General features: G+C 65.8%; 58 protein-coding genes and 1 tRNA gene (1 of these 59 running past the window's edge). 27 read left to right on the top strand and 32 right to left on the bottom strand.

Annotated elements, in window-relative coordinates; all coding sequences use genetic code 11:
- The 9 genes from Q4543_RS15065 to Q4543_RS15025 form a co-directional block, all read right to left on the bottom strand.
- On the bottom strand, positions 1 to 63 hold the 5' portion of the coding sequence (locus Q4543_RS15065; protein WP_303439406.1) for a hypothetical protein. The gene continues 552 nt to the left of window position 1, outside the view; the window shows 63 of its 615 coding nt (coding positions 1-63); the start codon lies at positions 61 to 63; the stop codon falls past the left edge of the window.
- Positions 64 to 76: 13 nt separating this feature from the next.
- Positions 77 to 805 carry a helix-turn-helix domain-containing protein gene (locus tag Q4543_RS15060; RefSeq protein WP_303439404.1) on the bottom strand — a complete coding sequence of 243 codons (729 nt, stop codon included), beginning with the start codon at positions 803 to 805 and terminating at the stop codon, positions 77 to 79.
- 18 nt (positions 806 to 823) lie between these two features.
- On the bottom strand, positions 824 to 1,111 hold the full coding sequence (locus tag Q4543_RS15055; RefSeq protein WP_303439402.1) for a hypothetical protein: 288 nt from the start codon (positions 1,109 to 1,111) through the stop codon (positions 824 to 826).
- On the bottom strand, positions 1,108 to 1,734 hold the full coding sequence (locus Q4543_RS15050; protein ID WP_303439400.1) for a helix-turn-helix domain-containing protein: 627 nt from the start codon (positions 1,732 to 1,734) through the stop codon (positions 1,108 to 1,110). The genes Q4543_RS15055 and Q4543_RS15050 overlap by 4 nt, the downstream gene beginning before the upstream one ends.
- Positions 1,731 to 1,970, bottom strand: a complete 240-nt coding sequence (locus Q4543_RS15045; protein ID WP_303439398.1) for a hypothetical protein — start codon at positions 1,968 to 1,970, stop codon at positions 1,731 to 1,733. Before Q4543_RS15045 ends, Q4543_RS15050 begins: the two co-directional genes overlap by 4 nt.
- Positions 1,967 to 2,236 carry a hypothetical protein gene (locus tag Q4543_RS15040; protein WP_303439396.1) on the bottom strand — a complete coding sequence of 90 codons (270 nt, stop codon included), beginning with the start codon at positions 2,234 to 2,236 and terminating at the stop codon, positions 1,967 to 1,969. The genes Q4543_RS15045 and Q4543_RS15040 overlap by 4 nt, the downstream gene beginning before the upstream one ends.
- A complete protein-coding gene (locus Q4543_RS15035) occupies positions 2,236 to 2,490 on the bottom strand; it encodes a hypothetical protein (protein ID WP_303439394.1) in 255 nt (84 codons plus the stop codon). The genes Q4543_RS15040 and Q4543_RS15035 overlap by 1 nt, the downstream gene beginning before the upstream one ends.
- A gap of 256 nt (positions 2,491 to 2,746) precedes the next feature.
- Positions 2,747 to 3,073, bottom strand: coding sequence for a hypothetical protein (locus Q4543_RS15030; RefSeq protein ID WP_303439392.1), 327 nt, complete (start codon positions 3,071 to 3,073; stop codon positions 2,747 to 2,749).
- The gene (locus Q4543_RS15025) at positions 3,070 to 3,270 is read right to left on the bottom strand and encodes a hypothetical protein (RefSeq protein WP_216005226.1); all 201 of its coding nucleotides are present in this window, start codon (positions 3,268 to 3,270) and stop codon (positions 3,070 to 3,072) included. Before Q4543_RS15025 ends, Q4543_RS15030 begins: the two co-directional genes overlap by 4 nt.
- A gap of 88 nt (positions 3,271 to 3,358) precedes the next feature.
- Between Q4543_RS15025 and Q4543_RS15020 the strand changes: the two genes are divergently transcribed.
- Complete coding sequence (locus tag Q4543_RS15020) at positions 3,359 to 3,988, top strand: S24 family peptidase (protein WP_303439390.1); 630 nt, start codon at positions 3,359 to 3,361, stop codon at positions 3,986 to 3,988.
- 177 nt (positions 3,989 to 4,165) lie between these two features.
- On the opposite strand, the gene Q4543_RS15015 is transcribed toward Q4543_RS15020, so the two are convergent.
- The gene (locus tag Q4543_RS15015; protein WP_303439389.1) at positions 4,166 to 4,768 is read right to left on the bottom strand and encodes a hypothetical protein; all 603 of its coding nucleotides are present in this window, start codon (positions 4,766 to 4,768) and stop codon (positions 4,166 to 4,168) included.
- A 229-nt stretch (positions 4,769 to 4,997) separates the two neighbouring features.
- Here Q4543_RS15015 and Q4543_RS15010 point away from each other — a divergent pair, with 229 nt between their 5' ends.
- The 6 genes from Q4543_RS15010 (at position 4,998) to Q4543_RS14985 (ending at position 7,624) form a co-directional block, all read left to right on the top strand.
- Entirely contained in the window at positions 4,998 to 5,339 is a 342-nt protein-coding gene (locus Q4543_RS15010; RefSeq protein WP_303439388.1) for a hypothetical protein, read from the top strand.
- On the top strand, positions 5,336 to 5,626 hold the full coding sequence (locus Q4543_RS15005) for a hypothetical protein (protein WP_303439386.1): 291 nt from the start codon (positions 5,336 to 5,338) through the stop codon (positions 5,624 to 5,626). Before Q4543_RS15010 ends, Q4543_RS15005 begins: the two co-directional genes overlap by 4 nt.
- Entirely contained in the window at positions 5,623 to 5,829 is a 207-nt protein-coding gene (locus Q4543_RS15000; RefSeq protein ID WP_303439384.1) for a hypothetical protein, read from the top strand. Before Q4543_RS15005 ends, Q4543_RS15000 begins: the two co-directional genes overlap by 4 nt.
- A 63-nt stretch (positions 5,830 to 5,892) precedes the next feature.
- Positions 5,893 to 6,123: a hypothetical protein gene (locus tag Q4543_RS14995; RefSeq protein WP_216005220.1), complete on the top strand. Its 231-nt coding sequence runs from the start codon at positions 5,893 to 5,895 to the stop codon at positions 6,121 to 6,123.
- Between the two features lie 224 nt (positions 6,124 to 6,347).
- Positions 6,348 to 6,536 carry a hypothetical protein gene (locus Q4543_RS14990; protein WP_303439382.1) on the top strand — a complete coding sequence of 63 codons (189 nt, stop codon included), beginning with the start codon at positions 6,348 to 6,350 and terminating at the stop codon, positions 6,534 to 6,536.
- Entirely contained in the window at positions 6,533 to 7,624 is a 1,092-nt protein-coding gene (locus Q4543_RS14985) for a tyrosine-type recombinase/integrase (RefSeq protein WP_303439381.1), read from the top strand. The genes Q4543_RS14990 and Q4543_RS14985 overlap by 4 nt, the downstream gene beginning before the upstream one ends.
- Positions 7,625 to 7,698: 74 nt before the next feature.
- Here Q4543_RS14985 and Q4543_RS14980 read toward each other — a convergent pair.
- Positions 7,699 to 7,774: transfer RNA gene (locus tag Q4543_RS14980), tRNA-Thr, on the bottom strand.
- A gap of 229 nt (positions 7,775 to 8,003) precedes the next feature.
- Here Q4543_RS14980 and hisA point away from each other — a divergent pair.
- On the top strand, positions 8,004 to 8,723 hold the full coding sequence (hisA, locus tag Q4543_RS14975; protein WP_216005217.1) for a 1-(5-phosphoribosyl)-5-[(5-phosphoribosylamino)methylideneamino]imidazole-4-carboxamide isomerase: 720 nt from the start codon (positions 8,004 to 8,006) through the stop codon (positions 8,721 to 8,723).
- 39 nt (positions 8,724 to 8,762) lie between these two features.
- On the opposite strand, the gene Q4543_RS14970 is transcribed toward hisA, so the two are convergent.
- Positions 8,763 to 10,283 carry an aldehyde dehydrogenase family protein gene (locus Q4543_RS14970; RefSeq protein WP_303439378.1) on the bottom strand — a complete coding sequence of 507 codons (1,521 nt, stop codon included), beginning with the start codon at positions 10,281 to 10,283 and terminating at the stop codon, positions 8,763 to 8,765.
- 146 nt (positions 10,284 to 10,429) lie between these two features.
- Here Q4543_RS14970 and Q4543_RS14965 point away from each other — a divergent pair, with 146 nt between their 5' ends.
- Positions 10,430 to 11,134, top strand: coding sequence for a response regulator (locus Q4543_RS14965; protein WP_216005215.1), 705 nt, complete (start codon positions 10,430 to 10,432; stop codon positions 11,132 to 11,134).
- Here Q4543_RS14965 and Q4543_RS14960 read toward each other — a convergent pair.
- Positions 11,101 to 13,752 (bottom strand): ATP-binding protein, encoded by a 2,652-nt coding sequence (locus Q4543_RS14960; RefSeq protein WP_303439375.1) that lies wholly within the window; start codon positions 13,750 to 13,752, stop codon positions 11,101 to 11,103. The two genes, Q4543_RS14965 and Q4543_RS14960, sit on opposite strands and share 34 nt — an antisense overlap.
- Positions 13,749 to 15,146 (bottom strand): ABC transporter substrate-binding protein, encoded by a 1,398-nt coding sequence (locus Q4543_RS14955; protein WP_303439373.1) that lies wholly within the window; start codon positions 15,144 to 15,146, stop codon positions 13,749 to 13,751. The genes Q4543_RS14960 and Q4543_RS14955 overlap by 4 nt, the downstream gene beginning before the upstream one ends.
- Before the next feature lie 81 nt (positions 15,147 to 15,227).
- Here Q4543_RS14955 and ptsP point away from each other — a divergent pair, with 81 nt between their 5' ends.
- Genes ptsP through Q4543_RS14940 form a run of 3 tightly spaced genes read left to right on the top strand, consistent with a single transcriptional unit; the run spans position 15,228 to position 20,463 of the window.
- Positions 15,228 to 17,702, top strand: coding sequence for a phosphoenolpyruvate--protein phosphotransferase (gene ptsP, locus Q4543_RS14950; protein ID WP_303439371.1), 2,475 nt, complete (start codon positions 15,228 to 15,230; stop codon positions 17,700 to 17,702).
- Entirely contained in the window at positions 17,699 to 18,673 is a 975-nt protein-coding gene (gene pfkB / locus Q4543_RS14945; RefSeq protein WP_303439369.1) for a 1-phosphofructokinase, read from the top strand. The genes ptsP and pfkB overlap by 4 nt, the downstream gene beginning before the upstream one ends.
- Entirely contained in the window at positions 18,670 to 20,463 is a 1,794-nt protein-coding gene (locus Q4543_RS14940) for a PTS fructose-like transporter subunit IIB (RefSeq protein ID WP_303439368.1), read from the top strand. The genes pfkB and Q4543_RS14940 overlap by 4 nt, the downstream gene beginning before the upstream one ends.
- A gap of 34 nt (positions 20,464 to 20,497) precedes the next feature.
- Here the strand turns inward: Q4543_RS14940 and Q4543_RS14935 are convergent, their stop codons facing one another.
- From Q4543_RS14935 to Q4543_RS14910, 6 genes are all read right to left on the bottom strand, one after another.
- Positions 20,498 to 21,508 (bottom strand): endonuclease/exonuclease/phosphatase family protein, encoded by a 1,011-nt coding sequence (locus Q4543_RS14935; RefSeq protein WP_303439366.1) that lies wholly within the window; start codon positions 21,506 to 21,508, stop codon positions 20,498 to 20,500.
- Positions 21,508 to 22,191: a TerB family tellurite resistance protein gene (locus Q4543_RS14930; RefSeq protein WP_303439364.1), complete on the bottom strand. Its 684-nt coding sequence runs from the start codon at positions 22,189 to 22,191 to the stop codon at positions 21,508 to 21,510. Before Q4543_RS14930 ends, Q4543_RS14935 begins: the two co-directional genes overlap by 1 nt.
- Positions 22,192 to 22,242: 51 nt before the next feature.
- Positions 22,243 to 22,722 (bottom strand): GNAT family N-acetyltransferase, encoded by a 480-nt coding sequence (locus Q4543_RS14925; protein ID WP_303439363.1) that lies wholly within the window; start codon positions 22,720 to 22,722, stop codon positions 22,243 to 22,245.
- Positions 22,719 to 23,336 carry a VOC family protein gene (locus tag Q4543_RS14920; RefSeq protein WP_303439360.1) on the bottom strand — a complete coding sequence of 206 codons (618 nt, stop codon included), beginning with the start codon at positions 23,334 to 23,336 and terminating at the stop codon, positions 22,719 to 22,721. The genes Q4543_RS14925 and Q4543_RS14920 overlap by 4 nt, the downstream gene beginning before the upstream one ends.
- A 125-nt stretch (positions 23,337 to 23,461) precedes the next feature.
- Complete coding sequence (scpA, locus tag Q4543_RS14915; protein WP_303439358.1) at positions 23,462 to 25,591, bottom strand: methylmalonyl-CoA mutase; 2,130 nt, start codon at positions 25,589 to 25,591, stop codon at positions 23,462 to 23,464.
- The gene (locus tag Q4543_RS14910) at positions 25,554 to 26,489 is read right to left on the bottom strand and encodes a hypothetical protein (RefSeq protein ID WP_303439356.1); all 936 of its coding nucleotides are present in this window, start codon (positions 26,487 to 26,489) and stop codon (positions 25,554 to 25,556) included. Before Q4543_RS14910 ends, scpA begins: the two co-directional genes overlap by 38 nt.
- 133 nt (positions 26,490 to 26,622) lie before the next feature.
- Here Q4543_RS14910 and Q4543_RS14905 point away from each other — a divergent pair, with 133 nt between their 5' ends.
- Complete coding sequence (locus Q4543_RS14905) at positions 26,623 to 27,072, top strand: DUF4174 domain-containing protein (protein ID WP_303439354.1); 450 nt, start codon at positions 26,623 to 26,625, stop codon at positions 27,070 to 27,072.
- A 25-nt stretch (positions 27,073 to 27,097) separates the two neighbouring features.
- Here Q4543_RS14905 and Q4543_RS14900 read toward each other — a convergent pair whose 3' ends face one another.
- The 8 genes from Q4543_RS14900 to Q4543_RS14865 form a co-directional block, all read right to left on the bottom strand.
- Positions 27,098 to 27,601: a hypothetical protein gene (locus Q4543_RS14900; RefSeq protein WP_303439352.1), complete on the bottom strand. Its 504-nt coding sequence runs from the start codon at positions 27,599 to 27,601 to the stop codon at positions 27,098 to 27,100.
- A gap of 172 nt (positions 27,602 to 27,773) precedes the next feature.
- On the bottom strand, positions 27,774 to 29,774 hold the full coding sequence (locus Q4543_RS14895; RefSeq protein ID WP_303439350.1) for an acetyl/propionyl/methylcrotonyl-CoA carboxylase subunit alpha: 2,001 nt from the start codon (positions 29,772 to 29,774) through the stop codon (positions 27,774 to 27,776).
- Between the two features lie 138 nt (positions 29,775 to 29,912).
- Positions 29,913 to 30,122, bottom strand: a complete 210-nt coding sequence (locus tag Q4543_RS14890) for a complement resistance protein TraT (protein WP_216005200.1) — start codon at positions 30,120 to 30,122, stop codon at positions 29,913 to 29,915.
- Positions 30,123 to 30,309: 187 nt separating this feature from the next.
- Positions 30,310 to 30,672 carry a hypothetical protein gene (locus Q4543_RS14885; protein WP_216005199.1) on the bottom strand — a complete coding sequence of 121 codons (363 nt, stop codon included), beginning with the start codon at positions 30,670 to 30,672 and terminating at the stop codon, positions 30,310 to 30,312.
- A gap of 96 nt (positions 30,673 to 30,768) precedes the next feature.
- Entirely contained in the window at positions 30,769 to 30,906 is a 138-nt protein-coding gene (locus tag Q4543_RS14880) for a hypothetical protein (protein ID WP_216005198.1), read from the bottom strand.
- Positions 30,907 to 31,120: 214 nt separating this feature from the next.
- Positions 31,121 to 31,507, bottom strand: a complete 387-nt coding sequence (locus Q4543_RS14875) for a DUF6497 family protein (protein WP_303439346.1) — start codon at positions 31,505 to 31,507, stop codon at positions 31,121 to 31,123.
- A 1-nt stretch (position 31,508) separates the two neighbouring features.
- Positions 31,509 to 31,853: a hypothetical protein gene (locus Q4543_RS14870; protein ID WP_303439343.1), complete on the bottom strand. Its 345-nt coding sequence runs from the start codon at positions 31,851 to 31,853 to the stop codon at positions 31,509 to 31,511.
- 19 nt (positions 31,854 to 31,872) lie between these two features.
- Positions 31,873 to 33,405: an acyl-CoA carboxylase subunit beta gene (locus Q4543_RS14865; protein ID WP_216005195.1), complete on the bottom strand. Its 1,533-nt coding sequence runs from the start codon at positions 33,403 to 33,405 to the stop codon at positions 31,873 to 31,875.
- Positions 33,406 to 33,579: 174 nt separating this feature from the next.
- Between Q4543_RS14865 and Q4543_RS14860 the strand changes: the two genes are divergently transcribed.
- The 6 genes from Q4543_RS14860 to Q4543_RS14835 all read left to right on the top strand — a co-directional run bounded on the left by Q4543_RS14860 (position 33,580) and on the right by Q4543_RS14835 (position 39,675).
- Entirely contained in the window at positions 33,580 to 34,797 is a 1,218-nt protein-coding gene (locus tag Q4543_RS14860; RefSeq protein WP_303439340.1) for a multidrug effflux MFS transporter, read from the top strand.
- A gap of 77 nt (positions 34,798 to 34,874) precedes the next feature.
- Positions 34,875 to 36,266 (top strand): short-chain fatty acyl-CoA regulator family protein, encoded by a 1,392-nt coding sequence (locus tag Q4543_RS14855; RefSeq protein ID WP_303439338.1) that lies wholly within the window; start codon positions 34,875 to 34,877, stop codon positions 36,264 to 36,266.
- A 226-nt stretch (positions 36,267 to 36,492) separates the two neighbouring features.
- Entirely contained in the window at positions 36,493 to 36,780 is a 288-nt protein-coding gene (gatC, locus tag Q4543_RS14850; protein WP_216005192.1) for an Asp-tRNA(Asn)/Glu-tRNA(Gln) amidotransferase subunit GatC, read from the top strand.
- Positions 36,777 to 38,264 carry an Asp-tRNA(Asn)/Glu-tRNA(Gln) amidotransferase subunit GatA gene (gene gatA / locus Q4543_RS14845; RefSeq protein ID WP_303439335.1) on the top strand — a complete coding sequence of 496 codons (1,488 nt, stop codon included), beginning with the start codon at positions 36,777 to 36,779 and terminating at the stop codon, positions 38,262 to 38,264. The genes gatC and gatA overlap by 4 nt, the downstream gene beginning before the upstream one ends.
- A gap of 29 nt (positions 38,265 to 38,293) precedes the next feature.
- Complete coding sequence (locus Q4543_RS14840; protein ID WP_303439334.1) at positions 38,294 to 39,016, top strand: hypothetical protein; 723 nt, start codon at positions 38,294 to 38,296, stop codon at positions 39,014 to 39,016.
- Positions 38,977 to 39,675, top strand: a complete 699-nt coding sequence (locus tag Q4543_RS14835; RefSeq protein ID WP_303439332.1) for an N-acetylmuramoyl-L-alanine amidase — start codon at positions 38,977 to 38,979, stop codon at positions 39,673 to 39,675. Before Q4543_RS14840 ends, Q4543_RS14835 begins: the two co-directional genes overlap by 40 nt.
- Positions 39,676 to 39,678: 3 nt before the next feature.
- Here Q4543_RS14835 and Q4543_RS14830 read toward each other — a convergent pair whose 3' ends face one another.
- Positions 39,679 to 40,329, bottom strand: coding sequence for a TetR/AcrR family transcriptional regulator (locus Q4543_RS14830; RefSeq protein ID WP_303439330.1), 651 nt, complete (start codon positions 40,327 to 40,329; stop codon positions 39,679 to 39,681).
- A gap of 129 nt (positions 40,330 to 40,458) precedes the next feature.
- Here Q4543_RS14830 and Q4543_RS14825 point away from each other — a divergent pair, with 129 nt between their 5' ends.
- From Q4543_RS14825 to hrpB, 3 genes are read left to right on the top strand one after another with little or no spacing between them, the layout of a single operon-like run.
- Complete coding sequence (locus Q4543_RS14825) at positions 40,459 to 41,541, top strand: HlyD family secretion protein (RefSeq protein WP_303439329.1); 1,083 nt, start codon at positions 40,459 to 40,461, stop codon at positions 41,539 to 41,541.
- Entirely contained in the window at positions 41,538 to 43,097 is a 1,560-nt protein-coding gene (locus tag Q4543_RS14820; RefSeq protein ID WP_303439328.1) for a DHA2 family efflux MFS transporter permease subunit, read from the top strand. The genes Q4543_RS14825 and Q4543_RS14820 overlap by 4 nt, the downstream gene beginning before the upstream one ends.
- A 39-nt stretch (positions 43,098 to 43,136) precedes the next feature.
- Positions 43,137 to 45,575: an ATP-dependent helicase HrpB gene (gene hrpB / locus Q4543_RS14815; protein WP_303439327.1), complete on the top strand. Its 2,439-nt coding sequence runs from the start codon at positions 43,137 to 43,139 to the stop codon at positions 45,573 to 45,575.
- A 668-nt stretch (positions 45,576 to 46,243) separates the two neighbouring features.
- Here hrpB and argF read toward each other — a convergent pair.
- The 3 genes from argF to truA all read right to left on the bottom strand — a co-directional run bounded on the left by argF (position 46,244) and on the right by truA (position 49,440).
- Positions 46,244 to 47,170 (bottom strand): ornithine carbamoyltransferase, encoded by a 927-nt coding sequence (gene argF, locus Q4543_RS14810; protein ID WP_303439325.1) that lies wholly within the window; start codon positions 47,168 to 47,170, stop codon positions 46,244 to 46,246.
- Positions 47,171 to 47,262: 92 nt separating this feature from the next.
- Entirely contained in the window at positions 47,263 to 48,438 is a 1,176-nt protein-coding gene (locus tag Q4543_RS14805; RefSeq protein ID WP_303439323.1) for an aspartate aminotransferase family protein, read from the bottom strand.
- Positions 48,439 to 48,672: 234 nt separating this feature from the next.
- Positions 48,673 to 49,440 (bottom strand): tRNA pseudouridine(38-40) synthase TruA, encoded by a 768-nt coding sequence (truA, locus tag Q4543_RS14800; RefSeq protein ID WP_303439321.1) that lies wholly within the window; start codon positions 49,438 to 49,440, stop codon positions 48,673 to 48,675.
- Between the two features lie 128 nt (positions 49,441 to 49,568).
- On the opposite strand from truA, the gene Q4543_RS14795 reads away from it, so the two are divergent.
- From Q4543_RS14795 to Q4543_RS14775, 5 genes are all read left to right on the top strand, one after another.
- Positions 49,569 to 50,051 carry an NUDIX hydrolase gene (locus tag Q4543_RS14795; protein ID WP_303439320.1) on the top strand — a complete coding sequence of 161 codons (483 nt, stop codon included), beginning with the start codon at positions 49,569 to 49,571 and terminating at the stop codon, positions 50,049 to 50,051.
- A gap of 79 nt (positions 50,052 to 50,130) precedes the next feature.
- Complete coding sequence (locus Q4543_RS14790) at positions 50,131 to 51,543, top strand: inorganic phosphate transporter (RefSeq protein ID WP_303439413.1); 1,413 nt, start codon at positions 50,131 to 50,133, stop codon at positions 51,541 to 51,543.
- A 59-nt stretch (positions 51,544 to 51,602) separates the two neighbouring features.
- Positions 51,603 to 53,039: a YcjX family protein gene (locus Q4543_RS14785; protein WP_303439318.1), complete on the top strand. Its 1,437-nt coding sequence runs from the start codon at positions 51,603 to 51,605 to the stop codon at positions 53,037 to 53,039.
- Complete coding sequence (locus Q4543_RS14780; RefSeq protein WP_303439316.1) at positions 53,036 to 53,491, top strand: GNAT family N-acetyltransferase; 456 nt, start codon at positions 53,036 to 53,038, stop codon at positions 53,489 to 53,491. The genes Q4543_RS14785 and Q4543_RS14780 overlap by 4 nt, the downstream gene beginning before the upstream one ends.
- Positions 53,488 to 54,501 (top strand): YcjF family protein, encoded by a 1,014-nt coding sequence (locus Q4543_RS14775; protein ID WP_303439314.1) that lies wholly within the window; start codon positions 53,488 to 53,490, stop codon positions 54,499 to 54,501. The genes Q4543_RS14780 and Q4543_RS14775 overlap by 4 nt, the downstream gene beginning before the upstream one ends.
- Positions 54,502 to 54,596 lie beyond the last annotated feature (95 nt).

Below are 54,596 nucleotides of genomic sequence, written 5' to 3'. Positions count from 1 at the left end.
CTCGATCAGGATACGCCGCACCCGGTCACGCTTCGTTTCTGCGATGGTCTGCCCCTCGGTCATGCTCTACCCTTTCTCAGCCCAATTCCGCCCGCTCACGCTCTTCGGGCGTCAGCAGGTTCGCGGCGATGATGTGATCAATGATCCAGATCTGAAGCCCGTCGAAGGCGTCAGCGTGTCCACTCCGAAACCGCTCAACGGCGCGTTGCGAATCGCGGATCACCATCGGGTTGTCGGAGAGATTTCGAGGCCGGTCTGTGGCCCCATGGTTCTTACATGGTTTATCTATATAATAGGGGGGTTCAGATTTGACCCCTTTTCCGTTCAAATTTGACCCCTTTTGTTTTTCTTGACAGCCCTGATCTGAACCCTTTTCCGACCCAGAAAAGGGTTCAGGGTTATCCCCTTTTTTCGGCACTGATCTGGCCCCTTTTAGGGTCACGATTCGGGCGCGCGTCAGAAAGCCGTATCCGCTGCGATTGCCCCGACCGCGACCAACCACGCGGGTGATCCACCCGGCGTCGATCAACTCGGAAATCGCCCGCTTTAGGGTCGACCTGCTGCGGCCTGTAGCGCGCTCAAGCTCGGCCAGACCGGGGTCACATTGGGCAGTGTGGCGGTTGGCATAGCGCATGGCCAGAACGTGTGCGACGACCTGCGCCTGCGCCCCGAGGGACGCATCGCTGATCACTGCATCGACCCAGCCAAAGCGTAGCCGCTCCCAATCGCCGGGCACGATCAAGTGGCGCCCTTCGGGGGCGACAAGCTCATATTCTTTCGCTGTGCTGCTCACGCCTGCACCCATCCGATAGTTCCCGCCATCTCAGACGCCACGCGCCCGGCGGAGCTGGTCATGCGCCTTGCCAGCCAACAGGGCCGATACCTCACGCGACAACGCGTCACGCGCCGCGTCGAAGGCCACATCGTCACAAGCATCGCGCGCGGCCAGAACCAGTTCCGCGGCCTCTATGGCGCGGCCAAGGCGCGCGGACCGTGGGCAGAAGCGCAGCGAGCACTCCAGGGCCGCGAGAAGATCCCCGCACAAGCGCAGACCGCCGCGATGCAGCACCATGGCCGATGCAGCGATGACAAGGTCCTCGCCTGCGCTCATGTCAGCGCACCCATCGCCCGCGTGACAAGCGGCTCGGCAGCCCGCAGGATTTCGACCCGCGCCGTGTCGATGGCAAAAGCACCGCGAACCGTTTTTTCCACCAAGTCGGGCCTTGAAACATCCGGCGAGACCAGCGTCGGCGACCCAGGGACCGGCCAATCCGCCCTTTTACGATTGGCGGGCAGATCGAGCCGCAGGCGCCGCCGGTTGAAGGTGCTCGGGTGGCAACCGCAGACGCCGGCGGCCTCGATATCGCTAAGCCCCTGGGCGTGCAGCTCGCGGATCGTGTCGTCCGAAATCGCGGGGGGCATTCCGGGCAACGCATGCGATCTCAGGCCCAACGCCCGCCGCCGCCGCCCATAATAGGCGACCGAGATCCCGATCTCTTCTGCCGCCAGCTTGTCGATCAACCCTCGCTCATGCGTCGAGCGGATCACTTCATCGCTGAACTTCGACGGAACCCCGGACCTCTCCACACGAAATCCGTTCTCTGCCCTGATACGGCCAATGGTTGCGCGCGAGCACCCAGCCTTCTCTGCGATGTCCGCGATCGGGGCACCCTGCTTGCTCAAGTCCAAAATGAGCCGCGCACGCTTGCTGGCCGCTTCGAGTGTTTTGGTCATTCTACCCATGCCTCCACTGCATCCGCCAGCGCGCGCAACTGGGCTGCCAGCTCGGCGCGCTCAGCGGCGCTGTCACAAAATCCGTTGGTCAGAACCCGGCAGGCCGCGCCCATCTCGGGCGCTGTGCGCAGTGCCCAGGGCCGCGCGCCGCAAGCGCTCTGCATCAGGTCAAGCTCGAGCTGCCCGAGGGGGAAGGCCCGGCGCCGCACAATGGCCAGAGGCGTTGCGGTGCTCATTGACGCCACCAGCCGCGCGGCATCCCGCCATCGCAGTTCTCGGCCTTTGCACAAACACAGACCGACCTCTGTGCCGCGGCGCAGGCCTCCGCGAATTGCGCCTCCGCACGGTCGACGCGATGCAGCGATCCCGATACCCGACCCTTGGTCAGGCCTAGTTCGCGCGCCGTCGCCAGCGCCGACATCCCGCACCGATCACGCCGATCCAGCATCTCGAGCAGGGTTTCATCATCCTCTCGCGTAAAGAAATTTGCCCGCGCAACCATCAGTCGGCCTCCTCTGAATCAAGGCGCGCATCCGTGACGATCGCGTCGATGGCCTCTGCGATCGTGCAGTTCATGCGCAGCGCCTCACGCTCCAACCAGATGCGGTTTTTCGTTGCCCTTGCCGGAACCCTCAACGCGCGCCCGAACGTGACGCCCTCGCGCCGCGCAACGACACGGACATATGCCGCCGAACAGCCTGCGGCCTCGGCGATTTCGAAACAGGTCCGCTCCGGGTCCGCTGTGAACTCGCGCATCACGGCGCGCCTAAGATCGCCGCGTGACATCGCTCAGCTCCGCAAAAGGCCTCCCGACGCCGCACACGCCGGGAGGAAGTCTGACAGGAGGGACACAGCCGATAGCCCCTGGGGGGATACGATGACGCGCGGGGCCGCCCGACCTCTGGGGAGGAGATCAGCCGGGCGAGGGACAATGCCCCGCGCGCCATGCCACGGGGGGCCTCACACCCCGCCCCGCTCGGCCCCGAAGCGGCAACTACACACGGAGCGCCAATCATCCGGCGCGCCGCGCATCTGCGAGGAGCACATCGGAAAGATGGCTCATGAACCCGGGCCGCTCGAGCACCGCGATCATCACCTTGTCGGCAGTCGGTCGGGTGCTGGCGTTCCACCAGTTCCACGCGGTGCTGTTGCGCACCTCAAAGTACGCCGCGACATCTTCGGGGCGGCGGAATTCGACCCTTAGCCAACCAGACCAGATGTCGGCGGCGATCACCTGGATCCTGTATCGGTCCAGATCTTTGGACCGCGACCCGAGTCCATTGCGCGATTCAGGCTCAGAGCATGGATTCGATACAACCAGTTTTAGATGATCACTCACGCCGCTTCCTCCTGCGGCGGGTTCGCCTCGATGTAGGCCTTCAGCCGATCCACGCGGATCATGGTTGGGCTGGACTCACCTGCCCGCCACGACTCCCATTCCTTCCAGCCCGCGCCGATGGCCTCACGCAAAACCCACTGGGGCTTCCGGTTCACAGAAGCCGCGTAGGCTTCGACGTATGCGATCAAATCTTCCATGCGCAAAGTTACGGGGTATATTTCCCCCATATTACAAGGGTAAACTTACGCCATGCCACAAACCTATCGCACTAGGTATATTTTACCCATGTTCCGAACCTTCAAAGAGGCGCTGGCATCTGCCCTAAGCGTGACTGGCCGCTCCCTCCGCGAGGTTACGGCCAGCGCTGATGTGTCCTACGAGCAATTCAAGGGATTCCTTCAAGGTAAAAGCCGCAGCACGAATGTTGATGACGCCATTAAGGTCGCGCACGCGTTTGGCGTGAGCATGGAAGCCTTCATGGCCGGACAGATCAGCAAGCCAAGCACCATCGCAATAGCCGGAAAAGTTGGCGCAGGCGCTCAGGTTCCCGTGTTCGATGCCTACGCCAAAGGCGACGGCCCCCAGGTCGAATGCCCGCCCGGCCTATCTCCGCACGGCATCGTCGCAGTCGAGGTCGAGGGCGACAGTATGGAGCCGATGTACAGCGCAGGCGATCTCCTGTTCTACACCCGCCAAACCGACAACGGCATCCCCAGCGACGTAATCGGCCACCGCTGCGTGGTCGAGGATGAGGACGGCATGGGCTGGGTCAAACAGGTGAAGGCGGGCGACGAGCCGGGCCTGTTCCACCTGATTTCACTGAACCCCGGCGCACAGACAATGTGGAACAAGCGGCTGAAATGGGCGGCGCGCGTGCGACTGGCATGGCCCTCTGATCTGGCAAGGAAGGTGTAACCTTATGCAAGGTGAAGCAAATGACTGACAAACCCCAAAAGCCAACATCGATGACAGATGGCGCATCACCCAAGCCGATCATCCGAAGCGCAAGCCCAAGAGGCACAACCCCGCCTGGCGCCAGCGCCTCCCCGAACAGGATGACCAGCACCTCAAAGCCGCCACCGAAGAAGTAACCTATTTCATTCGGATGTTGACCCGCGCAACGTGGCTTGCTGGGATGTATGTCATTCTCGTCCCCATGAGCTCGTCATTGATGCCGGTGCGCTCCTCCTCTCTTCCGTCGCTCAACTCTTCTTCCTCTACGACCATAACGACCGATCCATCTCCGCCGAGATACAGCCCACCCCATGGCGCGTCGTGATACTTCGAGCGATCGTTCATATAGAGCACCCGACCACCGACGGTATGGACCGACACTTGGCCCACGCGTCGGTCAGTCTGGACAATGCCAGACCATGCGCCATGCGCACCGTCATCGCGATGTACGCCAACGCTCCCCACGCACCAAAGCCAGCCCTTCCGTCCCCACTTGCGCCAAAGCCCCGCACTTAGCAGGCTCGTCACGAAAGCAGCGATGAAGCTGGCGACCAGACCGAACCGCTCAAGAAGTACGAACGCGAGCATCGCGAGCGAAGCGAACGCAAGAGAGATGAATACAGCATCTGTCGCCGCATGATCACGCCGGAACCCCGCGTACGCAGTGACATAGCCTAAGTACCCTGCAGCGAGAGCTGCCTGCAAAGACAGCGAAAGATCGAAAAACTCTGTGGTCAGCATCTGACACCTCCTGAATTGGATCTAGCACGGAATTCGAGGAATTTCTCGGTGCTCACCCCCGCCCGCCCCGAGCCAGGCTTTTTGCTGTGCGCCATACCATGCAGCGCACCCCGCTCTAGCCATGCCAAACGCGACCAGCAACTTTTATGGGGGAATTTTACCCCTTTTTATTGACAGGGGTAAAATTCCCCTGCATCTTGCATAACCATCAACCCCGATGGAGGCAGCGATGCTCATTCCCAAGAAATTCACAGTACTTGCCAAGACGCTCTGCACCCCGGAACTTTCCCATGGCTGCCCGGCGGCGCTGCAATCCGCCTGGCTTGACGCCAAGGCCGCCCGCGGTCAGCCGCTCAGCGCCCGGCAGGTCGCACGGCTGGATGCGATGCCCAGCCACCTTCCCGGCCACGCCGCCATCCCCGACGCCCCCTTCGTCGAGGTGATCGTCGAAGGCGACCCCGATCCGCTGCCCCCTGCCCCCAGTGCGAACCCAATTGATGCCGCGCGAATCCGGGCGCTGCCCCGCACGCGCGCCGTCATCTCGCGCATGTTCGGCGGCGATGCGGCATGAACGCACCCGCGCAGCAGATCGCGGCCGGCGCGCTGATATCCGCAGAACAGCGCGCCACGTTTCGCAAATTTGCCGATCACATCGCCGCCGCCGAAGCGCAGATCGGCATACCCCTGCCCCAGAAGATTGCCGCCGACATCGCCGACATGGCACCGCGCCACGGTATCAGCATCACGATCACCGCCACCCATGCGCGCCTGCGCGCCGCAAACATCGGCGTCGGCGCGGGAACATTGCCCGACCTGCTGAGTGCGTGGCGCGCCAGATACCAGGAAACCCAGCCATGACCCACGGCCCCAGACACGGACCAATCGAGCACGAAGATCTCGCGCGCTGGTATGCCTGCGAGGTCATGGCAGACGCGGCACTGTACGACATCACCACCGTCGCGTCGGCCTGCCGATTGGTCCTCGATCATCCGCAGGCAACCTTTTCCGATCACCAGACCGCGCGGCGACTGCTGGCCTCGATCAGAGACCGCGCCGCCTGACCCATCGGTCAGCGCCCCCACGCTGGGGGCGCCTTCCAATGAGCCAGACAGGAGAACCTAGCGATGACCAACCCCGACATCCGCACACCAGAGGCACTGACCTCCTACCAGAGCGGCGACAAGCTCGACGCATGGAGTGTCGAGCCCGCAAGCATCCTTTGCCCGCCGCACCGTTCACCTGATCCGGAGGACAACACCGTCGCGGCCGCCGCGTGGTACATCATCATCGCCCTTCTGACGATCATCGGGCTGGCGACGTGGCTGGCGTTTCGCATGTGGCCGGTGCTGGCATGAACCCGGTCATGTGGATCCTGCCCGGCGCCGGCATCACCGCGCTGCTGGCATACGGTGTGGCCGAAGGCATCAGCGCGCTTGTGGGGTGGCTCGGATGATCCGCCCTTTCAAAGTGCTAATCGGCTGCGCGACATCCTGCGTTGCCCTCGATGCGTTTCTTGCCCTCGGACACGATGCTTGGCAGCGTGATATCCTGCCAGCCGACAAGCCGAGAGGTTGAGATCATGGCAAAAGCAGCAGCCCCTTCCATGCCGACTCCGCGGCAGATTGAGGACGCGTGGAAGGCAGTCAGAGCCCTCGAACCTCGCGCCCGCATCGTGTCGGTCGGCCCGGACGGCGTGAAATTCGGCTATGACGCTGACGAGTATCGCGGCAAGCAGGTAACATCGCTCAAGCGATACGGTGAAAAATGACGCCCCCGAACCCATTCCCCGGCTGGTACTCCGAGCAACTGCCTTCGGGCAACACTCGGCATATCGTCCGAATGAAAGGGCGAAAGGGTAAAAGAACCACCGTGCCAGTTGGTCCGGAACACCCCGATTTCCTTGAACACTACCGCGCCGCGCGCGTCGGCGAGAAATGGCAGGGAGAGCCAGCAGCGCCAGAGGTCCCGCGCGAAAGCCTTGACGGGCTGCGCCTGAGATACCTGGCGCATCTTGAGAAGATGGTAGAGGGCGGCAACGCCAGCCCGTCCACACTCAAGCAACGCCGCAGCTTGCTCAGTCGCCTCTGTGTCCACCTCGACGATGATGGTGACCGCTACGGCGACCTGCATCTGGATCTTCCCCAGCACGCCCTCGTCCGTGTCCGCAATGCGCGCGCCGCAACGCCGGCTGAAGCCGACAACATGATGAAGGCGGCGAAGGCGATGTATACCTTCGCAATCGAAACCGGCGCCATGGAGAACAACCCGGCGCAGGGCATCGCGAAAATCCACAAGAGCAAGGGCGGCACAACGCCGTGGACAGCCGCCGACATGCGACAATTCGCAAGCTCGCATCCTCCCGGCAGCATGGCATTTCTGTGGCTCACGCTCGCGATGTTCACCGGCGCGCGCATCGGCGACCTATGCCACCTCGGGCGGCATCATGAGGTGACGCGCAATGGCGCGGTATGGTTGGAGTGGCAGCCAGGAAAGAAGGGCAGTGCGCCCGTCTCGATGCCAATCCTGCCACCATTGCTTCGGACGATCCGGGCGATGCCGGTCGTTGGCCCCGCCTACCTGCTTTCGGAGCGCGGAAAGCCGTTCAAGAATGTCGAAACACTGAGGACCCGCGTGCGCCGCTGGTGCGATGACGCCGGGCTTCAGAATCGCTCCTCGCACGGGGTGAGGAAAGGCATGGCGACCATGCTCGCGGAGGCCGGGGCCAACGAGCAACAGATTGGTGCGGTGCTGTCTCACACCCAGCCATCCACAACGAGAATTTACACGCAGACAGCCCAGCGGAGCGTACTTTCGCAGCAAGCCTTGTCGAGCATTTCAAACATCGTTTGGGGCTGAGGTGCCCCACGCCCAATTTTCCGTGTGGCACTTATCGTCAAAAACGAAGCAAAATCAGGGGTGTTTTTGTGATATGGTGCCCCCACACGGACTCGAACCGCGGACCTACTGATTACAAATCAGTTGCTCTACCAGCTGAGCTATAGGGGCACCTTTGGCACGGTGCACCCCGATGGGGCGACCAAGGCGCTGACGAGCGTTTAGCAGAGCAAATTCCGGCGGGCAAGACCGGCTGGAGCGTCTGCGCGCAGAATTCTACGCCCGGTGCGAGGCACCTGCGGGCAGCGCGCCTGGCCTGCGCAGGAGGCTCTGCGCAAGGGCCAATTGCATCACGGCCCGTCTCATGAAATGTAGGACAAAACAGAATTGTGTGGACGTCATGATCCTTTACCCAGCCATCGACCTCAAGGACGGCAAGGCCGTGCGCCTGCTTCGCGGCGACATGGACAAGGCCACGGTCTTCAATGACAACCCCGCCGCGCAGGCGCTGGAATTCGTCGCCGCCGGGTGCGAATGGCTGCATCTGGTCGATCTCAACGGAGCCTTCGCTGGCGAGCCGGTGAACGGGGCCGCAGTCGAAGAGATCCTGCGGCTGACCAACACCCCTGCCCAGCTTGGCGGCGGCATCCGCGATATGGCCACCATCGAGATGTGGCTCGAGCGGGGGCTGGCGCGGGTGATCCTTGGCACCGTCGCGGTCGAGAACCCGGCGCTGGTGCGCGAAGCCGCCGCCGCCTTCCCCGGCAAGATCGCGGTGGGCATTGACGCAAAGGATGGCATGGTCGCCACCAAAGGCTGGGCCGAGATCACCGATGTCGACGCCGTCGAACTGGCGAAAAGCTTTCAGGATGATGGGGTTGCGGCGATCATCTATACCGACATCAACCGCGATGGCGCGATGCAGGGGCCCAATGTCACCTACACTGCGGCCATGGCGCAGGCGGTGACCATTCCGGTCATTGCCTCGGGCGGGGTGTCCTCGATCAGGGATCTGAAGGCGTTGCGCGATTGCGGCGCGGCGCTGAACGGTGCGATTTCGGGTCGGGCGCTTTATGATGGCGCAATCGATCTCAAGGAGGCGCTCGAGGCGCTGCGCTGAGGAACGCGGCGGGGCACCCTGCCCCGCCACGCCAATGCCTCAGCCGATGTCGAAGGTCACGCCCTGCGCCAGCGGCAGCTCGCGGCTGTAGTTGATGGTGTTGGTCGCCCGCCGCATGTAGGCGCGCCATGCATCCGATCCGGATTCGCGCCCGCCGCCGGTTTCCTTTTCACCGCCGAATGCGCCGCCGATCTCGGCCCCCGATGTGCCGATGTTGACGTTGGCGATGCCGCAGTCAGAACCGCGCGCCGACAGGAAGGTTTCCATCTCGCGCAGGTCGGTGGTGAAGATCGACGAGGACAACCCGCCTCCGACAGCGTTGTGGGCCTCGAGCGCGGCATCGAAATCGCTGTATTTCATCACATACAGGATCGGCGCAAAGGTCTCGCGCAGGACCGGGCCGTCATGAACCGGCATCTCCACGATGGCAGGCTTGACGTAATAGGCCGCCTCGCCCTCGACCGCCTCGCGGCTGCCGCCATGCACGGTGCCGCCCAGCTCGGCGGCCTCTTTCAGCGCGGCGGTCATGCTGTCGAACGCCGCGCGGTCGATCAGCGGACCAACCAGCGCGCCAGAGGTCAGCGGATTGCCGACCGACACGCTGGCATAGGCCTTTTTCAGCGCTGGCACGATCTGGTCATAGACGCTTTCGTGCACGAACAGGCGGCGCATGGTGGTGCAGCGCTGCCCGGCGGTGCCCATGGCGCCAAAGGCGATGGCACGCAGGGCCATGTCCATGTCGGCGCTGGGGCAGACGATGCCCGCGTTATTGCCGCCCAGTTCCAGAATGCAGCGCCCGAAGCGGGCTGCGACCTTGGGGCCGACGATGCGGCCCATGCGGGTCGATCCGGTGGCCGACACCAGCGCAACCTTGGGGCTGTCGGTCAGCGCTTCGCCCAGTTCCGGCCCGCCGACCAGCACCTGCGACAGCCCCTCGGGCGCATCGCCAAAGCGTTCGACAGCACGCTCGAACACCGCCTGCACAGCCAGCGCCGTCAGCGGGGTCTTTTCCGAGGGCTTCCACAGCACCGGATCGCCGCAGACCAGCGCCAGCGCCGCGTTCCAGCACCACGGCGCGCAGGGGAAGTTGAACGCGGTGATGATGCCAACCACCCCCAGCGGGTGCCATGTTTCCATCATCCGGTGGCCGGGACGCTCGGTGGCGATGGTCAGACCGTAAAGCTGGCGCGACAGGCCCACGGCGAAATCGCAGATGTCGATCATCTCCTGCACTTCGCCCAGCCCTTCGGAGGGTGATTTTCCCGCCTCGATCGACACCATGCGGCCAAGGTCTTCCTTGGCGCGGCGCAGCTCTTCGCCGAACAGGCGCACCAATTCACCGCGGCGCGGCGCCGGCACCATGCGCCAGCTCTTGAAGGCGGCGCTTGCAAGATCCACCGCGGCCTGCGCATCGGCGGCAGAGTGCACCGCCAGCGTCGCCACGGTCTCGCCGGTAACGGGCGAAACCACGGCCATGCCGCCCGCCACGTCCAGCGCGGCAGGGCTGCCGCAGGCGTCCATGGTGCGGGCGGTCAGGGCGTTGAGAGGTTCGGTCAGCATCGAAAAGCTCCTTCGAATGGCATTTGGAGCAAAGCCTATCACCGAAGCGCCGCAGGGCGCCAGCAACTGCCCCACGCCCAGCGCGCATGGTTGCCCGCAAGTGCACAACACGCTACCTGCTGCTCACTTCGCGAGGGACAGGGCGCATGGTCAGAATTCTCATCGTCGACGACGACGCAGACATGCGCGATCTGCTGCGCTTCGAGTTGACCGCACAGGGCTGGCAAATCGGCGAGGCCGAGTGCGCCGCGCAGATCGGCCCGGCGATCAAGGCCGCGACGCCCGACCTGATTCTGCTCGATCTGCGGCTGCCCGATGGCGACGGGCTGGCCATCGCCCAGCGCCTGCGGGCCGGATCGCAGATTCCGATCATCATGCTGACCGGCCTTGGCGGCGATGTCGATCGCATTCTCGGGCTAGAGATGGGGGCCGACGATTATGTCGTCAAACCGTTCAATCCGCGCGAATTGGTGGCCCGGATCAAGGCGGTATTGCGCCGCTCGGGCGCCGCGCAGCCTCCGGCACTCGATCACGACCGGCGCGGCTTTGCCGGCTGGGTGATCGACTTTGATTCGCGGCAGCTGAAAAGCCCCGGCGGCGCGCAGACCGCGCTGACAAACGCCGAATTCCTGCTGCTCGAGGCCTTCGTGAAATCGCCGCGACAGGTGCTGTCGCGCGACCAGCTGCTTGAGCGCACCCGCAGCGATGGCGGCGAGGTGTTCGACCGCACCATCGACGTGCTGATCCTGCGCCTGCGCCGCAAGATCGAACCCAACCCAAAGGCGCCGACCCTGATCCGCACCGAACGCGGCGCGGGCTATGTGTTCGATACCGAGGTGACGCGGCTCTGATCCTCAAGCGCGCGGCGGACCGAGCTGGCAAGCAGCTCTTCGGACACCGGCTTGCGCAACAGGGGCGAGAGCCCTGCGGCAGCCCCCCCCGAGGTATAGAGCACCGCAAGATCGGGCCGCATCCGCCGCGCCGCCTGCGCCAGTTCGCCGCCGCTCATGCCGCCGGGCATCGAGACATCGGAATACAGCAGGTCAATCTCGGGGATCTCTTCCAGCAGCTCCAGCGCCTCGGGGGCGCCCCGCGCCGTCACCACCGCATAGCCCAGCCGGCGCAGCTGTTCGCCGGTCACCTCAAGCAGGTCGGCATCGTCGTCGACCGCAAGAATGCAGGCGTCATGCGGCAAGTCGGCAAACTCGGGCGTCGGGGTGTCGCCCAGCTTCGACACCGGCAGATGCAGGGTGATGCAAGCGCCCGCAGCCGATTCAATCTGCACGCTGCCGCCCGACTGGCGGGCAAAGCCATAGACCATCGACAAGCCCAGCCCGCTGCCCTTGCCCACCGGCTTGGTGGTGAAGAACGGCTCGAACACCTGCGCGGCCAGCGCCTCGGGGATGCCCGGCCCGGTGTCGGAGACGCTGAGCGCCACCATCTCGCCCGCCGGGCGGGTTGCAATGGTGATCTCGCCCTGCCCGCCCATCGCATCGCGCGCATTCACCGCAAGGTTCATCAGCGCCGCCTCGAGCTGGCCCGGATCGACGCGCAGCTTTGCCAGTCCCTCGGCCAGATCCATGCGCAGGCGCACCCCGCTGCCAAGGCTGGTCTCGAGCAAATCGGCCATGCCGAGCGCCAGCGCGTTGACGTCGACGTTTTCCGGCGCAAGGCGCTGGCGGCGGGCAAAGGTCAGCAGGCGGTTCACCAGCCCCGCCGCCCGTTCCGCCGCGCCCTGCGCTCGGCGCACCCGGCCCTTGAGCGGCTCGGGCACCGTCTCTTCGCGGGCGAGGATGTTGAGATTGCCAAGGATCACCGCAAGGATGTTGTTGAAATCATGCGCGATGCCGCCGGTCAGCAGGCCAACGCTTTCCATCTTCTGCGCCTGTAGCAGCTGGCTTTCGGTGTTCCGCTGTTCGGTGACATCCATATGGATGGTGGCAAAGCCGCCGCGCGGATTCGGGGTCGAGCGCAGTTCGATCACCCGCCCGCCGGGAAAGCGCAATTCGTGCCGGTAGGCCTGTGTCATCCGCCGCTGCGACACCCGGTCAAGGGGCAGCTCCTCGCCGCCCGGCAAAAAGGCACGCACCCCCTGCGCGCGCAGCTGCCGGTTGATCCTCTCCAACGACGGGCGGTTGACCAGATCCGCCGCATCAAAGCCGTAAAGCGCGGCATATTGCGGGTTGAAGGCCCGCAGACGGCGGTGTTCGTCAAACACCGAAAAGCCATCCTTCATGGTCTCGAAGGTGGTCAGCAGCAGGCTTGAGCGTTCAGCCAGTTGCCGGTCGAGTTGCTCCATATGGACCGAGTTATCCTTGAAAACGGTGAAGGCGCGGGCAAGATCGCCGATCTCGTCGCGCCGCTCGGCGCCGGGCACCTGCGCGTCGCGCTCACCGGCGGCAAGGCGGGTCATGGCGGTGGTCACCCCGGCAAGGTTGCGCCCGAGCGGGCGGATCACCAACAGGTACGAGGCCAGCGCCGCAAGCAGGATCACCGTCAGCCCGACGGCAGCGAATTGCGAGCTGCGCGCAAGGATGGTCTGGCGCAGGCCCTGCGTGACGCTCGCCATGCGCTGTCCCGCCTCGATGGCACCGGCATCGACCATCCGCTTGAGCGTCGCGGCCCGGTCGCCGACCCCGGTCAAAGCGGTCTGGGCACCGGCCTGCGCCGCCAGCTCGCGCGCGCGCAGATCGAACAGCCCGCCCGGCGAAAGCTGCTCTGCAAAGCTGCGCGCCGCCGCCTCGGCCCCGGCGCGCAGCCCTTGCGGCAGCGCAGCCACCTGCGTCTCCAGTTGCGCCACGCTGCGGGCATAACCGGCACGGATCTGCGCCAGCCCATAGGCATCGGCCCCGCCCGCCCGCAGGATCGCCGCCGTTGCAAGGTTGGTCAGCCGTTCCACCGCCAGCAGCGGCGCTTGCGAGCGCACTGCGGTGCGCCATGTCCCCGGCTCGGCCAGCGCGTTGCCCGAGGTGATCGCCTCGATCGCAAGGATCGACGGGCCGATGAGCTGGCGCAGCTGGTCAATGTCGTTGAACATCCTGCGCCGGGCGAGTTCTTGCCCAGCGCCAAGCGCCCGGCGGTTGTCGAGCTGCGCGCGAAGCCGGGCCAGTTCTGCCGCGAGGTCCTGCGCCTCGGCGGGGATACGCTGCACGTCGGGCCGTACCGCATGCAGGGCTTCGGCCTGCGCGGTAAAGGCCGCAAGATCGGCATCGATGGCCGCCTGCGCCGCCAGCGTCGCCCGTTGCGATCCCGCCGCCATCAGCGACGCCCCCCGGCTTTGCAGCCGCTCGCCGATCCGCGCCAGTTCCAGCGCCGCCGTGACTTCGGGCAGGTCACGCTCTGTGACTTCTTCAGCGGCGCGACCGATGCGATTCAGCGCGCCAAGCGCCGCAACGCTTGCCACAACCATCGCAAGGCTCGATAGCGCCACGATCAACAGCATCCGCCCTTCGATGCCGCGCCATCTCATGGGGCGGTCTCCTTCAGGCCCATGGCTTCGCGGTAATTGCGCCCCTGTGCCGCGCGCCCCAGACGGTCGGTGATCTGATCCCATGCGGCAGCGGCCGAAGACAGCGCCTCTGACGGGGGCTTGCGCCCGTCCAGCACGGCGTCAAGCTCGGCATCGAGCACCGCCAGATAGGCCGGATACCCCGGAATACGCAGGTCGGGCACGGCATGGGGCGAGGCAAGGCTGTCGCCCAGAACATCCAGATAGCCCTGCGCCGCGCTGCCCATGACGCGGGCCCAGCCCGCAAGGTCTTCGAGCTGGGCCTTGCGGTAGGGGTTCAATCCCGACGCGCCGTCGCGCACATCCGCATCGGCGCGCGCCGGGTCCATCATCCAGCGGATGAAATCCCACGCGCCCTCCTGATCGGCGGCATCGGCAGGGACAGCGGCGATCCAGCCACCAAAGGCGAGGAATGGCACCGGCTGCGGCTCTTGCCGCTGCCATGAGGCCCCGGTCCAGACCCGGTCGCTGCCCGGCAGCACAAAGAACCCGGTGCGCCCCGCCACAGCCGACAGCCCGGGATCGGACGCATAGAGCCCGATGTCCGACCAGTCGACGGCCATCGCGGCCTCGCCAGCGGCAAAACGTGTGCGCACCTCGTGGCTGCCAAGATCCCCCGGCCCCGTGGCAATGGCCACAAGATACTGCGTCAGCGCCTCGACCCAGGGCGGGCTGTCGATGGCCGGGCGCATGGTCTGCGGATCAAAGAACAACGCTCCGGGCGAGCGGACCAGCGCGGCGACGTGACTGAACAGGTACCACAGCCGCTGCCCGCCCTGCGCCGATGCCTCGAGCGTGCCGTAGCGCACCTCGGGTCGGGCGGCGAAAAACTCTGCCAGCCGGGTGTATTCGACCCAGGTTCGCGGCGGAGCCAGCGCGCTGCCGGTCTGCGCGTGCCATGCAGCGGCGATGGCGGGGTCTTCGAACAAATCGCGCCGATAGGCCCCCATGTGCAGATCGCCGTCCAGCGTCACCGCCTTCCACGCACCCTGCCAGCGCATCAGCGTGTCGCGAAAGGCCGGGGCGATGCCCTGCACCAGCGGGCCGCTCACCAGCGCCTCGGGAACCTGCGCAAGATAGGGCGCGAAATCCGGCAGCCAGGCGGCGGGAAAGATCAGCACATCCGCCCTGCTGCGCCCGGTGACAAAGCCCAGCATGATCTCGGCGTAAAGCCCATCGAAGGGGCGCCGCACCACCTGCACCGGCGTGCCCGTGGCGGCGGTAAAGCTTGCGCCATGCATCTGCGCCGGCCCCGCGATCGGCTTGCCATCGCGCGTCAGTACGGTGATCGCCTGCGCAGCCCCGCCAAGGCAGGCAAACGCGGCCCATATGACAAATATTACAATCCTGTCCATGCTGCGCGACATACTCTGTTCATCTGGCGGGTGCCTCTGACCGCGCGACCATACTGACACGCGCAGGCCAAGGAGAACACCGTGCTTACCCTGACAAACGATCTCGTCGCGATTGGCAAGAGTGCCACCGACAAGGCCGATGCCATCGCACAAGCCGTGGATCTCCTCACTGCCGCTGGCAAGATCGATCCGCGCTATGGCGCATCGATGATGGGGCGCGAAAAGGTGGCGAACACCTTTCTTGGCAATGGCATCGCCATTCCGCATGGCCTGCCCAAGGATCGCGACCTGATCCATGACACCGCCATCGCGGTGGTGCAGCTGCCCGCCGGCGTCGACTGGGGCTCGGGCGAGCGCGCCCGGCTGGTGGTTGCCATCGCTGCGCGCTCTGATGAACACCTTGCCGTGCTGACCAACCTGACCGACGTGCTGGGCGATGAGGCCGAGGCTGAAAAGCTCGCCACCACGCTCGATCCTGCCGATATCGTGGCGCGCCTGACCGGGCAGGCCCCCTCGCCCGCCAACGATATCGCACCGGCGAGCGATCTGGACCAGTCCTTTACCGCGACCATCCGCGGGGCGCACGGGCTGCACGCCCGCCCCGCCACGGCGCTGGTCGATATCGCCAAACGCTTTGATGCCGAGATCCAGCTGCGCCATGGCGAGCGGTCCGGCAACGCCAAATCGCTGATCTCGCTGCTGCGCCTCGGGGCGGAAAAAGGCGCCGAGATCACCGTGTCCGCCGAGGGACCTCAGGCCGCGGAGGCACTGGATGCCCTGCGCGCCGCCTTCGCTGCGGGGCTGGAAGACGAAGATGACAGCGCCGGGGATGCGGCGGCGGGCTCGGCCCCGTCCGCCGTGGCGCTCGAATGGGAGGGCCATGTGCTGCCGGGGATCTCCTCCTCGCCCGGCTATGCGCTGGCCCCCGTCTTCCAGTTCCTGCGCGAAGATGTCACGTTTGACGAAACCGCCGCCGATGCCGTGGCCGAGCGCGAAAAGCTAGACGCCACGATCCAGACCGCCTGGCGCCAGCTTGAAGACCTCTATGAAGAGGTCTGGAAGAAAAGCGGCCCTGCCAAGGCGCAGATCTTTCGCGCCCATCAGGAATTCCTTGGCGACCCCGAAATGATCGAGGCCGCCGCCGGGCTGATCGCGCAAGGCCGCAGCGCCGCATCTGGCTGGAACGCCGCCTTTACCGAACGCGCCGATTTGCTGGCGGGCATGCATGACGCCACGCTGGCCGCCCGCGCCACCGATCTGCGCGATGTCGGGCTGCGGGTGCTCAAGCTGCTGGGCCGGGTGACGGGAGGCGCGCGCCTGCCCGACACGCCCTGCGTGCTGGTGGCCGACGATCTGACACCTTCGGATACGGCGCAGCTGGACAAGGCGCTGGTCAAGGGGCTGTGCACCGCGTCTGGCGGGCCGACCTCGCACACCTCGATCATTGCGCGTTCTCTGGACATTCCCGCTGTGGTGGGCGCCGGACAGTCGGTGCTGGACGTGGCCAACGGGACCCCGGCGCTGCTCGATGGCATGGGCGGCGCGCTGGTGCTAAGCCCGACCGACACCGATCGCAACTGGGCCGAGGCCGCGATGAACGACCTTGCCCGGCAGCGCGAGATTGAGGCGCGCGATCGCTACAAGCCCGCCATCACCACCGATGGCGCGCGCATCGAGGTTGTCGCCAACATCTCGGATGTGCCCGAGGCGACGGCGGCGATCGAGGCAGGCGGCGAAGGCGTCGGCCTGCTGCGCACCGAATTCCTGTTCGTGAACCGCGACCATGCGCCCAGCGAAGACGAGCAGGCGGCGATCTATTCGGCCATGCTCGACGCGATGAACGGCTTGCCGATCATTATCCGCACGCTCGACGTGGGCGGCGACAAGGAGATCCCGTATCTTCAGATGCCGGTCGAGGAAAACCCGTTTCTGGGCGAGCGCGGCATCCGCTTCTGCCTGACCCACGAGCCGATCTTCCGCACCCAGCTGCGGGCGATCTTCCGCGCCTCGGCGCGCGGCCCGGTGCGCATCATGTTCCCGATGGTCGCGATGACCGACGAGCTCGATGCCGCGCTGCGCATCGCCGAAGAGATCCGCGCCGAGGTCGGCGCCGAGCGCGCCGAGATGGGCATCATGATCGAGGTGCCCTCGGCCGTGCTGATGGCCCCCGAACTGGCGCAGCGCGTCGATTTCTTTTCCATCGGCACCAACGATCTGACCCAATACGCGCTGGCGATGGATCGGATGCACCCGACGCTGGCGCGCAAGGCCGACGGGCTGCACCCGGCTGTGCTGCGGCTGATCGACCAGACGGTGCAGGCCGCCAACGCGGCGGGCATCTGGGTCGGTGCCTGCGGCGGCGTCGCGGGCGATCCGCTGGGTGCGCGCATCCTCAGCGGGCTGGGGCTGGTGGAACTGTCGGTGTCGATCCCGTCGATCCCCTCGGTCAAGGCCGAGCTGCGCAGCCTGTCGATGGAGCAATGCCGCGACCTGGCACAGCGGGCGCTGGCCTGCCCCGATGCGGCGTCGGTCCGGGCGCTGGGGGCATCGCGATGAGCCGTCCCCGCATTGCCGCCGTCTCGCTGAATTCGGCCATCGACCAAACCGTGACCTGCCCGGGCTTTGCGCTCGACAGCGTCAACCGGGCCGCATCGACCCGCACCGACGCTGGCGGCAAGGGCGTCAACGTGGCGTCCTTTCTGGCCCGGTTCGGGCATGACGTTGCTGTCACCGGCCTGCTTGGTCGCGACAATGCCGCGCTGTTCGAGGCGCATTTCAAGGCCGCTGGCCTGCATGACGATTGCCTGCGCATCGATGGTGCGACCCGCACCAACATCAAGATCGTCGATCCCGACGCGGACACGGTCACCGACCTGAACTTTCCCGGCGCCCCCACCAGCGCCGCCGATCTGCGTGTCGTGGCCGAGCTGCTGACGGATCTGCTGCAAGGCGGGCTGAAATGGGTCGCGCTGTGCGGCTCGCTGCCGCGCGGGCTAAAGCTCGATGCCTATGCCGGGCTGGTGGCGCTGGCCAGACGCAGCGGCGCGAAGGTTGCGCTCGATACCTCGGGCGCGCCGCTGGAACAGGCGCTGCGCGCGGCGCCCGACCTGATCAAGCCCAACATCGACGAGCTTGGCGCGTTGCTTGGGCGCAGGCTGACCGGCCCCGATCAGGTGGTGGCCGCCGCGCGCGAGATCACCCGCAAGGGCATCGCGCTTGTTGCCGTGTCGATGGGCGCCGATGGCGCCGTGCTGGTGACCCCGCACGAAGCGGTACTGGCCGTGCCACCAAAAACGCAGGTGGTCAGCACCGTCGGTTGCGGCGATGCCATGGTCGCAGGGCTGATCCATGCCGACACGCTTGGCCTGTCACTGGCCGACAGCGCCCGGCTTGCCACCGCCTTTTCGCTCGGCGCTCTGGGCGAGATCGGCCCGCATCTGCCCGCCCCCGCACGCATCGAGGACCACGCCCGCGCGGTCACCGTGACCGTGCTCGAAGATCATACGAAAGGGAGGATCCACGCATGACCAGGATCGTCGCCGTGACGGCTTGTTCGACCGGCATTGCTCATACCCACATGGCCGCCGAGGCGCTGACGGAAACCGCCCACCGCATGGGGCACCAGATCCGCATCGAACGCCAAGGCGCAAACGGCACCGAAAACCCGCTGAGCGCGGCCGAGATCGCCGAGGCCGACGTGGTGCTTCTGGCCACCGACATCGGTATCGACGGCACACGGTTCGCTGACAAGCCGCTGCACCGGGCCTCCACGTCGGACACCGTGCGGCACACCGGCGCGGTTCTGCGCGCCGCGCTTGCACTGACAGGCGATCGCGTGCACGCGCCAGTCGAAGCGCCCGCGCCTGCGGCTGCCCCCGCAGCTGTGACACGGCTTGTCGCCATCACCTCCTGCCCGACCGGCATCGCGCATACCTTCATGGCGGCCGACGCGCTGAAAAAGGCCGGGGCCGTGCGTGGCTGGGACGTCGCGGTGGAAACCCAAGGCTCGGTCGGCTCGCAAAACACCCTGAGCGATGAGCAGATCGCGCAGGCCGACCTTGTGGTGATCGCCGCCGACACCCATGTCGACGACAGCCGCTTTGCCGGCAAGAAGGTCTACAAGACCTCGGTCGGCGCCGCCGTCAAAGGCGCGCCCAAGCTGCTGGACGAGGCCGTCGCCAATGGCACTGTGCTGGGCGGCAAGGCCGGGTCCGCGTCGCTGGCCGGTCAGGTCGCCGATGCCAAGGCCAAACGCTCTGCGAGCCGGTCCGGCCCCTATATGCACCTGCTCACCGGCGTCTCCTACATGCTGCCGCTGGTGGTTGCGGGCGGCCTGCTGATCGCGCTGAGCTTTGTGTTCGGCATCAAGGCCTTTGAACAGGAAGGCACGCTGGCCGCCGCGCTCATGGCCATCGGTGGTGGCGGCGCCTTCGCGCTGATGGTGCCGGTTCTTGCGGGGTTCATCGCTTTTTCCATCGCCGACCGACCGGGCCTGACGCCGGGCCTGATCGGCGGGATGCTGGCGGTCAACCTGCAGGCGGGTTTCCTTGGCGGCATCGTCGCCGGTTTCCTTGCCGGTTACGTGGCGCGCTGGCTGCGCGACACCATCAAGCTGCCGCAAACGCTTGAAGGGCTCAAGCCGGTGCTGATCCTGCCGCTGCTCTCGACCCTCGTGACCGGCCTTGTGATGGTCTATATCGTCGGCGAGCCGGTGGCCGCGATCCTTGCGGCGATGACCAGCTTCCTGCAAGGGCTTGGCACGACCAATGCCGTGCTTCTGGGCCTTGTGCTGGGCGGCATGATGGCCATCGACATGGGCGGGCCGATCAACAAGGCGGCCTATACCTTCTCGGTCGGGCTGCTGACGTCTGACACCTACGCGCCGATGGCCGCCACCATGGCCGCGGGCATGACCCCGCCGCTGGGCCTTGCCATCGCCGCATGGATCGCCAAGAACCGCTTTACCCGCGAAGAACGCGAAGCGTCGGGCGCGTCCGCCGTGCTGGGGCTGAGCTTCATCACCGAAGGCGCGATTCCCTTTGCCGCCAAGGACCCGGCCCGCGTCATCCCCGCGATCGTCGCCGGTTCTGCCGTTACCGGCGCGCTGTCGATGCTTTTGGGCTGCAAGCTGGTGGCCCCGCATGGCGGCATCTTCGTGCTGGCGATTCCCAACGCGGTGACCAACCTTGCCGGCTATGCCATGGCCATCGCCATCGGCACGGTGATCACCACCGCCCTGCTGATCGTGCTGAAAAAGCCGCTGAGCGCCGCTGACGCCGGGCTTGACGGCGACAAGGCCGCCGTGCCCGCCCAATGAGACCCCAGCGCGCCCCTTCGGGGGCGCGTTTTGGCTAGGCCGACGGATCGTCCGTGACCAGATCCACCGTGACGGGAAAATGGTCAGAGGCATCCAGCAGCGCCGCGCACAGATCCGCATCGCGCCAGCACACCGCATCGTCGAACGGATGCCAGATGCGCCATTGCGCGCCCTCGGCCAGCCCCGACGAGACCATCACGTAATCCAGCATGAACTGCATGTAGCGCCCGGTATCTTCCATGTAGAACCGCGCCGAGGTCGGTTGCGGCGCAAGGCCGGGGCGCAGCGCCTCGACCGCATTCGGATCGCGCAGCGCCCCTGCGCCCTGCCCCAGTACGATCTCGACCGAACTGCGACCGAACAGATGCTCGTATTCGTCCAGCCCCGGCCCATCGTTGAGATCGCCCATCACCACGACCTCTTCACCTGCGGCAAGCAGCGCATCGACGCGCCGCCGCAGCCAAATCGCCTGCGCCAGCTGCTTGCGCCGGTTCGAGATGGAAAGACGCATCACCTGATCATGCCCCTTGGCCCCATGCGGCGCCTTCGATTTCAGATGCGCGCCGATCAGCCGGAAGCGTTGCCCAGAGGCGGTGACCACCTCGACCTCAAGCGGCGGCTTGGAAAAGGTCACATCTTCGGCCTTGGCGTCGATATCAAGGTCGATGCGCAGCGCCCCGTCAAAACGGGGGGCATCGGGGCTGTCCATCGGCACGTGCCGCACGCTGAGCACCGCAGGATCATACAGCAGCGCGATTTCCTGCTGGGTGCTGTTGATGAAGCCGGTCAGAACGCCCGTGGTGCGCAGGTTGAATGCCTCGGCAAAGCTGAGAAGCGCGCGAGCGGTGTCGCGCCGCGTGTTGGTGTCGGGGGCTTCGATCACCATGATGGCATCGGCGTCCATCGCGGTAAAGACGATGCCCAGCGCCTCGGCCTGTCGGATGCGCGTCACACCGTAGCGGGCCGACCAGCCGTCTTCCAGCAGCGCCCCGGAATCGTCGAACAGCGCGTCGAACCATTCAACGTTATAGGACGCCAGCCGCATCAGGCTGCATGCCGTCTGGAGATCTCTTCCCAAGCGCGGTTGATGTCGATCAGACGTTTTTCGGACAGCTTCACCGCTTCCTGAGGCAGGCCGCGCGCCTGCATCACGTCAGGATGGCAGGCGCGCACCTGCGCGCGCCAACGCTGGCGCACCTCGTCGAGCGGCGCATCGGGCGAAACGCCCAGCACCGCATAGGGATCAGGCACCGCATCGGGCACGAAACGGGCGCGCAGGGTGCGAAAATCGGATTCGGGGATCTCGAAGATCGCGGCCACACGTTCCAGAAACGCATCCTCGCCCGGATGGTAATGATCGTCCGCAATGGCGATATAGAACAGCCCTTCGAGCAGATCGCGCAGCGGCTCGGTGCGCGCGCCGAACATGCGGCGGATGCGGGTGGCGTATTCTTCAAAGCCCGCAACGTCCTGCCGGGCAAGGTTGAACACGCGGGCTGCCGCCGCCTCGTCTTCGGGCGCAATGGCGAACACCTCGCGAAAGGCGCTGACCTCGTTGCGGGTGACCTGCCCGTCGGCCTTGGCCATCTTGGCCGACAGCGCGATCACCGCGATGGTGAAGGCGACGGATTGCTCGGGCGGCGTGCGCAGACGTTCAAACACGGCGCCAAGGCTTTCACCGGCGCGCAGGGCAGCAATGGCTTCGGAAATGCGGGACCAGATCGACATGGCGGGATTCTATCCCAGACAGCGGGGGCTGTCAGGCGCAACCCGACGCGATCACAGAAATTTCTGCATGAGCACAAGATCCATCCAGCGCCCGAACTTATTCCCGACGCGTGGCAGGCGGGCCGCCTCGGTGAACCCAAGCGCGGCGTGAAAGGCCACGCCTTCGGGGTTTTCCCCCGACACCCCGGCAAACAGCGACTGAACGCCTTCGGCCCGCGCGGCGGTTTCCAGTGCCGCCATCAGCGCCCGGCCAGCGGCCTTGCCGCGCGCCTCGGGGGCGAGGATCACGCTGTGTTCCTTGGTAAAGCGATATCCCGGCCCGCTGCGGAACGGGAAATAGGTGGCAAGGCCGACCAGCTGCCTCGCGTCTTCGGCCACCTGAAACGCCGCGCCGCGGGCGGCGATGTCGGCAGCGACGCCCTCAGCTGTCTTCAAATCGGTGCTGAAGGTGATGGCCGTGGTCTCGATCCACGGGTTCCACAAGGCAACAAGCGCTGCGGCATCTTCGGGCCGGGCCTGCCGGATGATCATTGCAAGATGCGCCTCTGCCCACCCGCGCCGACCAGTTCGGCCCGCAGTCCCGGCGCATCGCCGCTGCGAAACGCCACCTTCGGCGCATCGAGATGCGGTGCCAGCAGCGCTTGCAGCGCCTCGGCGTCCGGGTGGGTGACCTCAAGCCGGTCGAGCCGCGTTCCCGATGCTGACAGGATCGCCCCGGCGGGCACCGGGCTGAGCCACTGGATCAGCGCCGGGAACATGCCGCCATAGGGCAGCTCGCCGTCTTCGGGCACCGACATGATCCAGCGCAGCCGCCCGCGCGACAGCGCCACCGGCTGGCCCGCCATCGGAAGCGCCTCGATTGCCGCCGAGATATCGGGCACGCGGCAGACCCAGTTGCCCAGCCGCGCCGGGCCCTTCAGCCGGTCCAGCCCGAACCAGCGCGCGCCAGTGGGTGGCAGCGCGGCGGGATCGATTGCCAGCGCCTCAAGGTAAACACCGCCCAGACCCAGCAACTGGTTGTGCGTGCCGTAGCGATCATGCCTGCCGCCGGGCAGCAACGGCTGGCCTGTTGCCGCCTCGGCATGGGCCGCCGCCTCTTCCAGCGTTTCCCCAAGGACGACAATGTGATCGAGTTGCAGGGTCATGCGGCCAGTCATATCGGTTGCGGTCGAACCACGATAGGAAAAGCCCGACGCCGCGCAAGCCGCAAAACGCCAACGGAGGCCGGCTGTGGCCCGGCCCCAGCGATTTCACCCCCACAAGGGGAAACTCAGCCGCGCGCTTCGCGGATAAGTTTCAGGATATCCTGCGCCGCCTTGGGAATATTGGTGCCCGGACCAAAGATCGCCTTCACCCCTGCATTGTACAGGAACTCGTAATCCTGCTGCGGAATGACGCCGCCGCAGATCACGATGATGTCGCCCGCGCCCTGATCCTTGAGCGCCTGCACCAATTGCGGCGCCAACGTCTTGTGCCCGGCGGCCTGACTCGAGATGCCGACGATATGCACATCGTTGTCGATGGCATCCTGCGCCGCCTCTTCGGGGGTCTGGAACAGCGGGCCGACATCGACGTCAAAGCCGATATCGGCAAAGGCGGTGGCGATGACCTTGGCCCCCCGGTCGTGCCCGTCCTGCCCCATCTTTACCACCAGCATCCGCGGGCGGCGCCCCTCGTCTTCGGCGAACTCCTCGACCGATTTCTGGATGGCGGCAAAGCCTTCGTCGCCCTCATAGGCGGCGCCGTAAACGCCCGCCAGAGTCTTGACCTCGGCCCGATGGCGGCCGAACACCTTTTCCATTGCCATGCTGATCTCTCCGACAGAGGCCCGCGCGCGGGCTGCCTCGACCGCGGCTTCCAACAGGTTGCCGCCCTCTTTCGCGCGCCGCTCGACCTCGGCCAGAGCCGCATCGCAGGCGGCCTGATCGCGGTTTGCGCGCAACCGTTCCAGCCCGGCGACCTGCCCAAGCCGCACCTTGGCGTTGTCGATATCCAGAATATCGATCGGGTCTTCCTTGGCGAGCCGGTACTTGTTGACCCCAACGATCACATCATCGCCGCGGTCGATGGCGGCCTGCCGCCGGGCCGCGGTTTCCTCGATCCGCAGCTTGGGCATCCCCGAGGCAACCGCCTTGGTCATGCCGCCCATCTCATCGACCTCTTCGATGATCTTCCATGCCTCTTCGGCCAGCTGCGCGGTCAGCGATTCCACGTAATAGCTGCCCGCCAGCGGATCGACGACCTTGGTGACGCCGGTTTCCTCTTGCAGGATCAGCTGGGTGTTGCGCGCGATGCGGGCGCTGAATTCGGTCGGCAGGGCGATCGCCTCGTCCAGCGCGTTGGTGTGCAGCGATTGCGTGCCGCCAAGCGCCGCCGACATCGCCTCGTAGGCGGTGCGGATGACGTTGTTGTAAGGGTCCTGTTCGGACAGGCTGACGCCAGAGGTCTGACAATGGGTGCGCAACATCTTGGAGCGGGTGTTCTGCGCGCCAAGATCGGTCATGATCCGCGCCCAGAGCATCCGTGCCGCGCGCAGCTTGGCGATTTCCATGAAGAAATTCTTGCCGATGGCAAAGAAGAACGACAGCCGCCCGGCGAACTTGTCGATATCCATGCCGGCATCCATCGCCGTCTTTACGTATTCCTTGCCGTCCGCCAGCGTAAAGGCCAGCTCTTGCACGAGGTTCGCGCCCGCTTCCTGCATGTGGTAGCCGGATATCGAGATGCTGTTGAACTTGGGCATCTCGTTGCTGGTGTATTCGATGATGTCCGAAATGATGCGGATCGACGGTTCGGGCGGATAGATATAGGTGTTCCGCACCATGAATTCCTTGAGGATGTCGTTCTGGATGGTGCCGGACAGGATGGCGCGGCTGTGGCCTTGTTCCTCGCCCGTGACGATGAAATTGGCGAGGATCGGGATCACCGCGCCGTTCATGGTCATCGACACCGAGATCTTGTCGAGCGGGATACCATCGAACAGCACCTTCATATCCTCGACGGAATCGATGGCAACACCGGCCTTGCCGACATCGCCCACCACGCGGGGGTGATCGCTGTCATAGCCGCGGTGGGTGGCCAGATCGAAGGCAACCGACACGCCCTGCTGCCCCGCCGCCAGCGCCTTGCGGTAAAAGGCGTTGGATTCCTCGGCGGTAGAGAAGCCCGCGTATTGGCGGATCGTCCAGGGCCGCCCGGCATACATCGTTGCCTTGACGCCGCGGGTAAACGGCTCGATCCCCGGCATCTCGCCCAGCTGCGCCAGCCCTTCGATATCCTCGGGGGTGTACAGCGGCTTGACCTCGATCCCCTCAAGCGTCTGCCAGTTCAGATCGCTCAACGGCTTGCCCCGCAGTTCCTTTTCAGCGAGCGCCTGCCAATCGTCCCTTTTCGCTGTCATGGGTGTCTCCTCTCTCTTGTGGAGCGGGCGGCCGGTCTGGCCTGCGTTGGTCCGCTTCCGGGTCCTCTGTCAGTCGTGCAACCCCGTCCGCCCCGGCGCGCAGCCAGAACAGATCGTCCGCATATTGTTCGCGCAGCTGCGCGCTTTGCGCTTGGGTAAAGGGCATCCAGCGCCCCTCGCCCTGCGGCAGCGCCGATGGGTCCTCGCCGCGCAGGGCAAGCGCCTCGCGCAGATCGGCCAGCGAGGGCGCGCGATGCGCCCAGATCCCGGTTGGCGGCATCGGCGGCGTGTACAGCAGCCCGCTCGCCTGTCGCAGCAACCGGTCGGGTCGCATCACGTAGCGTTCGAACGGGGTGACCAGCAGCTCGGTGAGAGGCAGCGCCGCGGCCACATCGGTGATCACCTGCCGCCAGCCGCGCTGTGCCGCCACCAGCCGCCCCAGCTGCGCCGGCGTCGGCAAGGGCAGCCCGCGCGCCACCAGAAACGCCAGCGCCGAGGCCCACCACATTTCCGGCGAGCGGATCTGGATCACGGCGCGCGACAGCTGCGGAAAGCCCGCAGCGACGCGGCGCAGCCGGTTGCCCGCCTCTGGGTAAAGGCATTCTGCCCGCAGACAGGCGCGCGGCGAGCCAAGCATGTTCTCGTCCGAGACCAGCAGCTGCGACAGCCCGCGCCGGGCGCTGCCCTTGAGCGCGAGGCGTACACGCCCCTGCGCGCGCTGCGCATCGGCTGGGTGTTGCGACGGGTCCATCAGGCCGTGCAGCAGGCCCTTGCGGGTCTGCCACGGCCCCCAGACGCCGATGCCCTGCCCGGCAAGCTGCGCATCGACGCCGCGAAGATAGGTCTGAAAAGTGGTGGAGCCCGTGCGATGGGCCCCAAGATGCAGGATAACATCCATGACAATCGTCCTTTGAAAAGATCCGCGGCATCATGCGGTCCCTTCCCTGACGATGTGGTTAATCCTGAGAAAAATCGCCTCGCGCACAGGGTAGCCATATGCAGCGGACGCGATCGCACCTATATTGCAAGGCATGATCCGAAGGACCGCAATTGCGCTGATCGGCGCCACGCTCGCCTGCCCCGTTGCTGCCGCCGAGCAGCCCGGGGCAGAGATCATCCGTTCCGCCGAGGGCGCAACGCTGGAAGAGTTCCGCTGGACGGCGCGCCCGCTGGTGGTCTTTGCCGACAACCCCGCCGATCCGCTATACATCCAGCAGATGGCATTCATCGCCGAACGGCTGGACGCGCTGGCAACCCGCGATGTGATCGTGCTGACCGACACCGATCCGGCGGCACGCTCGCCGATCCGGCTGGCGCTGCGCCCGCGCGGCTTCATGCTGGCGCAGATCGCCAAGGATGGCACCATCCTGTTCCGCAAACCGGCGCCATGGGACGTGCGCGAGATCACCCGGTCGATCGACAAGCTGCCCCTGCGCCAGCAGGAAGTGCGCGACCAGCACAGAACCCTGACGCCGCCGTGAGGGCGGCGGCCACCGCCCCCGGCTGTCAGTAATCCATCGCCCGCAAAGCCCAGGCGCGCTTGTTCTTCCAGTCGACCAGCGTCAGGATCTTGGTGTTGGGATCGTAGATCGTCAGCGTGGCGGGGCTGAGCATGGCATCGAACAGCAGATCCTGAATGTCTTCGTCCATGCACATCGCGACACCCGCCGCGCCTGCCTGAATGATGCCAAGGCCCGAGCGTTGCTCGTGCTCGCGCACGGCAAGGGAAATCTCGTGCGGACTGAGCCCCATGGAGAAGGCGACCGGCCTGCCCTTTTCGAGCAGGTAAAGCGCGCCGGACAGATCGCCGACCTGCGTCAGGCCCGCCTTGGGATAGCGCGCATACAGCGAATACATCGCTGCAGTGCAGCCCAGCCGGTCCCGGAAATACAGCGGCTCGCGCACATACACCGTCTGTTCGAGATGCTTGCGCAACGACGTCTCCGTATCGAAGAAGCAGCCGCTCAGAGACAGCGTAACGACAAACCCCGCAAACATGCGACGGACCATGAGACTCCCCTTTGACCAGACCTGAGACAAGTCTGGCCAACAAAGGTGACCTGCATGGCCGAAGAATGGGGCGGCAACGGCGCGTTTGCGTCAAATGCAACGGGTCCGCCCCGGCCTTGGCCGGAGCGCCCTTGCAAGGGGATATGTCGCGCCGCGCCATCCCGATGCGCCCTTATTCGAACTCCATGATCACGTCGTCCACAGCAAGGCTGTCGCCGGGGTCAGCGTTGATCTTTTTCACCACGGCCTTGCGTTCGGCGCGCAGGATGTTTTCCATCTTCATCGCCTCGACGGTGCACAGCGCCTGACCTTCCTGCACCTCGTCGCCCACCGCGACGTTCATCTTGACGATGAGGCCCGGCATCGGACACAACAGCATCTTCGACGTATCGGGCGGCAGCTTTTCGATCATCAGCCGGGCGAGTTCCGCCTGACGCGGCGTGCGCACATGCACCTTGAGATCGGCCCCGCGCGAGCGGATGCGGAAGCCCCCCGAGATCTTGCCGACCTTGAGCACCAGCGGCTTGCCATCCACAACCATATGCGCGAGCGCGTCGCCCGGCGTCCAGTCGCCCTCAACCCGCAGGTCGGCGCCATCGGCGAAGCTGACGGTCGAGCCGGACTTGTCCGCCGCGATGGTCACGTCGAAATCCACGCCCTGAAGCGCGATGTTCCACACATCGCCCACCTTGCGCTCGTGGTTGTCGAGCGTGCCCGAAATGCGCGCCCGGCGAATCTCGGCCACCCGGTTCATCGCTGCACTTGCCGCCGCGATGCTGAGCAGGGTGTCTTCGGCAAGGGTGACGCCGTGGAAACCCTCGGGGTATTCCTCTTCGATGAAGGCAGTGGTGATATCGCCCGAGATGAAGCGCGGGTGATCCATCACCGCCGCCACGAAGGGCAGGTTGTGGCCGATGCCCTCGACTTCGAAACTGTCGAGCGCATTGCGCATCGTCTCGATGGCGTCCTCGCGGGTCGGCCCCCATGTGCACAGCTTGGCGATCATCGGGTCGTAATACATGCTGATCTCGCCGCCCTCGAACACGCCGGTATCGTTGCGCACGATGCCGCTGCCATGCGGGCCCTCGGCGGGCGGGCGATAGCGGATCAGACGGCCGATCGACGGCAGGAAGCCACGATAGGGATCTTCGGCGTAAAGCCGGTTTTCGATGGCCCAGCCGTTGATCTTCACATCGTCCTGAGTGATCGTCAGCGCCTCGCCATCGGCGACGCGGATCATCTGTTCGACAAGGTCGATGCCGGTGATCAGCTCGGTCACCGGGTGTTCGACCTGAAGCCGGGTGTTCATTTCAAGGAAATAGAAGTTCTTGTCGCCATCGACGATGAATTCGACCGTGCCGGCGCTGGTGTAATCCACTGCCTTGGCCAGCGCTACGGCCTGCTCGCCCATCGCCTTGCGGGTCTGTGCATCAAGGAAGGGGCTGGGCGCTTCTTCGACAACCTTCTGGTTGCGGCGCTGGATCGAGCATTCGCGCTCGTTCAGCCACAGCCCGTTGCCATGCGCGTCGCACAGCACCTGAATTTCAATGTGCCGCGGCTGCGTGACGAATTTCTCGATGAAGATCCGGTCATCTCCAAAGCTGCTGGCCGCTTCGTTCTTCGAACTCTGAAAGCCCTCGCGCGCCTCGTCGTCGTTCCAGGCGATGCGCATCCCCTTGCCGCCGCCCCCGGCGCTGGCCTTGATCATCACCGGATAACCGATCTGATTGGAGATCTTCACCGCCTCTTCGGCATCCTCGATCAGGCCCATATAGCCCGGCACGGTGTTGACCCCGGCCTCTTGAGCCAGCTTCTTCGAGGTGATCTTGTCGCCCATCGCCATGATCGCGCCCTTGGGCGGGCCGATGAAGGCGACGCCGGCGGCCTCGAGCGCCTCGGCGAATTTCGGGTTCTCGGACAGGAAGCCATAGCCCGGATGCACCGCCTGCGCGCCGGTCTGCTTGATGGCCTCCATGATCTTGTCGATGATGATGTACGACTGGTTCGCCGGCGGCGGGCCGATGTGCACCGCCTCGTCGGCCATCGCCACGTGCAGTGCGTGCTTGTCGGCGTCGGAATAGACCGCCACCGTCTTGATGCCCATCTTCTGCGCCGATTTGATCACGCGGCAGGCGATCTCGCCTCGGTTGGCGATCAGGATCTTGTCGAACATCTCCGTCCCTTTCCTTCTTAACCTCTGGCACCCGCAGCGCACTGGCCGCGAGGCACGAAAAAAGCCACCGGGGCACGGGGCCCCGATGGCTTGCAAAACTGATCCGGCCGGGCGCGCTGCCCGGCGGTCAGGAAGCTCTTATCTGCACACGCCCGGCGTGACGTCGTCACACACGACACCCGCGGTTGCACCAACGGCCGCGCCGACCATGCCGTCGCCGCCAAGGGCGCGGTCTGCCAAGTAGCCAGCGCCTGCACCGATCCCTGCGCGCGGCAGGTCGGACGATTCGCAGGCCGCGAGGCCGAAAAGTCCAAGGATGGCGACTGATTTGAGGATGGTCTTGCCCATGTGGAAAACTCCCTGTGTTCCGAAACTGCAATCAACGCATCAACGCCACAGCCCGCAAGGATGTTCCACAGGATTCGCATCGTTGTGGGCGCGTGGGCGGAACCTTGCCCGCCTGCCCCGGCGTCATTGCACGCTTTCCCGGTCCCCGGGAAAGCGGCAGGCAGAACCCGCGCATGTTCAAACGCAATCAGGCCCATTCCGACCCTTCTTCGAAGGCTTCGGGGAAAGACACCCGCGCCACCGATTCGTTGATCACCAGCAGCGATTCGTAGCTTGCGGGATCGAAGGGGTCGTCAAAGGGCAGCACCTCGCGGCCGAACAGCCATGACAGGCGGCCGGCATCAAGGTTGCCCCGTTCAAACGGCTCGCTGCCGAAATGCGCCCAGAGCGCCGCCATAAAGGCAAGATCGGCTCGCTTGTCCGCCGACTTGCGATCGCGGTATCGCTCGCGCTTGGTCAGCGGCGTCGCACCTTTCGGGTTTCCCCGACGAATAATGAATTGGTAATCGCTTCCGGGCAGTCGCCCGGGAAAGCCGCGGTGTTTCAGCATCGCGCGCCCTCCTTGGTTGGGGGCGCCGCGGGGGCGATGCGCCCGAGGCCGTGCCCCGGGTGGTGGGGGACGGGCCCGGAGGCCCGTCCCGTCAGATCACTTGTACTTGCCGGTGTACACGGGCTCGACGCTGATCGGCTCCGGTTCTGCGACGACGTACTCTTCTTCCTGCTGGCCGCAGGCTGCGAGGCCGAAAAGGCCGAGCATTGCCAGAACTTTGATGCTCTTGGACATCTTTGTCTCCTGTCATGTTCAACGGAACCGGCAAGACCATGTGGTCCGACCCGTCCTCGTTCCGAGGTAAAGATTGCTTGGGCGCAATCCGACCTCAACATAGCCCAAATATTTGGGGGGCAACATGTAATCGCAACGAGATAGGCATTTTGTGGCGGGAAAGACGCAGTGCCTGCCCCATTGACAAAATACCTTTCAAGACTAAGGGCTTGCATCAGAATGCCTCCCAGATGCAGCGGCCGTTCTCAAGGCTGTAGGCCTCGAAAACCTGCGTCACCTGCGGCGCAATTTCGCCGAAGGTCACCGGCGATTCTATCAGCGAGATCACGATGCGCGTCGGTTGGGATTCACTGTCGTCAGTTGCCGAAACGGCAAGCTGCGCACAAAGCGAATCCATGTCAGCGGCCAGATGGTCGAAATCGGGCGACTCGCCCGCCAGCGCCGGCGCGACAAAGCGCAGCCGAAAGACCGGCCCCTGCCCATTGTCGTCCCGGATCATGTCATGAAAGCTGACCGCCATGCCCGAAGGCACCGTCACCGGCGCGCCCTGCGCCAGTGGGGCCGTGGCAGCCGCCACGATGATGGGAAACAGCGACGTCATTTCAGGACCACCTTGTCCAGCGCGCCCGGCGGTCCGGGTCTTCCAGCAGTGCCTCGATGCGGGCGAGCGCCGCGTTGCGCGCCCCTCCCGCATCGAGCTGACCCCCGGCGATCAGCCGGGTCGCGTCCGCGCTCTCCTCAACGCGGATGCATGGCGTAAAGCCGCGAAGCCCCTGCAGGGCGCGCCACAGGTCCTGACGCACATGATGCGCAAGGCGCGCCTTGTGCCGAACCTTCGGCAGCAGCGTTTCGACCGCCAGATCGAAACGCGCTGGCCAGCGGCGGGCAAGGATCAACGCCCCGTCCTCATTGGCCAGATGCCAGCCCTTGCGGATGTTGCGGCTCATGATTGCCCTCCCTGCCCACTTACAGCGGGATATTGTCGTGTTTCTTCCAGGGGTTGCTAAGCTTCTTGTTGCGCAACATGGCAAAGGCGCGGCTGATCCGGCGACGGGTCGATCGCGGCTGGATCACCTCGTCGATGAAGCCGCGTTCGGCGGCGACAAAGGGGTTGGCGAAGCGGTCTTCGTATTCCGCCGTATGGGCGGCGATCTTGTCGGCATCGCCCAGATCGGCGCGATGGATGATCTCGGTCGCGCCCTTGGCGCCCATCACCGCGATTTCGGCGGTGGGCCATGCGTAGTTCACATCGCCGCGCAGGTGCTTGGAGGACATCACGTCATAAGCGCCGCCATAGGCCTTGCGGGTGATCACCGTGACCTTGGGCACCGTCGCCTCACCATAGGCGAACAGCAGCTTGGCACCGTGCTTGATGACGCCGCCATATTCCTGCCCGGTGCCCGGCAAAAAGCCCGGCACGTCGACAAAGGTCAGGATCGGGATTTCGAAGCAATCGCAAAAGCGCACGAAGCGCGCCGCCTTTTTCGAACTGTCGATATCAAGGCACCCCGCCAGCACCATCGGCTGGTTCGCGACAATGCCCACCGTGCGCCCCTCGAGCCGCATGAAGCCGGTGATGATGTTCTTGGCGTGATCTTCCTGAATCTCGTAGAAATCGCCCTCGTCGGCGACCTTCAGGATCAACTCCTTCATGTCGTAGGGCTGGTTGGCGTTCTCGGGGATGATGGTGTCGAGCGAAGTCTCGATGCGGTCGACATCGTCGAAGAACGGTCGCACCGGCGGCTTTTCGCGGTTGTTGAGCGGCAGGAAGTCGACAAGGCGGCGCACTTCGGCCAGCGCTTCGACATCGTTGTCAAATGCCCCATCGGCGACCGAGGATTTTTTCGTGTGGGTGGACGCGCCGCCCAGCTCCTCGGCGGTGACCACCTCGTTGGTGACGGTTTTGACCACGTCGGGGCCGGTCACGAACATGTACGAGGTGTCGCGCACCATGAAGATGAAGTCGGTCATCGCCGGGCTGTAGACCGCCCCGCCAGCGCAGGGCCCCATGATGACGGAAATCTGCGGCACCACGCCCGAGGCTTCGACATTGCGCTGAAAGATCTCGGCGTATCCGGCGAGCGAATCCACGCCCTCTTGAATGCGCGCGCCGCCACTATCGTTAAGCCCGATGACCGGCGCGCCGTTCTGCACCGCCATATCCATGATCTTGCAGATCTTCTGCGCATGGGTGGCAGACACCGACCCGCCCAGCACGGTGAAATCCTGACTGAACACATAGACCATGCGGCCATTGATCGTGCCCCAGCCGGTGATCACGCCATCGCCGTAGGGGCGGTTCTTTTCCATGCCGAAATCAGTGCAGCGATGGGCGACGAACATGTCGTATTCTTCAAAGCTGCCCTCATCGAGCAGCAGCTCGATGCGCTCGCGCGCGGTCAGCTTGCCCTTGGCGTGCTGGGTGTCGATGCGCTTTTGCCCGCCACCAAGGCGAGCACCGGAGCGACGTTCTTCGAGTTCGTGCAGAATGTCTTTCATGTCCGTCCCTTTCCGTTTGGGCGAACCATACCCCTGAAACACCATTGCTCAAGAGAATTTCGGCAAATTTGCAAATCCTGAAAAGGCCGATGTTTGCAAATTGCAAATCGCCAAATTGTACCTGTGACGCATTCCGGATAGACAAGACACAAGCCGCAGCTTACCCCATGACCCATGTCCAAGCCGCCCTTGGTCCGTTTTCTGGATCGTAGCACCCCGCCTCATATTGTCACACTCATTCTGCTTGCCGGTCTTTCCGCGCTGGCCATGAACGTGTTCCTGCCATCGCTGCCCAAGATGGTGACCCATTTCGACACCGACTACCGGGTGATGCAGCTGTCGGTGGCGATCTATCTGGGGGTCAACGCGGCGCTTCAGATCGTCATCGGGCCGCTGTCGGACAAGCTGGGGCGGCGCCCGGTGATCCTGTGGGGGGTCGGGCTGTTCTGCATCGCCACATTGGGCTGCATCTTTGCGCCCAACACCGCTGTATTCCTGATCTTTCGCATGTGTCAGGCGGTGGTGGTCACCGCCATGGTGCTTAGCCGCGCCGTGGTGCGCGACATCGTTCCGCAGGATCAGGCAGCGTCGATGATCGGCTATGTCACCATGGGCGTGGCCGTGGTGCCGATGATCGGCCCGGTGATCGGCGGCATGCTCGACGAGATCTTTGGATGGCAAAGCACCTTCTGGATGCTGCTGATCATGGGGCTTGGCATCTTCTGGCTGAGCTGGCGCGATCTGGGCGAAACGCTGGTGTCGCGCGGGCTTTCGCTGGGCCAGCAGTTCCGCGAATACCCCGAATTGCTGCGCAGCCCGCGCTTCTGGGGCTACGCGCTGACCTGCGCGCTGTCGTCGGGGGCGTTCTTTGCCTATCTCGGCGGCGCCCCCTTTGTCGGCTCGGAAGTGTTCGGCATGACGCCCTCGGTGCTGGGGTTCTTTTTCGGCGCGCCCGCCATCGGCTATTTCGTCGGCAACGGGCTGTCGGGGCGGTTGTCGTCGCGGGTCGGGGTCAACCGGATGATCCTCTGGGGCTGCATGATCAACACCGCAGGCCTTGCGCTGGCGCTGGTGCTGTTCGCCGCCGGCTTCGATTCGCGCTGGACGTTCTTTGGCTGCATGACCTTTGTCGGGCTTGGCAACGGCATGACCATTCCCAACGCCACGGCGGGGGCGCTGTCGGTGCGCCCGCATCTTGCGGGCACCGCCTCGGGCCTGTCGGGGGCGATCATGATCGGCGGCGGAGCCGGCCTGTCGGCGCTTGCCGGCAGCCTGCTGCAACCAGGCAGCGGCGCAGACCCCCTGCTCTGGCTGATGTTCGCCACCGGTGCGGGATCAATGGTGTCGATCGCCATCGTCTTTGCCCGCGAGCGCAAGCTGCGCGGCTACTGACGGGCTGGACCCGGTCGCAAAGATTTGCAAAACAGTCCTCCACCCGGCGCTAATCTGCAAACGGGAGGAGGACGACCATGGCGATACGCAAGCTTTACGCTGGCGCAAAACTGCGAGACCTGCGCGGGCGCCTTGCCCTGACGCAAAAGGATTTCGCCGCAAAGCTGGGGATTTCGCTGCCCTACCTCAACCAGATGGAAAACAACAACCGGCCGGTGTCGACCACCGTGGTGTTGGCGCTGGCGCAGGAATTCGGCTTTGACGTGACCGAGCTGGGACAGGGCGATAGTGAACGGCTGGTCTCGGACATGCGCGAGGCGCTGGCCGATCCGCTGTTTGCCGAAACGCCTCCGCTGGCGGATCTGCGGCTGACGGCATCGAACGCGCCCGCCCTTGCGCGGGCCTTTCTGGAGCTGCACCGCGCCTATCGACAAACCCATGAGCGGCTTGCCAGCCTTGACGAGGCGCTGGGGCGCGAGGGATCGCAGCTGCAACCCTCGCCTTGGGAAGAGGTGCGCGATTTCTTCCATTACTGCGACAATTACCTTGATGCGGTCGATCGCGCTGCCGAACATTTTGCCAGCAAGCTGAGCGGTGAGACCCGCACGGCGGTAATCTCGCACCTGCAGAACCGGGGGATCTCGGTCGAGATCACCCAAGCCGAGCCGCTGCGCAACTATGACAGCGCAGCGCACAAGCTGACGATTTCCGGGCTGGTCCCGACAGAGACCCAAAGCTTCCAGCTGCTGGTGCAGGTGGCGCTGCTGCGCCAAAACGATCTGCTTGAAGCAACGCTGGATCTGGCGCGGTTTCACACCGACGCCGCGCGCGCCATCGCCAAGCTGGGACTTGCGAATTATTTCGCCGGGGCGGCGCTGATGCCTTATCGTGCCTTTCTTGCGGCGGCGCAGGACACCCGCCACGATCTGGAGCTGCTTGCCTCGCGCTTCGGGGCCAGCATCGAGCAGGTGGCGCATCGCCTGTCGACACTGCAACGGCCCGGGGCCAAGGGGATTCCGTTCTTTTTCGCGCGGGTCGATCAGGCCGGAACGATCACCAAGCGGCATTCGGCGACGCGGCTGCAATTCGCCCGTTTCGGCGGGGCCTGCCCGCTGTGGAACGTTCACCGAGCCTTTGAAACGCCGGGACATTTTCTGCGCCAGCTGGCGGAAACCCCCGATGGCGCACGCTATGTGCTGCTGGCGCGCGATGTGACCAAGCGCGGTGGGCATTTCGGCGCACCAGTGCGCCGCTATGCCATGGCGCTTGGCTGCGAGGTCAAGCACGCCGGGGCGCTGGTCTATGCCGACGGGATGGACCTGAACCGCGACGGCGCCTTCGAGCCGATCGGCATTTCCTGCCGCATCTGCGAGCGCACGACGTGCCACCAGCGCTCGGTTCCGCCGCTTGAGCGTCAGCTGTCGATCCATCCCGAACGGCGCGGCCTGCTGCCCTATGAGCTGGAGTGAGCCTGCGTTTTGCGGCGCAGCGCAGGCGCGGATTGCGCGGGCGGAGGGGGCGCCGCCCCCGCCCTTCGGGCCCCCCGGGATATTTCAGGCCAGAAGAAACCGGGGCGCGGCGCCTGTCTTTCGGTGTTGTGAAACGTGGAAAGCGCTGCGGCGGCGCCCCGGTGCTTGCGGCCCGCGCCCTGCGGCGGTAAAGCGGGCAAAACCTCACGGGACAAGGGAACCGCCCATGTCGATCGACACCGGCACCGCCGCCAAGGTGGCCAAGCTCGCACGCATCCGCGTCGAGGAAGACCGTCTGCCAGAGCTTGCGCAGGAATTTTCGGACATTCTCGATTTCATCGAGCAGCTGAACGAGGTCGACGTGAGTGGCGTCGAACCGATGGTATCGGTCACGCCGATGCGGCTGGCCCGCCGGGTTGACGGCGTCACCGATGGCGGGATGCAGGACAAGATCCTTGCGAACGCGCCCGACGCCCGAGAGGGTTTCTTTGCCGTGCCGAAGGTGGTGGAATGAGCGATCTGACCAAACTCAAGGTGGCCGAGGCGCGCGATGCGCTGCGGGCCGGAGACGTGACCAGCGCCGAGTTGACCGAGGCCTGCCTTGCCGCCATCGATGGCGCCGATGCGCTTGGTGCCTTCGTGCACAAGACCCCCGAGATTGCCCGTCAGCAGGCGGCGGCGGCGGATGCGCGCATTCAGGCCGGGGATGCGCCCGCGCTCTGCGGCATTCCGATGGGGATCAAGGACCTGTTCTGCACCAAGGGCGTGCCAAGCCAGGCGGCCTCGCGCATTCTTGAGGGGTTCAAGCCCGAATACGAATCCACCGTGACCTCGAAGCTTTTCGAGGCAGGGACGGTGATGCTGGGCAAGCTGAACATGGACGAGTTCGCCATGGGCTCGTCGAACGAGACATCCTGTTACGGCAACGCGGTGAACCCGTGGCGGCGCAGCGATGACGCGGCGGCGCTGACGCCGGGCGGCTCCTCGGGCGGCTCGGCATCGGCCGTGGCGGCGGATCTGTGCCTTGCGGCGACCGGCACCGACACCGGCGGATCGATCCGCCAGCCGGCGGCCTTTACCGGCATCACCGGCATCAAGCCGACCTACGGGCGTTGTTCGCGCTGGGGCATCGTGGCCTTTGCCTCTTCGCTCGATCAGGCCGGGCCGATGACCAAGGACGTGCGCGACAGCGCCATCCTGCTGAACGCCATGTGTGGGCACGATCCGAAGGACAGCACCTCGGCCAATCTGCCGGTGCCCGATTTCGAGGCGATGCTGACTGGTGATATCCGCGGCAAGACCATCGGCATTCCGCGCGAATACCGCATCGATGGCATCTCTGACGAGATCGACGCCCTGTGGGATCGTGGCCGCGACATGCTGCGCGATGCGGGGGCCAGGATCGTCGACATCTCGTTGCCGCATACCAAATACGCGCTCCCGACCTATTACGTCATTGCGCCCGCCGAGGCGTCTTCGAACCTCGCCCGCTATGACGGGGTGCGCTATGGCCACCGCGCCAAGCTCGCCAGCGGCGAGGGTATCAATGACATGTATGAAAAGACCCGCGCCGAGGGGTTCGGGCCCGAAGTGCAGCGCCGTGTCATGGTCGGCACCTATGTGCTGTCGGCGGGCTTTTACGACGCCTATTACAACAAGGCCCGCAAGGTTCGCAGCCTGATCAAGCGCGATTTCGAGCTGGCCTTTGCCGATGGTGTCGATGCGATCCTGACCCCTGCGACGCCCTCGCCGGCCTTTGGGCTGGGCGAGATGCAGGACGCGGACCCGGTGCAGATGTACCTTAATGACGTCTTCACCGTGACGGTGAACCTTGCCGGTCTGCCGGGCATCAGCGTGCCCGCCGGGCTTGGCCACGAAGGCCTGCCACTGGGGCTTCAGCTGATCGGCCGCCCTTGGGAAGAAGGCGATCTTCTCAACACCGCCTATGCGCTGGAACGCGCCGTCGGCTTCGTGGATAAGCCAGCGAAATGGTGGTAAGCAGTCCGAAACAAGGGGTGACGGGCAGGATGAAAACTGTACTTATGATGACCGCAGCGGCGCTTGCGCTGGCGTCTTGCGCGCCAAGCGTGCCGGACAGCGGTGTGGGTTTCGAGGATTACCAGACCTACGCGCAGCGCCAGCAGGCGGCTGAGCAGGCCGGCGCGGCCCCCCTGCCCGGCATCCGTCCGGGACAGAGCGTGGTGCAGGCGCCTACAGGCGCTGCACCCGACAGCGATGCCGATGCCACGGCGCGGGTGCGTGCGGCGGCGGCCAACAGCGGCATCACCCCGCTCGAGGCCTCGCCCGGCAACACCCCGCCGCCGCTGGTAAGCGAGCCGCAGGTGGTGACCAACGCCGCCGGTATTTCGAACGAGAACAGCTTCGAAGCGGTGAGCGCCGAGCGCGACATCGGCGCCGACGCCGCGCTGATCGCCCAGAACCGATCGCAATATCACGTGGTTGCGCCGACCGACCTGCCGCCGCGCCCCGATGGCACCGGGCCGAACGTGGTGGAATACGCGCTGCGCACGTCGAACCCTGTCGGCTCGCCGATGTATGATCGCAAGGGGCGCTACGATGGCAACCGCATCAGCGCCGCCTGCAACGCCTATGCCTCGCCGGATCTGGCGCAGGCGGCCTTCCTGTCCGAAGGTGGCCCGCAGAAAGACCGCAAGGGGCTTGACCCCGATGGCGACGGCTTTGCCTGTTCGTGGGATCCCGCGCCGTTCCGCGCGGCGCGCGGCGGCTGACCCCGGTCTGGCATCCGTCTGACAATTTCGGCCAGCGCCGCCTTGGCGCTCGGCCCGATATCGTCGTGATCCACTATACCGCTATGGCCTCGGCCACGGCCGCGCGGGATTGGCTGTGCAACCCCGCTTCGGAGGTCTCGGCGCATTACGTCATCGCCCGCACCGGCCAGTGCTGGCAGTTGGTGCGCGAAGACATGCGGGCATGGCACGCTGGGCGCGGCGCATGGGGCAGCATAAACGATGTCAATTCGCACTCGATCGGCATCGAGCTGGCGAACACCGGGGCCGAGCCCTTTGCCGAGGCGCAGATGCGCTCGCTCGAAACGCTGCTGCCGGGGATTCTCGCGCGCTGGGACATCCCCGCGCATCGGGTGATCGGCCATTCCGACATGGCGCCGGGGCGCAAGATCGACCCCGGCCCGATGTTCGACTGGCCGCGACTGGCGGACAAAGATCTGGCGGTGTGCCCCGAGCCGGGCCACGCCCCCGGCGATTTCCACGCCGACCTGCGCCGCTTTGGCTATGTCTTCAGCGAAGCGCAGCACGCGCCGCTGCTGGCCGCGTTCCGCGCCCGCTTTCGCCCCGGCGTGCAGGGGCCAATCGACGACACCGATGCGCGGCTTGCCCGGGCGCTGGCCGAACGCTGGCCCACCGTCTGAGGGTCAGGTGCTGTAAGCGGCCAGAAACATCCGCACGGCGGCGCGGGCGGTGTGTTCGATCTCGGCCTCGGGCGGCACGTCCTGTCGGCGCCCGAACAACCGGGCCCGCCATGTACCGGCGGTCGACAGTTCGACCAGTTGCACCGCTGCAAGGTCGGGATCCTCGATGCGCAGATTTCCCGCCTCGGCCTCGCGGGTCAGGAAATCGGTCAGGCAGCCATGGAAATGCCGCGCCCCGGCGTCGTAAAAGCGCCTGCCCAGTTCGGGCATCCGGTCTACCACGCTGACCACGATGCGCTGCGCCCGGATCACGTCATCGGAATTGAGCTGCGTCGACAGGCCGATGGCATAGGCCAGCAGCCGCTCTTCGGTGCTGCCCGCCTCTGCCAGCCGCTCGGAGATTCCGGCGAAGAAGGCGCTGCGCCGGCCTTCGATCAAGGCGACGAACAGGTCTTCCTTGCTGTCGAAATAGACATACAGCGTGCCCTTCGACACCCCTGCCGCCTTGCAGATGCTGTTCATTGAGGCGGCATCGAACCCCTGTTCGACAAAGATCCGCCACGCGCCATCCAGAATCTGGCGGCGTTTGTCGGGGTCTTGCCCGGCGGCATGACGGCGCTTTTGCGCGCAGCTTTCATCGATCTTTGTGCTCATGCCACGCTTTATAATCGAACCCACTGGTTCGATGAAGTCTTGATTTTGAGTCCGGGATGCCCTAGTTGCCATCGAACCGATCGGTTCGATCCGCCTTCTCCCCATATTTCCTCTTTGAAAGACCGCCCCATGACCGCCGCCGAGACGCCCGAAAAGAAAAGCCGCAAGAAACCCATTCTGGCCAGCATCGCGCTGTTGGCCCTGCTTGGGGGCGGCTTTGAGGGCTACCAGTACTGGACGAATGGGCGGTTTCTGGTGGAGACCGATGATGCCTATGTCCAAGCCGATATGTCGCTGGTGTCGTCCAAGCTGCAAGGCTACGTCGCCGACATTCCGGTGCAGGCCAACCAGCACGTGAGCAAGGGCGATGTGCTGGTGCGGATCGAAGACGGCGATTACCGCATCGCACTGGAACAGGCGCAAGCCAAGCTGCTGACGCTGTCGCGCACGCTGGCGCGGGTCGACGCGCAGATCCTCGCCGCGCAGGCCAGCGTCACGCAGGCCGAAGCCCAGCTTGCGGCATCCGATGCGGCGCTGCATGCCGCCGAGACCTCGCAGGCCCGGATCGAAGGCTTGCGGGCACGCGGTGTCTCGTCTCAGGCCGATCTGGACGATGCCAATGAGGCGCTGGAAACCAGCCGCGCCAACCGGCAGGCGGCGCTCGCCACCATCGCCGGGGCGAAGGCGGATGTCGATGTGCTCAAGGCGCAGCGAGAGGAAAGCGAATCCTCGCGCCGCGCGCTTCAGCTCGACATTGACCAGGCCCAGCGCAATCTGGATCACACGGTGCTGCGCGCGCCATTTGATGGCACCGTCGCCAACATCGCCATCGAAGAGGGCGAACTGGTCAGCATTGGCGCGAAGCTTGCCGTGGTGGTCCCCGATCGCGGGCTCTATGTCGAGGCGAATTTCAAGGAAACCCAGCTGGCCGGCATTACGCCGGGCGAAACCGCCAAGATCCGCATCGACGCGCTGGAGGACCACGAGATCGAAGGCCGCGTGGTGTCGCTCGCCCCGGCCACCGGCTCGGAATTCTCGCTTTTGCCCACCGAGAACGCGACAGGCAACTTCACCAAGATCGTGCAGCGCGTGCCGGTGCGCATCGAGCTGCCCGAAGGCACGCCGGGCCTGCGCGCCGGCCTGTCCGTCGTGGTCGAGATCGACCGGCGCACCGCTCCCGAAGGCACAGCAGTGGCGCAGGCGCTGCAATGAGCGCCCCCGCTGCCCAGCCAGAACCCGAGATGACGCCGCGTCGCATCGCGGCGTTCTTCGTCATGGTGTTCGGCATGTTCATGGCGATCCTCGACATCCAGATCGTCTCGGCCTCGCTTCCCGAGATTCAGGCCGGGCTTGGCGCCTCGTCGGATGAAATCAGCTGGGTGCAGACCTCGTATCTGATCGCCGAGGTGGTGATGATCCCGCTGTCGGGCCTGCTGGGGCGGATGATGTCGACGCGCTACCTGTTCGCCGTGTCGGCGGCGGGCTTCACGGCCGCATCCTTCATGTGCGCCACCTCCAGCAGCATCACCGAAATGATCCTGTGGCGCGCGGTGCAGGGTTTTTTGGGCGGCGGCATGATCCCGTCGGTGTTCGCCGCGGCCTTTACCATCTTTCCGCCCTCCAAACGCGCCATCGTATCGCCGATGATTGGCCTTGTGGCGACGCTTGCCCCCACGGTCGGCCCCACGGTCGGCGGCTATCTCAGCCATGCCATGTCGTGGCACTGGCTGTTCCTCGTCAATGTACCGGCGGGCATTCTGGTCACCATTGGCGCGCTGTCCCTGATCGATTTCGACAAGCCCGAATGGTCGCTGTTCACCAGTTTCGACTGGATCGGCCTTGGCGCGCTGGCCTGTTTCCTTGGAGGCATGGAATTCGTGCTGGAAGAAGGCCCCGGCAACGACTGGTTCGAAGACGAGATGGTGCTGATCCTGTTCGTCGTGATGGTGCTGGGGGGAATCGTCACCTTCTGGCGGGCCTTCACGCTGAAGAATCCCATCGTCGACTTTTCGGCCTTTGCGAACACCAATTTTGCCGTCGGCTCGGTCTTCAGCTTCGTCATGGGCATCGGACTGTACGGGATGACCTATCTGTATCCGCTCTATCTGGCGCAGATCCGCGGCTATGACAGCCTGATGACCGGCCAGACGGTGTTCGTGTCGGGCATGGCGATGTTCTTCACTGCACCCATCGCCGGGATGCTGTCATCGAAGATGGATCTGAGGCTGATGCTGTTGCTCGGCTTTCTGGGCTTTGGCACGTCGTCATGGATGTTGACCGGCATGACCGCCGACTGGGATTTCAATGAATTGCTGGTGCCGCAGATCCTGCGCGGCATATCGCTGATGATCTGCATGGTGCCGATCAACAACCTTGCGCTTGGCACGCTGGAGCGCTCGAAGATGAAAAACGCCTCGGGGCTCTACAACCTGATGCGCAACCTTGGCGGCGCCGTGGGGCTGGCCGTGATCAACACGCTGCTGACCGATCGCGGCGCGCTGCATACCGCGCGCCTGTCCGAAACCATCAACTGGTCCAATCCCGAGGCGCTGCGCCAGCTGGACCTGATGGCGGCGAACCTGACAGCGCAGGGCCTCGACGGACCCCGCGGCGCGCTGTCGCAGATGGTTGCGCGGGTGGCGCAGCAGGCCACGGTCATGAGCTTCATCGACGTGTTCACCCTGATCACCGCGCTGTTCGTCGGGCTGGCGGTGCTGGCGCTGGCGATGAAACCGCCGCGCGCGGCGGCGGGGGGCGGTGGGCACTGACGGCTCGACGGCGGGCGGGCGATGGCGCATAAGCGGGGCATGTTCCGCCTGCCCATCGACGACGCCCTGCCCGCCCTTATCGACGCGCTGAAAACGCGCGGCCGCGCCGTGCTGCAAGCCCCCCCCGGCGCGGGCAAGACCACCCGCGTGCCGCTGGCCATGCTCGACGCAGGGCTGACGGACGGCAAGATCCTGATGCTCGAGCCGCGCCGCCTTGCCGCGCGCGCCGCCGCGCAACGGCTGGCGGAAACCCTTGGAGAAGTTCCGGGCGAGCGTATCGGCTACCGCATCCGGGGCGAGGCGAAATCGTCCAGATCCACCCGCGTCGAGGTGGTGACCGAAGGCATCCTGACCCGGATGATCCAGTCCGATCCCGACCTGCCCGGCATTGGCGCGGTACTGTTCGATGAATTTCACGAACGCTCGCTCAACGCCGATCTGGGGCTGGCGCTGTGCCTTGAAATTGCCGGCGCCCTGCGCGACGATCTGATCCTGCTGGCGATGTCGGCGACGCTGGATGCCGCCCCGGTGGCGGCGCTGATGGATGCGCCCATCGTGACCTCGCAAGGGCGCGCCTTTCCGGTCGAAACCCGCTGGCTGGACAAGCCCGTGCCGAAAGGTCGCCGGTTCGAAGACTCGCTCTCTGATCTGATCGTGCAGGCCGCCGCTGAAACAAAAGGCGGGATGCTTGCCTTTCTGCCCGGCGAAGGCGAAATCCGCCGCACCGAGGCGCTGCTGCGATCCCGCATGCCCGCCGATGTCACCATCCGCCCGCTGTTCGGCGCGATGGAATTTTCGGCCCAGCGCGCGGCGATCCAGCCCGAATCCCAAGGGCGCAAGCTGGTGCTTGCCACCTCGATCGCGGAAACCTCGCTGACCATCGAGGACATCCGCGTGGTGATCGACGGCGGGCGGGCGCGGCGGGCGCGCTTCGATCCCGGCTCGGGCATGTCGCGCCTTGTGACCGAGCGCGTCACCCGCGCCGAGGCCACGCAGCGCGCCGGGCGCGCAGGCCGGGTGGCGCAAGGCGTGTCTTACCGGCTCTGGACCAAGGGCGAAGAGGGCGCGCAGCTGGCCTTTCCCCCGGCAGAAATCGAAAGCGCCGACCTTGCCGGGCTGGCGCTGGAACTGGCGCTCTGGGGCACTGTGCCGGGCGATCTGCCGTTTCTCACCGCGCCGAACCCCGGCGCCTATGCCGAGGCGCAAGCGCTGCTGCACATGCTGGGCGCGCTGGATGCGAAGGGGCGCATCACCGCGCATGGGCGCAGGCTCGCCGCGCTGCCGCTGCACCCGCGCCTTGCGCATATGCTGGAACTGGGCGGTCCGGAGGCTGCGCCGCTGGCGGCGCTGCTGGCCGACCGCGATCCGATCAAGGGCGCGCCCAGCGATCTGCTGCTGCGGCTTGAGGCGCTGCGCGATGCCCGCCGGTTTGCGCAGACTCGGCCCTATGGCCTAAACCGCCCGTCGCTCGAGCGTATCCGGGCCGAGGCACGGCGGCTGAAAGCGCGCAGCACCAAGGGCCCCGCGCAGGGCGCTGCCGCGCTGGCGGCGCTGGCCTATCCCGACCGCATCGGCCTGCGCCGCAAGGGCGATGCCGCCCACTATCAGCTTTCTGGCGGCAAGGGCGCGGTGATGGACGACGCCGACCCGCTGGCAAGCGCCCGGCTGATCGTCGTCACCGACACCGACGGCAACCCGCGCGAGGCCCGTATCCGGCAGGCGATCCAGATCACCGAAAGCGAGCTGCGGGCGCTGTTTGCCGACCAGATCGTCTGGGAGGACAGCTGTGCCTGGTCGAAACGCGAGCGCCGGGTGGTGGCGCGGCGGCAGGAAAAGCTCGGGGCCATCGCGCTGGATGACCGGCTGTGGAAAGACGCACCTGCCGAGGCGGTGGCCCGCGCCATGCTGGACGGAGTGCGCGATCTGGGCCTGTCGCTGAGCGATGCCGCACGGCGCTTTGCCGCCCGCGTGGCGCTGGGGCGCGACGGCGGGCTTGATCTGCCCGATATGTCCGATCCTGCGCTGCTGGACACGCTTGAGGATTGGCTGTTGCCGTTTCTGAGCGGCGTGAAGACCGCCGAGGACTGGAAGCGCTTCGACCCGCTGCCGGCGCTGCGGGCCCGGCTGGACTGGGGGCAGATGCAGGCGCTGGATACGGCGGTGCCGGGGCGCTTTGTCACGCCGCTTGGCCGCGAGATTCCCATCGACTATTCCGGCGAACATCCGCAGATCGAGCTGCGCATTCAGGAGATGTTCGGCCAACGCAGCCATCCGCTGGTCGGGCGCACGCCCTTGCGGGTGACGCTGCTGTCTCCGGCGCGCAGGCCGGTGCAGACCACGATGGACATTCCCGGTTTCTGGGAGGGCTCCTACGCCGATGTGCGCAAGGACATGAAGGCGCAATACCCGCGCCACCCTTGGCCCGAAGACCCGCGCGAGGCGGATCCAACCCTTCGTGCCAAGCCGCGCGGGCAGTAGGGGGCGTTGCCCCCCGCGCGTTGCGCTCCCCCAGGATATTTCTGGCCAGAAGAAGATGCGGGCGTCGGTCTTGGTATCAGCCATGGGGCGCATCCTTGCCATCGCGGCGTGCGACCCCATGGCGGGCGAAGGAATGAACTTGGGCCTGCGGTGCCCCTCGGACGCCGAGGGCTGTACAGAGCAGCGAAATCGAAACGCCTGTCGTGATCGCGCTGGTAACGGGGGGCCGGTCATCGGCAGCTTTTCGAGCCGCGCAAGGATCAGCTGGCCGCGGAACGCCTTGGAGATGTCATCATGCGATCAGGCGCGGATGATGCAGCCCGCGCCGTTTGTGCGATGCGTCCCATCGTTGGATTGGCCGAGGCTCACCGCCACGATCAACGTCCACTTACCCTCTTACCCCCTCGCAGCGTCGCGGATTGCATCGAATGTCGCATCATGCGCGAGCCAATTATCTTGGCACACCAACAAGACAAGCCCGACGACGGAGAGGTCGCGTTGGACATGCCGCGCCTGCGTTGTTCACCCTGTCGCCCTTTCTCGAGCAGCGGGCTCTGTATTCGGGCGGCGGGCGCGCCTGTACTGCGCGATCATGCAGCGAGGATGGGGCGGGACATGCGAACGGAACCCACGCCCTGCCCCCAGATTGTGCCACGCACGGTGTGGGATCAACCGCCGACGCACCAGCGCATGATGGCCTTTTGCGCATGGAGGCGGTTTTCGGCCTCGTCCCAGATCACCGATTGCGCACCGTCCATCACTTCGGAGGTGACTTCTTCGCCGCGATGCGCTGGCAGGCAATGCATGAACAGTGCGTCCTTGCCGGCCGCTTCCATCAGCGCTTCGTTGACCTGATAGGGGCGCAGCATGTTGTGGCGCCGCTCTCGGGCCGATTGCGCGTCATGCATCGAAACCCAGGTATCGGCGACGATCAGATCGGCGCCCTCGACCGCCTTGAAGGCATCGCGCTCGATGGTGATGGTGGAGCCAGCGCTGCGGGCAAGGCCGACGAACTCCATTTCCGGATCGAGCTGCACCGGGCCGGTGAAGGTCAGATCGAAGCCGAATTGCCCGGCGGCGTGCAGGAAGGACGCGCACACATTGTTGCCATCGCCGCACCAGACCACCTTCTTGCCCGCAATGGGGCCTCGATGTTCCTCGAAGGTCAGGATGTCGGCCATGATCTGGCAGGGGTGGGTGCGGTCTGTCAGCCCGTTGATCACCGGCACCGAGGCATATTCGGCCATCTCTTCGAGAACCGATTCATCGAAGGTGCGGATCATGATCATGTCGACGAAGCGCGACAGCACGCGGGCGGTGTCGGCGATGGTTTCGCCGTGGCCGAGCTGCATATCGGAGCCCGAGAGCACCATCGTCTGCCCGCCCATCTGGCGCACGCCCACATCGAAGCTGACCCGTGTGCGGGTCGAGGGTTTTTCGAAGATCAGCGCGACCATGCGGTCCTTGAGCGGCAGATCGTCATCGGGCGCGGCCTGAGGGCGACCCTTGCGGGTGTTCTTGATCTGTTTCGCGGTATCGATGATGGCGCGCAGATCGGTTTTGTCGGTCTTGTGAATATCGAGAAAATGTTTCATTTTTCTTGCTTTTTTCAAGGGAGGATGGGGGCGCTGCCCCCCTGTCGCCTGACGGCGCCATTCCCCCCGGGATATTTATGGCCAGAAGAAGCTCAGGCCGTTTCGAGGGCGGTGGCGGCGGCGTCAAGGCGGGCGGTGGCCTCGGCGATTTCGTCATCAGTGATGTTCAAGGGCGGCAGCAGGCGCACGATGTTGTCGGCGGCCGGAACGGTGATCACCAGCGCGTCGTAGCCCTTTTTAACGAAATCGGCCGGGGCCTGTCTGGTTTTCAGACCCAGCATCAGGCCCATGCCGCGTACCTCTTCGAAAGTTTCCGGGTGGGCGGCGATCAGGCCTTCGAGCTTTTGGCGCAGCAGGCCGGCCTTGCGGTTGACCTCTGCCAGAAAGGCGGGATCTGCGACGTGGTCCATCACGGCGTTGCCCACCGCGCAGCCCAGCGGGTTGCCGCCGTAAGTCGAGCCATGGGTGCCGGGGGTCATGCCGCTGGCGGCGTCTTCGGTGGCCAGCACCGCGCCCAGCGGGAAGCCGCCGCCGATGCCCTTGGCGACCATCATGATGTCGGGTTCAATCCCGGCCCATTCATGGGCGAAGAGCTTGCCGGTGCGGCCCATGCCGCATTGCACCTCGTCGAGGATCAGCAGGATGCCGCGTTCGTCGCACAGATCACGCATCCATCTCAAGGTGGAGTCGGGCAGCGGGCGGATGCCGCCTTCGCCCTGCACCGGCTCGATCAGGATGGCGCCCACGGTGTCGGTGATGGCCGCGAGCAGCGCATCGTTGTCGCCGAACGGCAGGTGCACGAAGCCCGGCAGCAGCGGGCCGAAGCCCTTGACCATCTTTTCCGACCCGGCGGCGGCGATGCCGGCCGAGCTGCGCCCGTGGAAGCTGCCCGAGAAGGTGAGGATGTCGGTCTTTTCCGGCTGGCCCTTGTCGTACCAGTACTTGCGGGCCATCTTGACCGCCAGCTCGCAGGCCTCGGTTCCCGAGTTGGTGAAGAACACCGTATCGGCGAAGGTCGCGTCCACCAGCTTGTCGGCCAGCGCCTGCTGTTGCGGGATCTCGTAGAGGTTGGAGACATGCCACAGCTTGCCCGCCTGTTCGGTCAGCGCGGCGACCAGCGCGGGGTTGGCGTGGCCAAGCGCGTTGACGGCGATGCCGCTGCCCAGATCGAGGAATCGGCGCCCGTCTTCCTCCACCAGCCAGGTGCCTTCCCCCTTCACGAAGTGAAGCGGGGCGCGGGAATAGGTGGGCAGGACGGACGGGATCATGCGTGATCTCCCATAGGTAAGGATCAGGCCCGATTGGTGCCAAGCGCCGGGGGCCAAGTCAAGTTGATGCGGGGGTAACAGACGTGCGAAGCGTAGCCTCCCCTGTCGGGGATACCGGGAAGAGCGTCAGGCTCGGCGGATGCGGATCGCGTGCGTCATGTGCGATCACATGACAGGTTCGCGCGGCGCGTGCAAGAGGGCTGCGTTTACGAAGGCCGAATGGGTGGGCGCGCGTTATGCGAACGGATCATCCGGATAGCCCACGCCCATCAGGTACAGCCCGTCCGGCGGGCAGACCGGCCCGCAGGCCGCACGATCGCAAGCGTCGAGCGCGCGCTTCAGGTCCATCGGCGTCCATGCTCCGGTGCCGACCCGTTCCAGCGTGCCGACGATCGAGCGGACCTGATTGTGCAGGAAGCTACGGGCGCGCAGATGAAAGCGCAGCTCTGTGCCAGCAGGCGACTCCAGCTGTTCGACGCGGATCTCGTCCATCGTTTTGACCGGCGATTTGGCCTGACACATGGTCGAGCGGAAGGTGGTGAAATCATGCAGGCCGATCAGGTAGTTGGCCGCCTGCTGCATGGCATCGGCGTCCAGCGCGTTCTTCACCTGCCAGACCTGCCCGGCCTCCAGCGTCGCGGGGGCGCGGCGCACCAGCACCCGGTAGAGATAGCGCCGCTCGATCGCCGAGAAGCGGGCGTGCCAGTCTTGCGCGACCTGCGCGCATGCGCGGATCGCCACCGGAGCGGGGCGCAGATGGTGGTTGAGCGCCTCGGACAGGCGGAACGGGGTCCAGTCCTTTTGCAGATCGCAATGGGCCACCTGCCCGCGCCCATGCACGCCGGCATCGGTGCGCCCGGCGGCAGCGATGGTGTGCGAGCCGGGTTCGAGCCGGGTCAGCGCCGCCTCGATCACCCCTTGCACCGAGGGTTGATCGGCCTGCCTTTGCCATCCGGCAAAGGGCGCGCCATGGTATTCGATCAAAAGGGCATAGCGGGGCATGGGCGGCTCAGTACAATGGCTTTCGGGCAACGACAATGCTGCTTTTGGTCCAGCCCGCTTGAGATATCGGCGCAGTTTCTCTAGGGAACGTCGATCCAACCCCGTTTAACAGGCAAAGACCCCCACCCATGCTTTCCAGCGTCTGGCGCAGCTACATCCAACCGATGCTAAAACGGCCCGCGAACCTTCAGGTTGCGGCGCTGTGCTATCGGGCTGCGCCGACTGGCCTTGAGGTGCTGATGATCACCTCGCGCGAGACGCGGCGCTGGATCCTGCCCAAGGGCTGGCCGATGGCCGGGCGCAGATCCGGTGGCGCCGCCGCGCAGGAAGCCTGGGAAGAGGCTGGCGTCATCGCCGCGCCGCGCCCGCCCCGGCTGATCGGGCGCTATCGCTATGACAAGATCGCCGATGGCGGTCTGCCGATGCCGACGGATGTCGATGTCTTTGCCATCGAGGTGGCGCGGCTTGCCGATGACTTCCCCGAAGCGCATCAGCGCGAGCGCCGTTGGATGGCCCCCGCAGCGGCGGCGCAACTGGTTGCCGAGCCGGATCTGGCGCAGTTGCTGCGCGCCCTGCCCGTGCTGCCCTGCGCTGCGCCGGGCGCGGCCTGACCCGGATCGGACCCGCAGCCTAGTGTCGCACGATCTTCCCCCCACCGGCTGGAGCAGCCTCGATCGTGACCTCGACCGGATGTCGCGGCTCGAGGCAGCGAGCCTTTACGCCGCGCGCCCGCTGGTGGGCTTTGGCGTCGGCATGGTGTTCATTGCCGTCGCGGCGCTGGCGGCGGTGCTGGTGACCGGCCTTGGCGCGCAATCTCTGGCACTGGCGCTGGCGGCGGGATTTGCCGCCTTCATGGCACTGAGCATCGGCGCCAATGATGTCGCCAACAACATGGGCCCGGCGGTGGGCGCGCGCGCGCTCAGCATGGGCGGCGCCATCGCCATCGCCGCCATCTGCGAAAGCGCGGGGGCGTTGCTGGCGGGCGGCGAGGTCGTTACCACCGTGTCGACCGGGATCTTCGATCCCGCCGGGTTTGCTGACCCCGCGGCCTTTGTGCGCGCCATGCTGGCGGCCTTGCTGGCGGCGGCGATCTGGGTGAACGTCGCCACCTTTTCCGGGGCGCCAGTGTCGACCACCCATGCGTTGATCGGCGGCGTCGTCGGCGCCGGGCTGGTGGCCGGAGGCCCCGGCGCGATGGACTGGCCGACCATGGCGGCGATCGCGCTCAGCTGGGTGGTTTCGCCGCTGATGGGCGGTGCCTTTGCTGCCGCGATTCTCGCCTTTGTCGAGGCGCGCATCGTTTACGTCGAGGACAAGATCGCCGCGGCCAAGGTCTGGGTGCCGGTGCTGATCGGGGTCATGGCGGCGGCGTTTGCCGCCTATCTGGCGCTCAAGGGGCTCAGCCGGGTGATCTGGGTGCCGCTGGAACTGGCGCTTGCCATCGGGGCTGGCATCGGGCTTGCGGTCTGGGCGATCTCGGTGCCGCTGGTGCGGCGCGAGGCCAAGGGGCTGGAAAACCGCAACCGCTCGGTCAAGCGGCTGTTCCGGTTGCCGCTGGTGATCTCGGGCGCGCTGCTGTCCTTTGCGCATGGGGCCAATGATGTGGCCAACGCCGTCGGGCCGCTGGCCGCCGTGGTGCAGGTTCAGCACGGGGCCAGCGCGCTGGGGCGCTTTGCCATCCCCGACTGGGTGATGCTGATCGGCGCCTTGGGGATTTCGGTCGGGCTGGTGCTGTTCGGGCCGCGGCTGATCGGGCTGGTCGGCAACCGGATCACCAAGCTCAACCCGATCCGCGCCTATTGCGTGGCATTGTCTGCCGCCGTGACGGTGATCGCCGCCGCCGCGCTGGGGCTGCCTGTCAGCTCGACCCATATCGCCATCGGGGGCATCTTTGGCGTCGGGTTTTACCGCGAATTTTCTGCCTCGCGCCGGCCGCGCAGCCCGTCTCTGCCGATGCCAAGGCAGGAACGCGCCCGCCGCCGCCTTGTGCGCCGCTCACATTTCCTGACCATTATCGCGGCATGGGTGATCACCGTGCCTGCCGCCGGCGCCGTGTCGGCGGCGCTGTTCTGGGCGCTGTCGCGACTGGGCTTCATGGTCTGAGCCTCTGGCAACCTTGGCGAAGGGCCTCTATCTACAAAGGCAACCGCAGGAGGCAGCCCTTGGTTTTCGGACCCATCGGACAGATCGCAGACAGCATCACCCGCAGCGCGCAGGGGGTGGCCGATACCGTCGCCACGCCCTTTGTCGACCCGGTGATCCGGCTTGGTGTCACCGGGCTCAGCCGCGCCGGAAAGACGGTATTCATCACCTCGCTGGTGGCCAACCTGCTGGACCGCGCCCGGATGCCGCAACTGGTGGCCGAGGCCGAGGGCCGCATCCTTGCCGCCTACCTGCAACCCCAGCCCGATGACACCATGCCGCGCTTTGATTACGAGGCGAACCTCGGGATGCTGAGCGCCGCCACCCCGCGCTGGCCCGACAACACCCGCGCCGTGTCGCAGCTGCGCCTGTCGCTGAAACTGCGCCCCAAGGGGCTGCTGGCCGGGATCGGCGGCGATCGCAAGGTGCATATCGACATCGTGGACTACCCCGGAGAATGGCTGCTGGATCTGGGCCTGATGGGCAAAAGCTACGAGGACTGGTCGCTGGAAAGCCTTGGCCGCCTCGCGCAGCGGCCCGGCGGGGCGCAATACCTCGATATGGCGCGCGCCACGAACGCCAGCGAGCGTTTTGCCGAACCGGGCGCCAAGGCGCTGGCGGCCAGCTTTACGCAAGCGCTGCACGCGGCGCGCGATGCGGGGTTCTCTGACTGCACGCCGGGGCGCTTCCTGCTGCCCGGCGAAAAAGAAGGCAGCCCCGCGCTAACCTTTGCTCCGCTGCCGCCGCTGGGCAACGCGCCGCGCCAGTCGCTCTGGCGCGAGATGCAGCGCCGCTACGAGGCGTATAAGCGCCAGATCGTCGGCCCGTTCTTTCGCGACCATTTCAGCCGCATCGACCGGCAGGTGGTGCTGGTCGATGCGCTTGGCGCGATCCATGCCGGGCCCGCCGCGGTCGAGGATCTGCGCCGCACCATGGCCGAAATCCTGTCGGCCTTCCGCCCCGGCGGTAATGCGTTTCTGCGCCAGTTGCTGCTGGGCAAGCGGGTGGAAAAGATCCTGTTCGCCGCGACCAAGGCCGACCACCTGCACCATACCCAGCACCCCCGGCTGACCGCCATCATGGAGGCGCTGACCCGCGAGGCGCGTGACCGCGCCCGCTTTGCCGGAGCGCAGACCGGCGCCATGTCGATCGCCGCGCTGCGCGCCACGGTCGAGCAGACCCTACCGCATCAGGGCCGCGATCTGGACTGCGTGCGCGGCACCCTGATGAACGAGGACGGCACGCGCGGGCGCGCGGCGGCGTTCCATCCCGGCATGTTGCCCGAAGACCCTGCCCGCCTGCTTGGCCCCGCCCGCGAGGGCGCGCCGGCATGGCTCGATGGCGATTACGCCATCATGAAATTCGCCCCCGCGCCGCTGACGCTGAAACCCGGCGAAGGGCCGCCGCACATCCGGCTCGATCGGGCGGCGCAATTCCTGCTGGGGGACCGGCTGTGAGGCTGTTGCGCCCTGCCCGCAGCCTTGATGCCGGACGCCTTGGCGCGATGATGACCGAGGCCGCGCCGCACTGGAAGCCGATGCTGCACAGCGGCGCCGAAGACATTGCCCATGTCGGCGAGATGATCGCGCGCGGCTGGGTGACGGTGGCCGAACAGGGCGCGCCTGTCGGCTTCATCGCGCGCGAGGGCCGCTATATCCACGCGCTGTTCGTCAGCGCTGCGGCGCAACGCGCTGGCATCGGGCGCGCGCTTTTGGATGCGGCGCAGCAGGCCGAAGACCAGCTCGATCTGTGGACCTTCGAGGCCAACGCCCCCGCCCGCCGCTTCTATGAGTCGGCCGGCTTTACCGTTGTCGGGCGCGGCACTGGCACCAACAACGCCGAAGGTCTGCCCGACGTGCAGTACCGCTGGCAAAGCCCCACCCCGCAGCGACAGGAGCGCAAGGCATGAGTGACGAGCGTAACACCGGCCCGGTGCTGATCGACCTTGAGGGCGACGCCCCCGCCTCGCCGTCCGACGCCCCGCCGGTGCCCGAACCCGACAGCGCCCCGACCCTGCCCGAAGGGCGCGCCATGGCCACCGCTGCGGCGCTGGCCGCCCGCCGCCCGTCGCGCCTTGCGCGCTGGTTCTGGGGGCTGTTCGCGGCACTGCTGACGACGCTGGCGTCAGTCGCAGCATGGCAATTCGCGATGAACCTCATCGCCAGCGTGCCGCTGCTGGGCTACGCGGTCAGCGCGCTGCTGATCGCCTTTCTGGCGGTGGTGCTTGCCATCATGGTCAAGGAAATCGCCGCCCTCGCACGGCTTGGCGCGGTCGATGCGCTGCACCGCGCCGCCGATCTTGCGCTGGCCGATGACGATCTCAAGGGCGCGCATGCGGTGGTGGCAAAGCTCACGGCGCTATACGCCGGGCGAGACGACACCCGCTGGGGCCGCGAGCGTCTCAAAGACCGCGCGCCCGAGATTTTCGATGCGCAAGGCGTGCTGGGGCTGGCGGAAACCGAATTGCTCGGCCCGCTCGACATCGCCGCGCGGCGCGAGGTCGAGGCGGCGGCGCGGCAGGTCGCGACCGTCACCGCCTTCATCCCGCTGGCGCTGGCGGATGTGGCGGCGGCGCTGGGGGCCAACATCCGCATGATCCGCCGCATTGCCGAGATTTACGGCGGGCGATCTGGCACGCTGGGCAGCTGGCGGCTGGTGCGCGCGGTGATGTCACATCTTGTCGCCACTGGCGCGGTGGCGGTGGGCGATGACATGCTGGAGCCGATCCTTGGCGGCGGGTTGCTGGGCAAGCTGTCGCGCCGCTTTGGCGAGGGGCTGGTGAACGGCGCGCTGACCGCCCGCGTCGGCGTTGCCGCCATCGAGGTCTGCCGCCCGCTGCCCTTCAAGGCGAGCAAACGCCCCACCGCCCGCAGCATCGTGCGCACGGCGCTGGCCGGGTTGGTGCGCAGCGAGGCATGAAAAAGGCCGCTCTGTCGCGATGGTGTTGAAAAACTCGACCCGAATTTCCGGCCGGCGAGTTAGGCAGAGCGTTCCTGCTGATGTCTCACGCCGGT

The organism is Salipiger sp. 1_MG-2023 (assembly GCF_030547555.1).
Taxonomy (GTDB): Bacteria; Pseudomonadota; Alphaproteobacteria; order Rhodobacterales; family Rhodobacteraceae; genus Salipiger.
Note: the sequence above shows the minus strand (reverse complement) of the source record. Positions and strands in the feature narration are given on the sequence as shown.

Bases quoted from the DNA above. Each gene is read 5' to 3' on its own strand.
- Q4543_RS15060 (WP_303439404.1), bottom strand. From the start codon at position 805: ATGGGTGCAGGCGTGAGCAGCACAGCGAAAGAATATGAGCTTGTCGCC.
- Q4543_RS15055 (WP_303439402.1), bottom strand. From the start codon at position 1,111: ATGAGCGCAGGCGAGGACCTTGTCATCGCTGCATCGGCCATGGTGCTG.
- Q4543_RS15050 (WP_303439400.1), bottom strand. From the start codon at position 1,734: ATGACCAAAACACTCGAAGCGGCCAGCAAGCGTGCGCGGCTCATTTTG.
- Q4543_RS15045 (WP_303439398.1), bottom strand. From the start codon at position 1,970: ATGAGCACCGCAACGCCTCTGGCCATTGTGCGGCGCCGGGCCTTCCCC.
- Q4543_RS15040 (WP_303439396.1), bottom strand. From the start codon at position 2,236: ATGGTTGCGCGGGCAAATTTCTTTACGCGAGAGGATGATGAAACCCTG.
- Q4543_RS15035 (WP_303439394.1), bottom strand. From the start codon at position 2,490: ATGCGCGAGTTCACAGCGGACCCGGAGCGGACCTGTTTCGAAATCGCC.
- Q4543_RS15025 (WP_216005226.1), bottom strand. From the start codon at position 3,270: ATGGAAGATTTGATCGCATACGTCGAAGCCTACGCGGCTTCTGTGAAC.
- Q4543_RS15020 (WP_303439390.1), top strand. From the start codon at position 3,359: ATGTTCCGAACCTTCAAAGAGGCGCTGGCATCTGCCCTAAGCGTGACT.
- Q4543_RS15015 (WP_303439389.1), bottom strand. From the start codon at position 4,768: ATGCTGACCACAGAGTTTTTCGATCTTTCGCTGTCTTTGCAGGCAGCT.
- Q4543_RS15010 (WP_303439388.1), top strand. From the start codon at position 4,998: ATGCTCATTCCCAAGAAATTCACAGTACTTGCCAAGACGCTCTGCACC.
- Q4543_RS15005 (WP_303439386.1), top strand. From the start codon at position 5,336: ATGAACGCACCCGCGCAGCAGATCGCGGCCGGCGCGCTGATATCCGCA.
- Q4543_RS15000 (WP_303439384.1), top strand. From the start codon at position 5,623: ATGACCCACGGCCCCAGACACGGACCAATCGAGCACGAAGATCTCGCG.
- Q4543_RS14995 (WP_216005220.1), top strand. From the start codon at position 5,893: ATGACCAACCCCGACATCCGCACACCAGAGGCACTGACCTCCTACCAG.
- Q4543_RS14990 (WP_303439382.1), top strand. From the start codon at position 6,348: ATGGCAAAAGCAGCAGCCCCTTCCATGCCGACTCCGCGGCAGATTGAG.
- Q4543_RS14985 (WP_303439381.1), top strand. From the start codon at position 6,533: ATGACGCCCCCGAACCCATTCCCCGGCTGGTACTCCGAGCAACTGCCT.
- hisA (WP_216005217.1), top strand. From the start codon at position 8,004: ATGATCCTTTACCCAGCCATCGACCTCAAGGACGGCAAGGCCGTGCGC.
- Q4543_RS14970 (WP_303439378.1), bottom strand. From the start codon at position 10,283: ATGCTGACCGAACCTCTCAACGCCCTGACCGCCCGCACCATGGACGCC.
- Q4543_RS14965 (WP_216005215.1), top strand. From the start codon at position 10,430: ATGGTCAGAATTCTCATCGTCGACGACGACGCAGACATGCGCGATCTG.
- Q4543_RS14960 (WP_303439375.1), bottom strand. From the start codon at position 13,752: ATGAGATGGCGCGGCATCGAAGGGCGGATGCTGTTGATCGTGGCGCTA.
- Q4543_RS14955 (WP_303439373.1), bottom strand. From the start codon at position 15,146: ATGGACAGGATTGTAATATTTGTCATATGGGCCGCGTTTGCCTGCCTT.
- pfkB (WP_303439369.1), top strand. From the start codon at position 17,699: ATGAGCCGTCCCCGCATTGCCGCCGTCTCGCTGAATTCGGCCATCGAC.
- Q4543_RS14940 (WP_303439368.1), top strand. From the start codon at position 18,670: ATGACCAGGATCGTCGCCGTGACGGCTTGTTCGACCGGCATTGCTCAT.
- Q4543_RS14935 (WP_303439366.1), bottom strand. From the start codon at position 21,508: ATGCGGCTGGCGTCCTATAACGTTGAATGGTTCGACGCGCTGTTCGAC.
- Q4543_RS14930 (WP_303439364.1), bottom strand. From the start codon at position 22,191: ATGTCGATCTGGTCCCGCATTTCCGAAGCCATTGCTGCCCTGCGCGCC.
- Q4543_RS14925 (WP_303439363.1), bottom strand. From the start codon at position 22,722: ATGATCATCCGGCAGGCCCGGCCCGAAGATGCCGCAGCGCTTGTTGCC.
- Q4543_RS14920 (WP_303439360.1), bottom strand. From the start codon at position 23,336: ATGACCCTGCAACTCGATCACATTGTCGTCCTTGGGGAAACGCTGGAA.
- scpA (WP_303439358.1), bottom strand. From the start codon at position 25,591: ATGACAGCGAAAAGGGACGATTGGCAGGCGCTCGCTGAAAAGGAACTG.
- Q4543_RS14910 (WP_303439356.1), bottom strand. From the start codon at position 26,489: ATGGATGTTATCCTGCATCTTGGGGCCCATCGCACGGGCTCCACCACT.
- Q4543_RS14905 (WP_303439354.1), top strand. From the start codon at position 26,623: ATGATCCGAAGGACCGCAATTGCGCTGATCGGCGCCACGCTCGCCTGC.
- Q4543_RS14900 (WP_303439352.1), bottom strand. From the start codon at position 27,601: ATGGTCCGTCGCATGTTTGCGGGGTTTGTCGTTACGCTGTCTCTGAGC.
- Q4543_RS14895 (WP_303439350.1), bottom strand. From the start codon at position 29,774: ATGTTCGACAAGATCCTGATCGCCAACCGAGGCGAGATCGCCTGCCGC.
- Q4543_RS14890 (WP_216005200.1), bottom strand. From the start codon at position 30,122: ATGGGCAAGACCATCCTCAAATCAGTCGCCATCCTTGGACTTTTCGGC.
- Q4543_RS14885 (WP_216005199.1), bottom strand. From the start codon at position 30,672: ATGCTGAAACACCGCGGCTTTCCCGGGCGACTGCCCGGAAGCGATTAC.
- Q4543_RS14880 (WP_216005198.1), bottom strand. From the start codon at position 30,906: ATGTCCAAGAGCATCAAAGTTCTGGCAATGCTCGGCCTTTTCGGCCTC.
- Q4543_RS14875 (WP_303439346.1), bottom strand. From the start codon at position 31,507: ATGACGTCGCTGTTTCCCATCATCGTGGCGGCTGCCACGGCCCCACTG.
- Q4543_RS14870 (WP_303439343.1), bottom strand. From the start codon at position 31,853: ATGAGCCGCAACATCCGCAAGGGCTGGCATCTGGCCAATGAGGACGGG.
- Q4543_RS14865 (WP_216005195.1), bottom strand. From the start codon at position 33,405: ATGAAAGACATTCTGCACGAACTCGAAGAACGTCGCTCCGGTGCTCGC.
- Q4543_RS14860 (WP_303439340.1), top strand. From the start codon at position 33,580: ATGTCCAAGCCGCCCTTGGTCCGTTTTCTGGATCGTAGCACCCCGCCT.
- Q4543_RS14855 (WP_303439338.1), top strand. From the start codon at position 34,875: ATGGCGATACGCAAGCTTTACGCTGGCGCAAAACTGCGAGACCTGCGC.
- gatC (WP_216005192.1), top strand. From the start codon at position 36,493: ATGTCGATCGACACCGGCACCGCCGCCAAGGTGGCCAAGCTCGCACGC.
- gatA (WP_303439335.1), top strand. From the start codon at position 36,777: ATGAGCGATCTGACCAAACTCAAGGTGGCCGAGGCGCGCGATGCGCTG.
- Q4543_RS14840 (WP_303439334.1), top strand. From the start codon at position 38,294: ATGAAAACTGTACTTATGATGACCGCAGCGGCGCTTGCGCTGGCGTCT.
- Q4543_RS14830 (WP_303439330.1), bottom strand. From the start codon at position 40,329: ATGAGCACAAAGATCGATGAAAGCTGCGCGCAAAAGCGCCGTCATGCC.
- Q4543_RS14825 (WP_303439329.1), top strand. From the start codon at position 40,459: ATGACCGCCGCCGAGACGCCCGAAAAGAAAAGCCGCAAGAAACCCATT.
- Q4543_RS14820 (WP_303439328.1), top strand. From the start codon at position 41,538: ATGAGCGCCCCCGCTGCCCAGCCAGAACCCGAGATGACGCCGCGTCGC.
- hrpB (WP_303439327.1), top strand. From the start codon at position 43,137: ATGTTCCGCCTGCCCATCGACGACGCCCTGCCCGCCCTTATCGACGCG.
- argF (WP_303439325.1), bottom strand. From the start codon at position 47,170: ATGAAACATTTTCTCGATATTCACAAGACCGACAAAACCGATCTGCGC.
- Q4543_RS14805 (WP_303439323.1), bottom strand. From the start codon at position 48,438: ATGATCCCGTCCGTCCTGCCCACCTATTCCCGCGCCCCGCTTCACTTC.
- truA (WP_303439321.1), bottom strand. From the start codon at position 49,440: ATGCCCCGCTATGCCCTTTTGATCGAATACCATGGCGCGCCCTTTGCC.
- Q4543_RS14795 (WP_303439320.1), top strand. From the start codon at position 49,569: ATGCTTTCCAGCGTCTGGCGCAGCTACATCCAACCGATGCTAAAACGG.
- Q4543_RS14790 (WP_303439413.1), top strand. From the start codon at position 50,131: ATGTCGCGGCTCGAGGCAGCGAGCCTTTACGCCGCGCGCCCGCTGGTG.
- Q4543_RS14775 (WP_303439314.1), top strand. From the start codon at position 53,488: ATGAGTGACGAGCGTAACACCGGCCCGGTGCTGATCGACCTTGAGGGC.